This is a genomic window from Oceanomicrobium pacificus (assembly GCF_009833495.1).
In the GTDB taxonomy this organism is placed as follows: domain Bacteria; phylum Pseudomonadota; class Alphaproteobacteria; order Rhodobacterales; family Rhodobacteraceae; genus Oceanomicrobium; species Oceanomicrobium pacificus.
On sequence record NZ_WUWG01000003.1, the window covers coordinates 1 to 56791 of the forward strand.

The 56791-nt window shown below is 62.8% G+C and carries 55 protein-coding genes (1 of these 55 cut by a window edge); 37 read left to right on the forward strand and 18 right to left on the reverse strand.

Translation table 11 applies throughout. From position 1 onward, the window contains the following. Positions 1–42: 42 nt before the first annotated feature. On the reverse strand, positions 43–1257 hold the full coding sequence (locus GSH16_RS06545; RefSeq protein WP_160853276.1) for a 2-isopropylmalate synthase: 1215 nt from the start codon (positions 1255–1257) through the stop codon (positions 43–45). Positions 1258–1603: 346 nt separating this feature from the next. Here GSH16_RS06545 and GSH16_RS06550 point away from each other — a divergent pair, with 346 nt between their 5' ends. Both GSH16_RS06550 and GSH16_RS06555 read left to right on the forward strand, forming a co-directional pair. Beyond that, entirely contained in the window at positions 1604–2287 is a 684-nt protein-coding gene (locus tag GSH16_RS06550; protein ID WP_160853278.1) for a GntR family transcriptional regulator, read from the forward strand. 21 nt (positions 2288–2308) lie between these two features. Continuing rightward, positions 2309–3142 carry a glutathione S-transferase family protein gene (locus tag GSH16_RS06555; protein ID WP_160853280.1) on the forward strand — a complete coding sequence of 278 codons (834 nt, stop codon included), beginning with the start codon at positions 2309–2311 and terminating at the stop codon, positions 3140–3142. A 6-nt stretch (positions 3143–3148) separates the two neighbouring features. Here GSH16_RS06555 and GSH16_RS06560 read toward each other — a convergent pair whose 3' ends face one another. Continuing rightward, positions 3149–4510, reverse strand: a complete 1362-nt coding sequence (locus GSH16_RS06560; protein ID WP_160853282.1) for a malonyl-CoA decarboxylase — start codon at positions 4508–4510, stop codon at positions 3149–3151. 12 nt (positions 4511–4522) lie between these two features. Next, positions 4523–4909 carry a YciI family protein gene (locus GSH16_RS06565; RefSeq protein ID WP_160853284.1) on the reverse strand — a complete coding sequence of 129 codons (387 nt, stop codon included), beginning with the start codon at positions 4907–4909 and terminating at the stop codon, positions 4523–4525. A 197-nt stretch (positions 4910–5106) separates the two neighbouring features. Here GSH16_RS06565 and GSH16_RS06570 point away from each other — a divergent pair, with 197 nt between their 5' ends. From GSH16_RS06570 to GSH16_RS06595, 6 genes are read left to right on the forward strand one after another with little or no spacing between them, the layout of a single operon-like run. Further along, a complete protein-coding gene (locus tag GSH16_RS06570; RefSeq protein WP_160853286.1) occupies positions 5107–5772 on the forward strand; it encodes a malonic semialdehyde reductase in 666 nt (221 codons plus the stop codon). Positions 5773–5791: 19 nt separating this feature from the next. Continuing rightward, a complete protein-coding gene (locus GSH16_RS06575) occupies positions 5792–6235 on the forward strand; it encodes an OsmC family protein (protein ID WP_235913063.1) in 444 nt (147 codons plus the stop codon). A 27-nt stretch (positions 6236–6262) separates the two neighbouring features. Further along, complete coding sequence (locus GSH16_RS06580) at positions 6263–7336, forward strand: C4-dicarboxylate TRAP transporter substrate-binding protein (protein WP_160853290.1); 1074 nt, start codon at positions 6263–6265, stop codon at positions 7334–7336. A gap of 34 nt (positions 7337–7370) precedes the next feature. After that, positions 7371–7931: a TRAP transporter small permease subunit gene (locus GSH16_RS06585; RefSeq protein WP_160853292.1), complete on the forward strand. Its 561-nt coding sequence runs from the start codon at positions 7371–7373 to the stop codon at positions 7929–7931. Next, a complete protein-coding gene (locus GSH16_RS06590) occupies positions 7928–9235 on the forward strand; it encodes a TRAP transporter large permease (RefSeq protein WP_160853294.1) in 1308 nt (435 codons plus the stop codon). The genes GSH16_RS06585 and GSH16_RS06590 overlap by 4 nt, the downstream gene beginning before the upstream one ends. 12 nt (positions 9236–9247) lie before the next feature. Further along, positions 9248–10120, forward strand: coding sequence for a dioxygenase family protein (locus tag GSH16_RS06595; protein ID WP_160853296.1), 873 nt, complete (start codon positions 9248–9250; stop codon positions 10118–10120). 42 nt (positions 10121–10162) lie between these two features. Here GSH16_RS06595 and GSH16_RS06600 read toward each other — a convergent pair whose 3' ends face one another. Next, positions 10163–10846 (reverse strand): GntR family transcriptional regulator, encoded by a 684-nt coding sequence (locus GSH16_RS06600; RefSeq protein WP_160853298.1) that lies wholly within the window; start codon positions 10844–10846, stop codon positions 10163–10165. Positions 10847–11073: 227 nt separating this feature from the next. Between GSH16_RS06600 and GSH16_RS06605 the strand changes: the two genes are divergently transcribed. After that, entirely contained in the window at positions 11074–11391 is a 318-nt protein-coding gene (locus GSH16_RS06605; protein WP_160853300.1) for a cupin domain-containing protein, read from the forward strand. Between the two features lie 15 nt (positions 11392–11406). Here the strand turns inward: GSH16_RS06605 and GSH16_RS06610 are convergent, their stop codons facing one another. Next, positions 11407–12708 (reverse strand): MFS transporter, encoded by a 1302-nt coding sequence (locus tag GSH16_RS06610; RefSeq protein ID WP_160853302.1) that lies wholly within the window; start codon positions 12706–12708, stop codon positions 11407–11409. 428 nt (positions 12709–13136) lie between these two features. Between GSH16_RS06610 and GSH16_RS06615 the strand changes: the two genes are divergently transcribed. The 7 genes from GSH16_RS06615 to GSH16_RS06645 all read left to right on the forward strand — a co-directional run bounded on the left by GSH16_RS06615 (position 13137) and on the right by GSH16_RS06645 (position 21937). Beyond that, positions 13137–14243: an ABC transporter ATP-binding protein gene (locus GSH16_RS06615; RefSeq protein ID WP_160853304.1), complete on the forward strand. Its 1107-nt coding sequence runs from the start codon at positions 13137–13139 to the stop codon at positions 14241–14243. Next, positions 14240–15235 (forward strand): ABC transporter permease, encoded by a 996-nt coding sequence (locus GSH16_RS06620; protein WP_160853306.1) that lies wholly within the window; start codon positions 14240–14242, stop codon positions 15233–15235. The genes GSH16_RS06615 and GSH16_RS06620 overlap by 4 nt, the downstream gene beginning before the upstream one ends. Positions 15236–15248: 13 nt before the next feature. Next, positions 15249–16130 carry a carbohydrate ABC transporter permease gene (locus GSH16_RS06625; protein ID WP_160853308.1) on the forward strand — a complete coding sequence of 294 codons (882 nt, stop codon included), beginning with the start codon at positions 15249–15251 and terminating at the stop codon, positions 16128–16130. Positions 16131–16155: 25 nt separating this feature from the next. After that, on the forward strand, positions 16156–17721 hold the full coding sequence (locus tag GSH16_RS06630) for a type 2 periplasmic-binding domain-containing protein (protein WP_160853310.1): 1566 nt from the start codon (positions 16156–16158) through the stop codon (positions 17719–17721). Positions 17722–17833: 112 nt separating this feature from the next. Beyond that, positions 17834–20188: a DUF4962 domain-containing protein gene (locus tag GSH16_RS06635; RefSeq protein ID WP_328803220.1), complete on the forward strand. Its 2355-nt coding sequence runs from the start codon at positions 17834–17836 to the stop codon at positions 20186–20188. Next, positions 20185–20931 (forward strand): SDR family NAD(P)-dependent oxidoreductase, encoded by a 747-nt coding sequence (locus tag GSH16_RS06640; protein WP_160853314.1) that lies wholly within the window; start codon positions 20185–20187, stop codon positions 20929–20931. Before GSH16_RS06635 ends, GSH16_RS06640 begins: the two co-directional genes overlap by 4 nt. A gap of 178 nt (positions 20932–21109) precedes the next feature. Next, complete coding sequence (locus tag GSH16_RS06645) at positions 21110–21937, forward strand: alpha/beta fold hydrolase (RefSeq protein WP_160853316.1); 828 nt, start codon at positions 21110–21112, stop codon at positions 21935–21937. 9 nt (positions 21938–21946) lie between these two features. On the opposite strand, the gene GSH16_RS06650 is transcribed toward GSH16_RS06645, so the two are convergent. From GSH16_RS06650 to GSH16_RS06665, 4 genes are all read right to left on the reverse strand, one after another. Next, positions 21947–23011 carry a quaternary amine ABC transporter ATP-binding protein gene (locus tag GSH16_RS06650; RefSeq protein ID WP_160853318.1) on the reverse strand — a complete coding sequence of 355 codons (1065 nt, stop codon included), beginning with the start codon at positions 23009–23011 and terminating at the stop codon, positions 21947–21949. After that, positions 23004–23894, reverse strand: a complete 891-nt coding sequence (locus GSH16_RS06655; RefSeq protein WP_160853320.1) for an ABC transporter permease — start codon at positions 23892–23894, stop codon at positions 23004–23006. The genes GSH16_RS06650 and GSH16_RS06655 overlap by 8 nt, the downstream gene beginning before the upstream one ends. A gap of 99 nt (positions 23895–23993) precedes the next feature. Further along, the gene (locus GSH16_RS06660) at positions 23994–25004 is read right to left on the reverse strand and encodes a glycine betaine ABC transporter substrate-binding protein (RefSeq protein ID WP_160853322.1); all 1011 of its coding nucleotides are present in this window, start codon (positions 25002–25004) and stop codon (positions 23994–23996) included. Between the two features lie 650 nt (positions 25005–25654). Then, positions 25655–26581: a hypothetical protein gene (locus GSH16_RS06665; protein ID WP_160853324.1), complete on the reverse strand. Its 927-nt coding sequence runs from the start codon at positions 26579–26581 to the stop codon at positions 25655–25657. Positions 26582–26719: 138 nt separating this feature from the next. On the opposite strand from GSH16_RS06665, the gene ppk2 reads away from it, so the two are divergent. Continuing rightward, positions 26720–27661, forward strand: coding sequence for a polyphosphate kinase 2 (ppk2, locus tag GSH16_RS06670; protein WP_160853326.1), 942 nt, complete (start codon positions 26720–26722; stop codon positions 27659–27661). A 60-nt stretch (positions 27662–27721) separates the two neighbouring features. Then, a complete protein-coding gene (locus tag GSH16_RS06675) occupies positions 27722–28459 on the forward strand; it encodes a class I SAM-dependent methyltransferase (RefSeq protein ID WP_160853328.1) in 738 nt (245 codons plus the stop codon). A 28-nt stretch (positions 28460–28487) separates the two neighbouring features. Here the strand turns inward: GSH16_RS06675 and GSH16_RS06680 are convergent, their stop codons facing one another. Genes GSH16_RS06680 through GSH16_RS06700 form a run of 5 tightly spaced genes read right to left on the reverse strand, consistent with a single transcriptional unit; the run spans position 28488 to position 33675 of the window. Beyond that, positions 28488–29213, reverse strand: coding sequence for a class I SAM-dependent methyltransferase (locus GSH16_RS06680; protein WP_160853330.1), 726 nt, complete (start codon positions 29211–29213; stop codon positions 28488–28490). A 9-nt stretch (positions 29214–29222) separates the two neighbouring features. Beyond that, entirely contained in the window at positions 29223–29894 is a 672-nt protein-coding gene (locus GSH16_RS06685; protein ID WP_160853332.1) for an O-methyltransferase, read from the reverse strand. After that, positions 29887–30714 (reverse strand): hypothetical protein, encoded by an 828-nt coding sequence (locus GSH16_RS06690; RefSeq protein WP_160853334.1) that lies wholly within the window; start codon positions 30712–30714, stop codon positions 29887–29889. Before GSH16_RS06690 ends, GSH16_RS06685 begins: the two co-directional genes overlap by 8 nt. A 26-nt stretch (positions 30715–30740) precedes the next feature. Next, positions 30741–31688, reverse strand: coding sequence for a hypothetical protein (locus GSH16_RS06695; protein WP_160853336.1), 948 nt, complete (start codon positions 31686–31688; stop codon positions 30741–30743). Continuing rightward, positions 31681–33675, reverse strand: coding sequence for a glycosyltransferase family 2 protein (locus GSH16_RS06700; protein ID WP_235913064.1), 1995 nt, complete (start codon positions 33673–33675; stop codon positions 31681–31683). The genes GSH16_RS06695 and GSH16_RS06700 overlap by 8 nt, the downstream gene beginning before the upstream one ends. 129 nt (positions 33676–33804) lie before the next feature. Between GSH16_RS06700 and GSH16_RS06705 the strand changes: the two genes are divergently transcribed. Beyond that, positions 33805–34065, forward strand: coding sequence for a hypothetical protein (locus tag GSH16_RS06705; RefSeq protein WP_160853338.1), 261 nt, complete (start codon positions 33805–33807; stop codon positions 34063–34065). On the opposite strand, the gene GSH16_RS06710 is transcribed toward GSH16_RS06705, so the two are convergent. Next, positions 34062–34688: a class I SAM-dependent methyltransferase gene (locus GSH16_RS06710; RefSeq protein WP_160853340.1), complete on the reverse strand. Its 627-nt coding sequence runs from the start codon at positions 34686–34688 to the stop codon at positions 34062–34064. The two genes, GSH16_RS06705 and GSH16_RS06710, sit on opposite strands and share 4 nt — an antisense overlap. Positions 34689–34750: 62 nt before the next feature. Beyond that, positions 34751–35725: a glycosyltransferase family 2 protein gene (locus GSH16_RS06715; protein ID WP_160853342.1), complete on the reverse strand. Its 975-nt coding sequence runs from the start codon at positions 35723–35725 to the stop codon at positions 34751–34753. Between the two features lie 57 nt (positions 35726–35782). Here GSH16_RS06715 and GSH16_RS06720 point away from each other — a divergent pair, with 57 nt between their 5' ends. The 7 genes from GSH16_RS06720 (at position 35783) to GSH16_RS06750 (ending at position 44220) form a co-directional block, all read left to right on the forward strand. Further along, positions 35783–37411 (forward strand): glycosyltransferase family 39 protein, encoded by a 1629-nt coding sequence (locus GSH16_RS06720; protein ID WP_160853344.1) that lies wholly within the window; start codon positions 35783–35785, stop codon positions 37409–37411. Positions 37412–37442: 31 nt separating this feature from the next. Then, positions 37443–38528 carry a patatin-like phospholipase family protein gene (locus tag GSH16_RS06725; RefSeq protein WP_160853346.1) on the forward strand — a complete coding sequence of 362 codons (1086 nt, stop codon included), beginning with the start codon at positions 37443–37445 and terminating at the stop codon, positions 38526–38528. Between the two features lie 136 nt (positions 38529–38664). After that, positions 38665–39759, forward strand: a complete 1095-nt coding sequence (locus GSH16_RS06730) for an MraY family glycosyltransferase (protein ID WP_160853348.1) — start codon at positions 38665–38667, stop codon at positions 39757–39759. A gap of 142 nt (positions 39760–39901) precedes the next feature. Next, positions 39902–41941 carry a YjbH domain-containing protein gene (locus GSH16_RS06735; protein ID WP_160853350.1) on the forward strand — a complete coding sequence of 680 codons (2040 nt, stop codon included), beginning with the start codon at positions 39902–39904 and terminating at the stop codon, positions 41939–41941. A gap of 2 nt (positions 41942–41943) precedes the next feature. Beyond that, the gene (locus GSH16_RS06740) at positions 41944–42606 is read left to right on the forward strand and encodes a YjbF family lipoprotein (protein WP_160853352.1); all 663 of its coding nucleotides are present in this window, start codon (positions 41944–41946) and stop codon (positions 42604–42606) included. Positions 42607–42680: 74 nt separating this feature from the next. Further along, positions 42681–42914 carry a hypothetical protein gene (locus tag GSH16_RS06745; RefSeq protein ID WP_160853354.1) on the forward strand — a complete coding sequence of 78 codons (234 nt, stop codon included), beginning with the start codon at positions 42681–42683 and terminating at the stop codon, positions 42912–42914. A 541-nt stretch (positions 42915–43455) separates the two neighbouring features. Then, entirely contained in the window at positions 43456–44220 is a 765-nt protein-coding gene (locus GSH16_RS06750; RefSeq protein ID WP_160853356.1) for a metallophosphoesterase family protein, read from the forward strand. Positions 44221–44226: 6 nt separating this feature from the next. Here the strand turns inward: GSH16_RS06750 and GSH16_RS06755 are convergent, their stop codons facing one another. Continuing rightward, positions 44227–44625 (reverse strand): DUF2177 family protein, encoded by a 399-nt coding sequence (locus GSH16_RS06755; RefSeq protein WP_160853358.1) that lies wholly within the window; start codon positions 44623–44625, stop codon positions 44227–44229. Positions 44626–44884: 259 nt separating this feature from the next. Here GSH16_RS06755 and GSH16_RS06760 point away from each other — a divergent pair, with 259 nt between their 5' ends. After that, complete coding sequence (locus tag GSH16_RS06760) at positions 44885–46102, forward strand: aminopeptidase P family protein (protein ID WP_160853360.1); 1218 nt, start codon at positions 44885–44887, stop codon at positions 46100–46102. 293 nt (positions 46103–46395) lie between these two features. Here GSH16_RS06760 and GSH16_RS06765 read toward each other — a convergent pair whose 3' ends face one another. Further along, positions 46396–47166 carry an SDR family oxidoreductase gene (locus GSH16_RS06765; RefSeq protein WP_160853362.1) on the reverse strand — a complete coding sequence of 257 codons (771 nt, stop codon included), beginning with the start codon at positions 47164–47166 and terminating at the stop codon, positions 46396–46398. Between the two features lie 113 nt (positions 47167–47279). Between GSH16_RS06765 and GSH16_RS06770 the strand changes: the two genes are divergently transcribed. The 10 genes from GSH16_RS06770 to GSH16_RS06815 form a co-directional block, all read left to right on the forward strand. Next, entirely contained in the window at positions 47280–48407 is a 1128-nt protein-coding gene (locus tag GSH16_RS06770) for a mandelate racemase/muconate lactonizing enzyme family protein (protein WP_160853364.1), read from the forward strand. Beyond that, entirely contained in the window at positions 48404–49192 is a 789-nt protein-coding gene (locus tag GSH16_RS06775; RefSeq protein WP_160853366.1) for an acetoacetate decarboxylase family protein, read from the forward strand. The genes GSH16_RS06770 and GSH16_RS06775 overlap by 4 nt, the downstream gene beginning before the upstream one ends. Beyond that, complete coding sequence (locus GSH16_RS06780; protein WP_160853368.1) at positions 49189–50157, forward strand: NAD(P)-dependent oxidoreductase; 969 nt, start codon at positions 49189–49191, stop codon at positions 50155–50157. Before GSH16_RS06775 ends, GSH16_RS06780 begins: the two co-directional genes overlap by 4 nt. 165 nt (positions 50158–50322) lie before the next feature. Continuing rightward, entirely contained in the window at positions 50323–51360 is a 1038-nt protein-coding gene (locus GSH16_RS06785) for a rhamnose ABC transporter substrate-binding protein (protein WP_160853370.1), read from the forward strand. 78 nt (positions 51361–51438) lie between these two features. Then, on the forward strand, positions 51439–52968 hold the full coding sequence (locus GSH16_RS06790) for a sugar ABC transporter ATP-binding protein (RefSeq protein WP_160853372.1): 1530 nt from the start codon (positions 51439–51441) through the stop codon (positions 52966–52968). After that, positions 52965–54029, forward strand: a complete 1065-nt coding sequence (locus GSH16_RS06795) for an ABC transporter permease (RefSeq protein WP_160853374.1) — start codon at positions 52965–52967, stop codon at positions 54027–54029. Before GSH16_RS06790 ends, GSH16_RS06795 begins: the two co-directional genes overlap by 4 nt. Next, the gene (locus GSH16_RS06800; RefSeq protein ID WP_160853376.1) at positions 54026–55012 is read left to right on the forward strand and encodes an ABC transporter permease; all 987 of its coding nucleotides are present in this window, start codon (positions 54026–54028) and stop codon (positions 55010–55012) included. Before GSH16_RS06795 ends, GSH16_RS06800 begins: the two co-directional genes overlap by 4 nt. Beyond that, positions 55009–55731, forward strand: coding sequence for a FadR/GntR family transcriptional regulator (locus tag GSH16_RS06805; protein ID WP_160853378.1), 723 nt, complete (start codon positions 55009–55011; stop codon positions 55729–55731). The genes GSH16_RS06800 and GSH16_RS06805 overlap by 4 nt, the downstream gene beginning before the upstream one ends. Beyond that, positions 55728–56780: a Gfo/Idh/MocA family protein gene (locus GSH16_RS06810; protein ID WP_160853380.1), complete on the forward strand. Its 1053-nt coding sequence runs from the start codon at positions 55728–55730 to the stop codon at positions 56778–56780. Before GSH16_RS06805 ends, GSH16_RS06810 begins: the two co-directional genes overlap by 4 nt. Further along, on the forward strand, positions 56777–56791 hold the start of the coding sequence (locus GSH16_RS06815) for a sugar phosphate isomerase/epimerase family protein (RefSeq protein WP_160853382.1). The gene runs 804 nt beyond the window's last position; only the first 15 of its 819 coding nucleotides appear in the window; its start codon is at positions 56777–56779; its stop codon lies beyond the right edge, outside the window. The genes GSH16_RS06810 and GSH16_RS06815 overlap by 4 nt, the downstream gene beginning before the upstream one ends.

Consider the following 56791-nt stretch of genomic DNA (forward strand, 5'->3'; position numbering starts at 1 on the left):
CGGGCAGGGCTGGCGGCTTGAAATGCCAAGATGTTCGCAGGTTCAGGCCGCGTTGCGCACCTGGTTCAGAAGTTCAGTAAATTCCGCGTCGCTCAGCAGATCGCGCTTCTCGATGCCCTTCTGTTTCACGAGGTTCAGCAGCGCCGCGCTCTGGTCGTCGGTCAGTTCGCCAAGACCAAGCTCATCCATTTTGTAGGCGATGGACTGTTTGCCGCTTTTCTTGCCCAGCACAACCTCGCCCTGCCGACCGGTCAGCGCAGGGTGCGTCCCGAACATGACCAGCGGATCATGCATGACATACTGGATGCCGATCCCGCTTTCGCGAATGAAATTGCCACGCCCGAGCACCGGTTTGTTCCGTGCGATCGGCACATTCGCCAGTTCGGCCATCAGGTCTCCGAGCTCCGGCAGCTTGTCGAGCTTGTAATGCGTGTCGTAGCCATAGAGGAGATGCAGGCCCAGCATCAGTTCTTCGAGCGCGGCATTGCCAGTGCGCTCACCAAGCCCGTTGGCGCAGCTGTGCACCACTTCCGCCCCTGCCGCAACGGCCGCCATCTCGGTCGCGACACCCATGCCGAAGTCATTGTGCGTATGAATCTCGATCGGCAATCCGGTCATGCCCTTTACCCAACCGACCATATACTTGATCGCTTCAGGGGTGGCGCAGCCCATCGTGTCGACAATGCCGATGGAATCCGGCGGCGACTCGTTCATGATGCCCTTGCAGAGATTTTCCAGATCCTCGGCCCGTGCACGTGTCGTGTCATACGGGAAAAAGACGGCATAAAGCCCTTGTTCGCGTGCATAGTTGATGACGTCGCGGCTCTTGCGGAACACGTCCTCCCACGTCCAGCCGAATTGCGTTTTCAACTTCGGATAGCCAATCGGCACTTCGATGATAACGCCGTCCGCGCCGCATTCGAGTGCCATGTCGATATCCTGCTTCATGGCGCGGGCGAAGGTGAAAATCTTGGCTTTCAGGCCCAGTTTCGAAATTTCGCTGATGGCCTGGGCGTCCTGCGGGGACACGGCGGGCATGCCGGCTTCGATCCGGTCCACGCCGATTTCATCCATTTTCGATGCGATGCGGATCTTGTCATCGATCGAGAACACAACGCCGGGCGTCTGCTCCCCGTCCCGCAGCGTGGCGTCATGGATCTGCACCTGCGGCGGCAGGGTCATGCTGTCGCGCACCTCGGGCACGAAATTGTAGGGACTGACCCACCATTTGCCGTCTTCGAAATGGGTATTGCGCATGAGGTTCCCTCTGAATCATAGGTGGATTGGTGTCGAGAATGATTTTATTCGCCATTTTTTGTCAAAACAATAAAAAAACGAGATTTTGGTATTTTCTCGGATTGCAGTGCCCACCCCGGAGTTGATTGGGGAAGCCGGGTTCGGTTCGAAAGCGCGGCCCACCGTGCCGCGTCCGTGGGCGTTTTCCGAAAGTATCTGACTTCCTTCTGTTTTCTTTCGAGCAAGACCATGCGCATACCGACATTTGCCGAAAGCATTGTGGGTCCCGGGTTAGGGCGCGTTCAAAACTTCGCCAAAAATATCGATAAAAATTGCCCGCACTCGATTTTTTTTCTATGTCGGAACGATGAGCACGACAGATTTGCAAAACCAGCCGAACCAATCTTCCACACAGCGCACATATCTGAAGCTGCGCAACGAGATCATTACCGGCAAGCTAGTTCCCGGTGAGCGCCTGAAGGTCGAAACGCTGAAGGACAGCTACGGGACAGGTGCCTCGCCGATCCGCGAAGCGCTTAGTCTGCTGACATCGGACCAACTGGTCGAACGGCTGGACCAGCGCGGCTTCCGCGTGGCGCAGACGAGCCGCAAGCAATTTGGCGAGATACTGGACCTTCGGTGTACGCTTGACGATAAGGCCCTGCGCCAGAGCGTGCAGAACGGCGGGCGCGACTGGGAAGAGAATCTTGTGCTGGTCCACCACTATCTCAGCCGGACAGACAGATCGGACGCGGAGGTTTTCGAGGAGCGGCACAAGAGATTCCACATGGCCCTTCTGGAAGCCTGCGAGTCGCCCATTCTGCTGCGGTTCTGCAGCCAGCTCTACGATCTGAACGTGCGCTACCGCTTCCTGGCCGGTCGGTCGAAATCCTACAGCAGCCGCGATGTCGAAGCGGAGCATCTGGCCATTCTGGATGCGGCCGTGAGCCGCGACGTGGAAGCCACGTCGGCATACCTGATGGCGCATTACCGCAATACAGGCGGGTTTCTGGCGGAGCTTATGGACGCTCCGGCAAAAACCGGCACCTGATCGAAGAGAACAGGCATTCCATTGAAACTTTATCACGGCAGCACGAGCGTTTGCTCGGCCAAGGTCCGGTTGGGGCTGGCAGAGCGCGGGCTCGACTGGGACGGGCAGATCCTCGATCTGGGCAAGGGTGAGCAGTCGTCCGATTGGTATCTGGCGCTCAATCCGAACGGCGTGGTGCCGACCCTCGTCGATGGCGACCTGACGGTTGTAGAATCCAGCGTCATCCTGGAACATCTGGACAGTGTCGGCGCAGCGACCACGCTGATGCCCGACAACCCTGCGGCGCGGACCCGCGCGCGCATGTGGCTTGCGGCCTGCATCGACATTCATGCGGCCATAAATACGATGACGTTCGCCACCTCCAAGCGTGACGAGCTTCTGGCCTCCAGGACACCGGAGCAGTTGTCGGCGTCGATTGCCCGCATGGCCCACCCCGCAAATGCCGCCAAACGGCGGGATATCCTCGACAATGGCCTGCAGTCCACGCATGTCACGACGGCCTTCTTCACCTTGCGGGACATGTTCGACCGGATGGATCGTGCCCTGTCAGAGTGTGATTGGCTCTTGGGGCAGGAGTACAGCATCGCGGACACAGCGATTCTTGCCTATGTAGACCGGCTGGACCGTTTGGGGCTTGCCGTCATGTTCGAAGCGCGCACGCCGTCCATCGCTGGCTGGCTGGACCGGTCGCGCGAACGGCCGAGCTACCGGACGGCCGTCGAAGCCTATGCAGGACCGGCCGAGCACGACCGCGCCCTTCCGGCGGCCGCTGCCAACCGGGCGATGATCGAACCCCTCTGGTCTGAATTTGTCGGTCGCCCGACCGGTCAAGGGCAATGCCGCGACGCCAACTGATGCGCCTTAGCTGGCGTCCTGAGCTGCCGGCGGGGCGGCCTCTTCATCCCAACCCGCATCAGGTACATCCGGTGACGGGCGATCCGTTTCCCTGTGTACCTTTGGTCTACCGCTGATCGCATTCCGGTTCTTTGCGGCCTGACGGGCCAGCGCGCGCAATGCGGTGGTGGCAGCGATCTCGTTTTTCTGGCCGAATGCCTCCGAATTCTGGGCGATTTTCGACAGGTCATAGAGATAGTTCACCATCGCGCCACCGGACAGGGCGATGCCTTTGTCCGACACGTCTGCTTCGCTGTGTATCTGGTGAACCGTCGCGCCGTTGGCGAGGTGGAACCGCGCGACGGGGTCGAGCGGGCGGCCGTCCTTTTTCTTGGCGTCGAGCAAATAGAGCGCAGCCATCCTGCGCAGCTGCGTCGGGTCGTTCTGCGCCGCCTCGAGCCCTTCGGCTGCCAGCCAACGGGACAGGCCGGGGATCGGCGAAAGGGTCACGAACTTCTTTAGGCCCGGTAAGTCGCGGGACAGGTCGCGCACCACCTGCTTGATGAGCGAATTGCCAAAGGAAATGCCCGCCAGTCCTGCCTGGCAATTGGAAATTGAGTAGAAAACTGCCGTGTTGACAGCTTCTTCCGGCAAAGCTGTTCGATTGTCGGACAGAACGCCCTGGATCGATCCCGGCACACCATCTGTCAGCGCGACCTCGACAAAGATAAGCGGATCGTCCGGCATGGCAGGGTGGAAAAAGGCAAAGCACCGCCGGTCCGCGGGCTGCAAGCGACGGCGGAGGTCGTCCCATGTGTGGATCTCGTGGACGGCCTCATACGCAATGATGCGCTCTAGGATCGACGCAGGCGTATCCCATGTGATCTGCCGCAGGACCAGAAAGCCGCGGTTGAACCAGCTGCGCAGCAGATGGACCAGATCGTGGTCCGTCCGCCCCAGTTCCGGCGCATGCGCGAGCTGCGACAGCAGGTCCGCCCGCATCGCAACCAATTCCGCCGTCGCGCCGGGCGCCTGGTTGAGCCGCCGGAACAGATCCTGCCGTTTCGGTTCCGATGCACGGGACAGATTGCGAAAATTTTCCGGGCACGGATCCTCGGCGTAGATCGACGCCAGCCGTGCGACCTCGTTGGCGTCGATATCGAGATCGTCGTTCAGGAACCGGTAGAAGGCGATGCGTCCTTCCGCCGGCAACTGGCGGTATGTTTCAAGGATGGAGGCGGCCAGTTGAAGGCCCGACGCCTCAGACGTTTCTGCAAGCAGCTTGCGGCACAGGTCGGGCAAGTGCCCTTCGCGCCCGCCGCGTCGCGGAAAGAGTTTCCTGTCCAGCAGGGTGGACAGGAGGTCGCCAAGCGCAGTTGCATTGGCCATGGGTGCCTCCGTTCAGGACAGGCGCGCAAGGCCGGTGGACAGTCCGACCGACAGGTTCAGCGCGCCTTCGTTGACCAGCCATTTGCGCAAGGAAAATTGGCGGGCGCCCGCTTTGTGCATCGGGTCGGCCTCGGCCAGAGCGCGGGCGGTTTCCAGCGAGTCCGCCCTGTAGAGTATCATGCCGGCTCCGGTCATGATTTCGCCGCTGGGGTCGGAGAGGGGGCCGGCCATCACCAACACACCCTTTTCCTCCAACTCGCGCTGATAGCCGAGGTGGTCGGGCAGCGCGTCCTTGACCGCACTTCCATCACCCACCGGCGTGGATTCCACCATGTAAAGCTCTAGTGCGAGGGCGCCACGACTCCGCGCCATCTCCTTATATTCAGACCATGCAACCATCTCTTGGACTCCATTTTTCCTGACAATATTAAAATATCGATTTTATTTGACAAGGAATAATATCATCGGCAAAAATGAGGTTCCTGGGGAGGAGTCGAGTCTGCTGAAAAGCGGGTCGGACGGTCGACGCAACGGCGTTTGGAGATACGCTTCATCCCCAAAGGACAAGATACAAGCCGACGGGCAAGGGAGCGAAGATGACGGCACTGACTGGCGAGGCACTGGATCGGGCAAGGGCGGAAGCCCAGAAGGCCGTCCGCGACTTGCGTAACAAGAAAACATGCCTCGACGAAGCATCCATTGATGTCATTCTGACAGATGCGCGGTCTCATTACGCCTGGCAGGACAAACCTGTCCCGACGGAACTGCTTCACCAGATTTACGACATTACAGCGGCCGGACCGACCAGCATGAACAGCTGTCCGGCGCGGTTCATCTTCGTCACATCGGATGCGGGCAAGGAGCGCCTGGCCAAGTCCCTCAAGGCCAAGAATATCGACAAGATGATGGCCGCGCCGGTGACCGCGATCATTGCCCATGACCTGGATTTCTGGACGGAATTGCCCTTCTTGTTCCCTCACGAAGACCGCCGGCCGCATTTCGAGGGCAAACCGGCCCATGCGGAGACAACGGCCTTCCGCAATGGAACCCTTCAGGGGGCCTATTTCATGATTGCGGCACGGGCGCTCGGGCTCGATGTCGGCGCAATGAGCGGCTTTTCCAACGAGATCGTGGACAAGGAGTTTTTCGCCGGCACGAGCTTGCGCTCCAATTTCCTGTGCAACATCGGCTATGCGGATGAGAGCGCCCTGTTTCAGAAACTGCCGCGCTTCCCCTTCGACAAAGCCTGCAGTTTCGTGTGATCCGCAGATGGCCGTTCGGATGAAAACCGACGTCACCTTGATGGCCCACGCTGAATGCCCGACGCATTCGCGCGCTGATGTGGCAATCCGGAACCTCGACTTCACAATTGACGAACCGGAGGCGCGCGGTGGTACGAATCTCGGCCCCGCACCGACGGATGCGGCGCTGGCGGCCTTGATCGGTTGCATCAACGTGATCGGTCACAAGTGCGCCGCTGAGCTTGGCGCCGATATCGGCCATCTGACGATAGATGCACGATGCGCGTTCGACCGGCGCGGCGTGACCTTGCAGGAAGAAATCGACACGCCGTTCAAGGCTGTCTCGGTCGATGTTATGGCCGACGGCCGCGCCGATCAGGCGGCGCTCGACCGAGTCGCGGAAGAAACAGAGAAATACTGTCCGCTGTCCAAACTGTTCCGGGCGGCAGGCACAAAAGTGGAGATCAGGTGGCAGAAAGTCTGATCCCAACAACTATCCAGGGAGGATATCATGTCTAAAGGAACCAAGGGCCTGGTGCTGGCGGCACTGATGGCAGGAATGGCGGCGACACCGGCATTGTCTGCTGAAAAGATCAAGGCGGTCGTCATCGACGGCTATCCGGCACGGTCCATGTGGGTGCAGGAGTTCACCAACTTCTTCATCCCCGAAATGGACAAGAAGCTGGCTGAAACCGGCAACTACGAAATGGAGTGGCAGGAAAGCTATGGCGGCTCCATCGTCAAGCCCAAGGGGGTGCTGGAAGGTATCAAGCTGGGTCTGGGCGATATCGGCATCGTGACCACGATCTTCCACTCGTCCAAACTGCCGAGCCAGGCGATCGCAGCCGTCACACCTTTCGTGTCGCCGGACGCCCGCGCCGTTGCAAAAGCTGTCGACGAGATCGCCCGCGAGTTCCCCACGATGCAGAATGAGTTCGCGGAAGAGAACCAGGTCTATCTGGCGACTGGCGTCGTTCTCGATACCTATCAGGTGTTCTCGGTCGATCCGGTCACCTCGCCCAAAGACCTCGAAGGGTCCAAAGTGGCGGGCGCCGGTATGAACCTGCGCTACCTTGAGGGCATCGAAGGCGCTGCCGGGGTGCGCGGCGGTCTGACCGACTTCTACAACATGCTGCAGACCGGTCTGGTCGAACAGGCGCTGTTGTGGCCGGAAGCTGCGGCGACCTTCAAGATTTCCGAAGTGGCTCCGCACATGCTGGCCGCTGACCTCGGCGCCGTGAATTCCAAGACGGTGACAGTGAACAAGGACTATTGGGACAGCCTGCCCGACGAGGTGAAGGAAGCCCTGCAGGAAGTGGCCATCCTCTATCGCGACCATGTTGCCAATGTCGCCATGGAACGTGCATCGGAAAGCCGAGACGCTTATGTCGCCGCGGGCGGGACCATCACCGAAGCCACTGCGGAAGACCGTGCAGCATGGGCAGCAGCCATGCCCAATATCGCACGCGAATGGGCCGAGGGTCTGGACGCGAAGGGAGAGCCGGGCACCGAGATGCTGAAGGCCTATCTCGGCAAGCTCGAAGCGGCCGGTTTCACCGGCGTGCGTGACTGGACGGCCGAGTAATCAGGCCCAAGACGAACAGGAAAGGGCCAAGATCTTGGTACCTGCTGCCCTCAAGAAAACGGTCACGGTCCTTTCCACACTTGGCAATGGGGTTGCCATCGGCGCGAATGTCGTTGGCACCCTCGTCGTCCTCGGACTGGTCCTGATCGTCAATTACGATGTCGTCGCGCGCGGCGTGTTCAATGCGCCGTTCCACGGTGCTGTCGAGCTGGTGCAATTCTCGATGGTGCTCGTTGTTTTCCTGCAATTGCCCGATGTGGTGCGGGTCAACCGGCTCACGCGGTCCGACGGGTTTCTTGCCGTGATCGGCCATAGCCGCCCGAAACTGGCCGCCGCCATCCGGCATGTGATCGATACGGTCTCCGCCATTTTCATGACTCTGATCGCCGTAGCCATCTGGCCCGAGTTCACCGACATGTGGGAGAGCAAGGATTATTTCGGCGTGCCGGGCGTTTTCACCGCGCCATGGTGGCCGATCAAGCTGGTCATATTCCTCAGCGCGACATTGTGCGCCGTCATTTTTGCCCTGAAGGTGCTGAGCCCGGCTCCGCGTCCCGAACGGGTCCGACTTCCCGAACATGAGGACACAGAATGAGTCCCGTAGAAATCGGCGTGGCTTCCGTCATCGCCATCGTCATCCTGATCTATATGGGTGTCTATATTCCCATCGCGCTCGGGGTGGTGTCCTTCGTGTCCATCTGGCTGATGCGGGACAATTTCGACCTTGCCATGAACTTGTTGAAGATCGCGGTTGGCGACAGTGTCATGGAGTATACTTTTGCGACCGTGCCGCTCTTCACCTTCATGGGGCTGGTGGTGTCAAAAGCTGGACTAGGCAGCGACATTTACGGCGTGATGAGCTCGGGCTTCCGGCGCGTGAAGGGCGGGATCGGCATGGCCACTGTCGGCGCAAATGCCGTGTTCGCAGCCGTCACCGGATCTTCCATCGCCTCGGCTTCGGTTTTCTCCAAAGTCTCGGTGCCGCAGATGCTGCACTACGACTACAATCCGCGCTTTGCAGTGGGCGTGGTTGCGGGGTCCTCGGTGCTGGGCATGATCATTCCGCCATCGGCCATGCTGATCATCTACAGTTTCGTGGCCGAACAATCGGTCGGGGACATGTTCCTTGCCGGCGTCGTGCCGGGCCTGATGCTGGCCGCAGCCTATGTCGCCGCGATTTGGTTCATGGGACGGTTCTTTCCCGATTTCGTCGGAGGGCGGCCGGCCGAAGGATACGAGCGGATGCCCTGGCGTGAAATCGCGTCCAAGACCTTGCCGACGCTGGGGTTGATCGTGGTCGTGCTCGGCGGGATCTACACTGGCTGGCTGACCCCGGTCGAGGCCGGCGCGACCGGTTCGCTTGTCGCGCTCCTGATTGCCGCTGTGCGTCGCAGAATGACCTCCCGCGGACTGTGGGAAGCGCTTCTGGAGACCGGACATATCACCGCGTCCATTCTGTTCCTTGTGACGGCGGCATCGATCTACAGCCGGATGCTTGGTCTGGCCGGACTTCCCAACGAGCTGGGGGATATGCTGGCGGGATCGAATGCCAGCTTCTTCATGATCATGCTGCTCTATGTGCTTCTGATGCTCTTTCTGGGGACGCTGCTCGATACCGCGTCGATCATCCTGATCGTCGTGCCGCTCTTCCTGCCCTTGGTGGAGCCGATGGGCCTGAGTCTCGTCTGGTTCGGCATCATCACTGTCGTCGGCGCGGAGATCGGCCTTCTGACACCGCCGCTCGGGATTTCCTGTTTCGTGATCAAGGCAACGCTGAACGATGACCGGATTTCTCTCAAGGACGTGTTTCTCGGCGCGCTGCCCTTCGCGGGTGTGATGCTCATCATTCTCATCCTGCTGATCCGCTACCCCGCGCTCAGCCTGTACATTCTGAACTAGGAGGCGACACCTGTGCGCTCTGTTACCAAAGACAATATCACCGAGGTGTTCGCGGCCTATTTCGGGGACGATACCGATCCGCGCACGCGTGAACTCCTGATCGCGCTTGCGCAGCACGTCCATGATTTCTGCCGCGAGACCAACCTGACCCATGACGAATGGCGCAAGGGGCTGGAGTTCCTCGAATGGGCCGGCCGGATCACGTCGCCGGAACGCAACGAGTTTGTTCTCCTGTCGGATGTGCTCGGCATGTCCTCGCTGGTCGATATGCAACATTCGGTTGACGGCGCGACCAGTTCATCCGTGCTCGGACCGTTCCACGTTTCCAACCCACCGCCGCTCGCGGTCGGCGGTGACATGAAGCGGGACTTCGAGGGCGAGGTGCTGCTGGTCGAGGGCACCGTGAGGGACATGGACGGCAATCCGATTCCGCACGCCAAGATCGACATCTGGCAGACGGCGCCGAATGGCATGTATTCCAGTCAGGATCCTGATCAGGACCTGCACAGTTTCCACGGGCTGATGACGGCGGATGCTGACGGGCGCTACGCGTTCACGACCGTGCGTCCCGTGAGCTACACGGTGCCCGACGATGGTCCGGTCGGCGAAATTCTCCGCGCGGCGGGCCGGCATCCGTGGCGGCCATCGCACCTGCACTATATCGTGTCTTCGCCGGGCTACCGGACTCTCGTGACCGAAGTGTTCCCCGATGATGATCCCTATCTCGACCAGGACACGGTTTTCGGTGTGAGGGACGATCTGGTCATGCATTACGTGCCGCAACCGGCGGGCAGCTTTCCCGACGGGTTTGCTTTGTCTGGGCAGGTCACGGAAGCCTATAGCCGCGTTGATTTCGATCTTGTGCTGGCGCCGGAGGAAACCTGAGGCCGTATCGCAGCGGGCAGCCGCTTCGCGGTCGCCCGCGCCTCAATCCTCGAAATATTCGCGGCGGGTGTTGTAGATCTTCTCGACCGTCGGATCGAGCCGCATCAGGTGGCGGCGGATGACCTCTTCGGTCCGCAGCACATCGCCGCCGCGCAGCGCCGCGACAAGGTCCTCATGGTCCACGATCAGCTCTTCCATGCTTTCCTTGCTGGTCAGCGACAGGATGCAGAGCCGATCGATCTGGGTCTTGTTGGCCGCGATCGTGCGGAAGGCGAAAGCGGCGCCTGACGCTTCGCAAAGCAGTTCGTGGAACCGGTAGTCGAGCCCGTGGAACCGGTCTACATCGCCGACCGCCACCGCTTCCCGCTGGGCGTCGAGATTCTCGTCGATCCGGTCGTCATGGCGGCCGGTCCAGTTGCGGGCGCCCTTGCGCAGGACCTCAACCTCGACCGCGGTGCGGATGAAGCGCGCATTCTCGATCCCCTCGCGGGAGAACTGGCGCACCTCGGTTGCCTTCTGCGGGCGGATCAGGAGCAGGTTCTGGAGGCCGAGCCTGTTGAACGCGTCGCGCACGGGCTGGCGGGACACGCCGAACCTCTTGGCGACTTCCGCTTCGGAAATCTTGTCGCCCGGCAAGAGCGACAGAGACACGATTTCCTCATACAGGTGGTCGTAGACGATATCCGCGCTCGTGCGGCGTTCCCCTACCTCGTTCAAAACGGCCATAAACCTCTCCTCGACCGGCAATGGTATACTAGTCTACCAATCCCGTCCATCCCCTAGCGCTCTCCGGCCCGACAGCGGGTGCAAACGGGAGTATGCGGGGCATGAAAGAGCGGCAGATGGGCCGACACAGGGCATTGCAAGCGAATGCTGACCCGTGGTCTATGGCACAGGAGGGGCTCCTCTTCTAGAGTGAAGCCGGATCAAAGCGGTGCCGGAGGATCGATAGGATGGCAAAGGACGGACATTCGGACTGGGTGGTCACCGGACCCGGCGCGCGGCGGCGGGTGCTGTCGGACAGCCCCGACCTGATGCTCGTGCTCTTCGATTTCGAGGAAGGGGCGGTCGGCCCGATCCACCAGCATCCGCATGTGCAGGGCACCTACGTGGCGTCCGGCCGGTTCCTGTTCGAAGTAGACGGCGAAGAGCGGGAACTGAATCCCGGCGACAGCCTCGTCATCCCGGGTGACACGCCGCACGGCTGCACCGCGCTGGAAGCCGGGCAGCTAGTCGACAGTTTTACACCGCGCCGCGACGATTTCCTCTGACCGCGGCCGCGGTGCTCAATCCTCCGGTATGCCCCGCGCGATGGCCGCGCCTGCTGCAATGGCCAGCGTTACGATCAGGAGTGTCAGCGCGCGGAAGAGGTCCATCTCCAGCGGACCGAACCGGATCACGCCGCCGCCTGCATTGAACGACAGCACGAGCCCGCCGAGCGCGGTCAGCCCCGCCATGAACAGCTGGTTTGCGGCGGTCAGGATGTTGATCGCGTGGAACCCGTCCTCGTCATTCACATAGCGCGCCTGATACATGGACCCGGCCATCATCTGCCCGGCATCGAGAATGCCGGCGAGGAAGTTGAACCCCAGGATCGCGCCGACACCGATGAACCAGGCCCGGCCATGGTCCGGCACGGTGGCGAAATCGGGCACCAGCAGCAGGATCGGGTAGAGGCCCAGCACACAGGTGAAATAGAGCAGGAAGATCCGCCGCTCGCCATGCCGGTCCGCCTGACGGCCCCAGATGAACACACTGAAGATCGGGCCAAGCATGTTGGCCACCACACTCAGCATCAGGATCGAGGCCGGCATGTTCAGCGTTCCGACCAGATAGAGCGTGAGGATCGGCCAGTGCAGGATGCCGATGATGAAGGCAAGCGCGAGCGGCCGGCGCAGAAGGCGGCTGTGCCGCAGGGTCGACCAGAAATGCCCTTTGCCGGAAAATGCCTGCAACTGTCCGGGTGGCGGCTGCGAAGGGATGCGGAAGAGCCAGTAGAGCGAGTTCAGAAGCAGCAGGATCACGACGACGAGCAGGATGCTGTGTTCCGTCCGGTCCAGAAGGTCGCCCACCAGCAACCAGCCGAACAGCGCGAAGGCGAGATTGGTAAACTGCTTGCCGGTCCGCAACCGGCCGAGAAATGCGCCTCGGTCACCGCGCGCTGTCACTTCGGCCACGAAATTCGTCCAGACGGCGTTCTGCAGGAACTCGTTGCCGAAGACGAAGAGCGCCGCGATGCCGAAGAGCACCGGCAGGCTGATCCAGTCTGTGGGAAGGCAGAGCAGCAGGAGCAGGCAGGCCAACTGGATGAACCGCGCGGCAATGGTCACGTCGCGGCGCGGGTAGCTTCGGATCCGGTCGAGGAACGGGTAGCGCAGGAGCACCACGAGCGGCAGCAGCGCCAGCATGGTGCTGATCTGACCGTCGCTGAACTGCATGACCTGCACGGCGAAGGCGACGAAGAACGGACCGGTCAGCATGTCCTTCGACAGCGAGCCGAGAAATGTGGAGCGGATGAGCTTTGTCTGCGCATCACGCTGGGCCGGCGTTGACGTGGCGCGGCGGGGCAGGGGGCGCGGTTCGGTCACGGGTGCATGCACCTGCCAGCGGTTCGAGCCGAATCACGCTGGACTGCCGTCATCGGTCTGATCGCGGCGTGACATGACGGCTTCTTGTCCGCTGACTGGCACTGGTGCCGAATAGATTTCCGCATCGATTCAGGCGCTTCGGTTCCGCTCAGGAAAAGCGCCGGGCGCAAGGCGGAAAGATTGCTTTTGCGCGTGCAGCGGCCTTGCCCCGCGCGCGATAGCCACCGCTTTCGGCCCGCGCGTGAAATTTTCTTTGACCCTAACATAATGTTTTCAGAACGATTTTCTTCCACTTGCCATGTTGTAATGACCAATTTTACAAATCCTGTCTTGCCACATGACTACTAGGATACTAGTCTCCATTTCAAGCTGGATCGCCCCGTCTGTCGGCAGAGATGATCCGCACCAAAACAGGTTTGGGAGGACCAATGTCGGGTGTCACGCTTGACCGTGTAGTCAAGGAATACGGAAATCTTCAGGTTGTCCATGGCGTCGACCTGCATGTCGCACCGCAGGAATTCGTGGTGCTCGTCGGTCCTTCCGGATGCGGAAAATCCACCACCTTGCGGATGATCGCGGGGCTCGAGGAAATCTCGGGCGGCACCGTCACGATCGATGGCCGCGTGGTCAACCGGGTCGCGCCGAAAGACCGCGATGTGGCGATGGTGTTCCAGAACTATGCGCTCTATCCGCATCTGAACGTGGCGGACAATATCGCCTTCGGTCTGCGCATCCGCCGCACGCCCAAGGCGCAGATTGCCTCCACGGTGGAGGAAGTCGCGGGCATTCTCGGCCTGACGGACTATCTGGAACGCCGTCCGGCCGACCTGTCGGGCGGCCAGCGCCAGCGGGTGGCCATGGGCCGCGCGATCGTGCGCAATCCCAAAGTGTTCCTGTTCGACGAGCCGCTCTCGAACCTCGATGCGAAGCTGCGCACCCAGATGCGGGCCGAGATCAAGCGGCTGCACAAGCGGCTTGGCGCGACCAGCATCTACGTGACCCATGACCAGGTGGAGGCGATGACGCTGGCCGACCGGATCGTGGTGATGAGCGACGGGCGGATCGAACAGGTCGGCACGCCGATGGACCTGTTCCTCAATCCTGCCAACACGTTCGTTGCGGCCTTCCTCGGCTCGCCTCCGATGAACATGATCGACGCGACTGTGCGCGGCGGTGACGCCGGCCCGGTGGCCGAGTTCCACGGCCAGTCGATCCGGCTCGGCAACATCCCCGAACTGGCACAGGCCGACGGGCGCAAGATCACGATCGGCATCCGCCCCGAATATGTGACCCTGTCCGAGGCCGAGGCCCAGAACCCTGTTGATATCTCGCTCGACCTGATCGAGACGCTCGGATCCGAGGCGCTCCTGCATGCCACGCTCGGGGACAAGCCCTTCGTGATGCGCGCGCCCACCGAGGGCGATATCGACCGGCTGAACGGCGTGTCGAAATTCCATATCGACCCGTCGCTCGTCCATGTGTTCGACGGCGAGACCGGGCGTGCGATGCCCGCGGCGCAGGACGCCGCGGCATGAGCATCTTCAACCCCAAGATGGGCGGCCCGGTGGAGGAGCGGATTGCCCTCGCCGAGGAAGCCCTGCATGACACCGAGCGCGGGCGCATCACCAAGGTGGGCGACCATCTGAAACGCGAGTGGCAGCTATACCTGATGCTGCTGCCGCTCCTGATCTGGCTGCTCGTCTTCCTCTACAAGCCGATGTACGGGCTCCAGATCGCTTTCAAGGACTATTCGATCTTCCGCGGCGTCGCAGCGAGCCCGTGGATCGGGTTCGAACATTTCGAGACCCTTTTCGGCAACGAGCAGTTCCTGCGGGCGGTGAAGAACACCGTCATCATCAGTTTCTACGGATTGCTGTTCGGATTTCCGGTGCCGATCATCCTTGCGCTGATGTTCAACGAGATCCTGAACAAGACGTTCAAGAAATCGGCCCAGACCATCGTCTATCTGCCGCATTTCATCTCGTCGGTGATCATCGCGGGGATCGTCATCACCGCATTCTCGCCCTCGGCCGGCATCGTGAACACGGCGCTTGGCTGGTTCGGGATCGACCCGATCTACTTCCTGACCAAACCCGAATGGTTCCGCCCGATCTTCATCGGCACGGGCATCTGGCAGGAGGCGGGCTTCCAGTCGATTGTCTATCTGGCCGCCATCGCCGGCGTGTCACCCACGCTCTACGAGAGCGCGGTGGTCGACGGTGCCTCGCGCTGGCAAATGATGTGGAAGATCACGCTGCCCTCGATCCTGCCGACGATCATCATCATGCTGATCATCCGGATCGGGAACATCCTCGAAGTGAGCTTCGAGATGGTGATCCTGCTCTACCAGCCGGCCACCTACGAGACGGCCGACGTGGTCAACACCTTCATCTATCGCCAGGGCATCCAGGGCGGCCAGTATGACATGGCCGCCGCGGCAGGGCTCTTCAACGCCGTGGTCGCCTTCGTCCTCGTGATGACCGCGAACACGATCTCCAAGCGCTACTCGCGCACGTCGCTCTGGTGAGGGGGAACAACCGATGTTCAACATGAGCCTCTATTCCCGCGGGGACCGGATCTTCGTTATCGTCAACATGGTGCTGATCGGCCTGTTCGCCATCTCCACGCTCTATCCGTTCATCTACATTGCCGCCCTGTCGCTGAGCTCCGGCTTCGAGGCGCGGGCCGGCAACGTGGTGCTGACCCCGGTCGAGTTCACCATCGAGGCCTACAAATACGTGCTCTCGGACAGCCAGTTCTGGATCTCCTACAAGAACACGTTCATCTACACGATCGGCGGCACGCTGATGAGCCTCGCGTTCATCATCCCCGGTGCCTATGCGCTGTCGCGGCCGCAGCTTTACGGGCGGCGGTTCTGGAACCTCACGGTGGCATTCACCATGTGGTTCAACGCGGGCCTGATCCCCTTCTTCCTCAACATGCGCGACCTCGGGCTGCTCGACAGCTATTTCGGGATCATCATCGGCTTTGCGGTGAACGGGTTCAACGTGATCCTGCTGCGCAACTTCTTCGAGAGCGTTCCGAAGAGTTTCGAGGAAGCGGCGCGGATGGATGGTGCCAACGAGTTCCAGGTGCTGTGGAAAGTCTATGTGCCGCTTTCCAAACCGGCCATCGCGACGGTCGCGCTCTTCTGCATCGTCTCGCGCTGGAACGGCTTCTTCTGGGCGATGGTGCTTCTGCAGGACGAGGACAAGATTCCGCTTCAGGTCTTCCTGCGGCACACGATCGCGACCCTGTCCGACGATCAGGAATTCGGCACGACCCTGATCGATGCGGCCTATTCGTTCGAGACCGTGTCGGGCGCGATCATCGTCTGCTCGATCATCCCGGTCCTGATCGTCTACCCGTTCATCCAGAAATACTTCGAGAAGGGCATCCTTCTCGGGGGTGTCAAAGAATAATCGATAAACGCAACAGGAGGAAAATATGCGGAAATCGACACTGATCGGCGCTCTGCTCGCCGGATCGACACTGGGGGGAGGCGCGGCATATGCCGACGACCATCTCCGGATCGTCGACGAGCCCCTGGAACTGACCATCCAGATGAACCACGCCCGCTACCCGGTCTATGAGGAAAGCTGGCCGGTCGAGCAGGCCGCGCGCGAACTGACCGGCATCCACCTGAAGGACGCGACCGTCGGCGCCAACATGCGCACCGACGAGAATACCGGCAAGACCGAGGCGCTGAACCTGATGCTGGCGACGGGCAACATCCCCGATATCGTCGGGTCGAGCCGCCTGAAAGACTTCGTGAACCAGTACGGTCCCGAAGGCGCTTTCGTGCCGCTCAACGATCTGATCGAAGAGCATGCGCCGAACCTGAAAGCCTATTTCGCGGAGCGCCCGGAAATCGCCGCGGCCATCTCGGCGGCTGACGGGAACATGTACTACATCCCCTACCTGCCGGACGGCAAATACGGCCGCGCCTACTTCATCCGCTACGACTGGCTGGAGAAACTGGGCCTCGAAGTGCCGGAGACCGTGGAAGAGGTCGAAGAGGTGCTGCGCGCCTTCAAGACCCAGGATCCGAACGGCAATGGCATGCAGGACGAAGTGCCCTTCTTCGCCCGCCAGTGGCCGGAGCTGATCCGTCTCGTGACGCTCTGGGACGGCCGGTCCTCGGGCTCCGACACCTATCACGATTTCTACGTCGACAATGGCGAGCTGAAGCACCCCTATGCGGGCGAAGGCTATCGCGACGGGATCTCCAACCTCGCGCGCTGGTATGCCGAAGGTCTGGTGGATGCCGAAGTGTTCACCCGCGGCTCCTCCGCGCGTGAATATCTCCTGTCCGAAGATCTGGGCGGCATGACCCACGACTGGTTTGCGTCCACTTCGGGCTATAACCGCCTGTCGGAAAGCATCGAGGGCTTCGAGTTCAAGGCCTTCGCCCCGCCGGCATCCGTGTCCGGCAAGCGGATCGAGGAACATCGCCGCATTCCGATCAAGCCCGACGGATGGGCCATCGGCGGCATGAACGAGCATCCGGTCGAGACGATCAAGTATTTCGACTTCTGGTTCACCGAGGAAGGCCGCCGTCTGGCCAACTTCGGCGTCGAGGGCCAGCAGTATGAAATGGTCGACGGCAAGCCGAAGTTCACTGACGCGGTGCTGAACAGCGACCAGCCGGTGAACAACCAGCTCTACGGTGTCGGCGCGCAGCTTCAGGCGCGTGGCTACTTCCAGGACTATGCCTACGAAGAGCAGTGGTCGAACGAGTTCGCGCTCGAGGGCATCGCGCTCTATGACCAGGGCGACTACCTGATCGACCAGTTCCTGGGCGTGGCGTTCGATGCCGAGGAGCAGAAGGTCTACGACCGCTACTGGCCGACCATCCGCGACTATATGCTGGAGCGCCAGCAGGGCTGGATCCTGGGCAATGGCGATGTCATGGCCGAGTGGGACGACTATCTCGCGACGCTCGATGACATGGGCTACCAGGACGTGCTCAAAGTCATGAACTCGGCCTACAAACGCCAGTATGGCGGCTGAATAGCTGACTTGAAAACCGGGACGCGCGCAACCCGACCGCGCGCGTCCCACTCAACCTTCCCGCATTTCGGAGATCAATTGCATGTCAACGGACGCACCTTCTTTGTCCAATGTGACCCTCGACGAACCCGCTGCCGGCCGGCTGAACATCCAGTATGCGCCGACCGAAACCAGCGTGCTTGCCGAGAACCCGCCGCGCTTCACGTGGTTGCCGGTCATCGAGGACGAGGCGCGCTACATGCTCCGCCTGTCAGCCGATCCGGCCTTCCCGGATGCAGACACGACGGTGATCACCGATCTGCCGCTCAATTTTCATACGCCCGACACGGCGCTGGCCCCGGGCAGCTATCACTGGTCCTACGCCGTCTGGGACCCAGCCGGAGGGGCGCGTGCCTCGGACTGGAGCAGCACGCGCAGCTTCACCGTCGCGGATGGCCTGCCCGAGACGCCGCTGCCCGGACGCGCGGCGCGCTACGCCAAGGCCGGCAAGGCGCATCCGCGCCTCTGGCTCGATGCCAAGGCGCTCAAAAGCTTCTCTGCTGCGGTGGCCGCCGACGCGGATCATTGCAACTGGCAGACCTTTTTCGACAAATCCGTCCAGCCGTGGATGGACCGCGAGATCATGGAAGAGCCGGCCGGCTATCCCGGCCACAAGCGCACGGCAGATGTCTGGCGCGCGACCTATATCGCCTGTCAGGAATTGATCTACGCGATCCGCCATCTGGCCATCGCGGGCAAGGTCACCGGCGATGCCGCCCTGACGGCGCGGGCCAAGGACTGGCTGCTGGCCGTGGCCGAATGGGACCCGGCGGGCACGACATCGCGCGGATATACCGACGAATGGGCGTTCCGCGTGAACGTGGCGCTCGCATGGGGCTATGACTGGCTGCATGACGACCTGTCGGACGACGAACGGGACCGCGTGCGCGACGCGCTGCTCGCCCGCACACGCGAGACCGCCGACCATGTGATCCGGCATGCGACCATCCATGTCTTTCCCTATGACAGCCACGCGGTGCGCGCCGTCTCCGCCGTGCTGGTGCCGGCCTCGATCGCGCTCCTTCACGATGCCGAGGAGGCGCGGGACTGGCTCGACTATTCGATCGAGTTCCTGTCGACCGTCTATTCGCCCTGGGGCGACAGCGACGGCGGCTGGGCCGAGGGGCCGCATTACTGGATGACCGGCATGGCCTATCTGACGGAGGCAGCCAACCTTTTGCGCGCCTATGTCGGCATCGACCTCTACAAACGGCCCTTCTTCCAGAAGACGGGCGATTTCCCGCTTTACACCAAGGCGCCTGATACGCGCCGCGCGACCTTCGGCGACGACAGCACCATGGGCGACCTGCCCTGCCTCAAGATCGGCTACCTTCTGCGCCAGTTCGCGGGCGTCACCGGCAACCGTGCCTATCAATGGTATTTCGAGGAGATCTGCCGCAACGATCCGGGCACCGAGGGCGCCTTCTACAATTACGGCTGGTGGGACCTTAATTTCGACGATCTGGTCTATCGCCACGATTTCCCCGAAGTGGACGCTGCGGCCCCGCCGGCCGAGGAAGCGCTGCGCTGGTTCCGCGGGATCGGCTGGGTCGCCATTCAGGAGCGGATGGACGATCCAGACGGTCATATACAGTTCGTGATGAAGGCTAGCCCCTACGGGTCGATCAGCCACAGCCACGGCGATCAAGGGGCCTTCTGTCTGGCCGCTTTCGGGGAGGATCTGGCGATCCAGTCCGGCCATTACGTCGCCTTCAACTCCACCATGCATCAGGGCTGGCGGCGCCAGACCCGGTCGAAGAACATGCTGCTGATCGACGGGCAGGGGCAATATGCCGACAAGGACAAGGCGCGCGCCCTGCGGGCCACGGGCCGCATTCTGGAGGCGACGGAACATCCCGACCATGTCTGCATCCGGGCGGACGCAACTGCCGCCTATGCCGAGGTCGACCCTGACATCACGCGGGTCGAGCGCGATGTCTATTTCGTCAACAAGAGCTATTTCGTCATCGTCGACCGGGTGGATGCCGAACGGCCGGTGACGCTCGATTTCCTTCTGCATGCCAACGGGCCGATGCAGCTTGGCGAGACGACCTTCCGCTATACCGGCGAACGGGCCGGCTTCTACGGCAAGCTCCTCTGGTCGGAGGCCGGTGCCGCCACGCTCACGCAGGAAACAGGTTTTCCGGGCGTCGACCCGGCGGAATATGAGGGGCTGCCCGTCAGCACCTGCCTGAAGGCGCAGTTCCCCAAAGCCCGCCACCACCGGATCGCGACGCTGCTCGTGCCCTATCCGCTGGCGGCACCGCGGCGCGTCTTCTCCTTCCTCGATGACCAGGGATACGACTGCGACCTCTATTTCACCGACGCCGAGGAGCGCAGCTTCAAGGTCGTCGTGCCAAAGACTTTCGACATCGGTCGCCGGCTGGAGGCCGGTGATCCGAGCAACAGCAAAGGGACAAAATCATGAATCTCAAGGGCAAGACAGCCATCGTCACCGGCGGTGGCCGCGATATCGGGCGGGCATGCGTCATGGCGCTGGCGGAAGCCGGGGCAAATGTCGCCATCAACTATCATTCGAGCGCCGAGGGCGCCGAGAGCGCGGTGGCCGAGATCACGGCCAAGGGCGGCAAGGCCTTCGCGATGAAGGGCGACATGACGAACCCCGATGATGTGAACGCGCTTGTCGACCGGGCCGCGTCCGAACTGGGGGGCGTGGACATTCTGGTCAATAACACGGGCGGTCTCATCGGCCGGAAATCCATCCTCGAGATGGATCTCGACCATTGGCAGAAGGTAATGGACCTGAACCTCACCTCCATCTTCCACGCCGTGAAAGCGGCCGTACCGCGGATGAAGAACGGCGGCGCGATCGTGAACATCGCCAGCCAGGCCGGTCGCGACGGCGGTGGCCCGGGCGCCGCGGCCTATGCCACCTCGAAGGGCGCGGTCATCACGCTGACACGCGCGCTGGCCAAGGAGCTCGGCCCCGATATCCGGGTCAATTCCATCAACCCCGGCATGATCGACACGGATTTCCACAACATCTTCACCAAGGATGCCGTGCGCACCGCCGTGGCCAATGCCACGCCGCTCAAGCGCGAAGGCCGCCCCGAGGAAGTGGGCGATCTGGTCGCCTATCTGGCGTCGGACAAGGCCAGCTTCATGACCGGCGCGTCGGTGGATCTGAACGGCGGTACCGTCTTCTCCTGACCGTTTCCTGACCGCAGGCCTGCTCGGCCGAAGAGCAGGTCTCCGGTCTCGCGCCCCGGTTGGTCCTCCCTTCCGGGGCGCGGCCCTGTGCACGGCGCCAATGGTGCCGTGCCGCCCCTTGCACTCGCGCACCGATCCATGCCCATCTGTCGACGGACCCTGACGGCAGGAGGCGGCTGTGCCGACATTCGATTATCAAGGGCGGGAGATCAGCTACCGCACGGCCGGCACGGCCGGACCGCTGGTTCTGTTCCTGCATTGCTCCAGCAGTCATAGCGGCCAGTGGAAGGGCCTGATGGAGACGCTGTCGCCGCGGTTCCGCATTGTCGCGCCGGACCTGCACGGCTACGGGCGCAGCGCCCCGCTGCCCCGCGACGGAAGCTCTTTCCGGATCCACGATGCGGGTGCCGTCGCGGCGCTGGTCGAGGATGCCGGAGCAGGGCCTGCGCATCTGGTCGGCCATTCCATGGGCGCGACGGTGGCAGTGCAGACCGCGCTCGACCACCCCGCGCAGGTTGCGAGCGTGACCCTCATCGAGCCGGTCCTGTTCGGCCTTCTGGAAGTGGCCGGCGATCCGCTCCGTCTCGACTATCTGCAGATCGCCCATGACATGATGGTTCTGATGGACCGCGATGCGCGGGCCGACGCCGCGCAACGGTTCATGGATTTCTGGATGGGGGCAGGGGCGTTCGATATGCTCGACGCCCACACACGCGACTATGTGGTCGCCACTATCGACCGGGTGATCGACGACTGGCGCGGCATTTCGCATATGGCGCCCGATGCGCTCGGGATCGCGGATATCGCGGCGCTCGACCGTCCTGTCGAACTGATCTGGTCGGATGCGACCCATGCCTCGGTGCAGGCGATCATGGCCCGCCTGGCCGACAGTCTGCCGCAGGCGCGATGCAGGCAATTCGCGGGCGGCGGTCATATGGCGCCCGTCACCCGGCCCGATCTGGTGGAGCCGCATATCCGCGCGGCCCTCGACAGGTTCACCGGGTAAGGCCGAAAGTCAGGCGCTGTAGCGCTGGCTTTCGGCGGCTTCCGCATCGGCGGGCGGCGCAGGCGCGACGGCTGCGAGCGCCCCCTGCAGCGACACGGTGCCGAGCGTTTCCCCTTCGGGTCCGACCACGGCGCAGACCCCGTCAGGAGCGGCGGCGAGCGTCGTCAGCGCCTGTTCGATCGTCATGCTGGCGGGGATCGCGGCACCGGAGGTCAGCTTGCGCCCCGGCTCCATGATCGCGGCCACTTTCAGAACCCGCGCACGGTTAATGTCCTTGGTGAAGTCGGCAATGTAGCTGTCCGCCGGGCGCAGCACGATGTCCTGCACCTCACCCTTCTGGATCACTTCCCCGTCACGCAGGATGGCGATCTGGTCGCCCAGCCGCAGCGCCTCGTCCAGATCATGGGTGATGAAGACGATGGTCTTGTGCAACTCTTCCTGCAGGTCGAGCAGGATGTTCTGCATCTCGGTCCGGATGAGCGGATCGAGCGCGGAGAAGGCCTCGTCCATCAGCAGGATCTCCGCATCGGTTGCCAGCGCGCGGGCAAGGCCGACGCGCTGCTGCATCCCGCCCGACAGCTGGCCGGGATAGCGGTCCTCATATCCCGCAAGGCCCACCCGTTCGATCCAGTGACCGGCGCGGTTCGCCGCATCGGCCCCTTCGATCCCCTGGATCGTCAGCCCGTATTCGACATTCTGCTGGACGGTCCGGTGCGGCAGCAGCCCGAAATGCTGGAACACCATAGAGGCGGTGAACCGGCGCAGGTCGCGCAATTCGCCCGCATCCATCTGGGTGACATTCTGGCCGTTGATCAGGATGTCGCCTGCCGTCGGCTCGATCAGCCGGTTGATATGGCGGATCAGAGTCGACTTGCCGGAGCCGGACAGGCCCATGATGACCTGGATGCGGCGTTCGGGAATGTCGATGTTGATGTCCCGCAGGCCCAGAACATGGCCGTGCTTGTCCAGAAGCTCGGCCTTCGACATGCCGTCCTTCACCAGCGGCAGCACCTTTTGCGGCGTGTCGCCGAAAATCTTGTAAAGCTCGCGGATCCTCAGTTTCGGCTCAGCCATTTTTTCCATCCATTCGGTGGGCCTGAAGGCGCTTGCCATAGGTCTGCGAGACGCGGTCGAAGATGATGGCGAGCGCCACGATGGCCAGCCCGTTCATCAACCCCAGCGCCAGATACTGGTTCGAGATCGCGCGCAGCACCGGCACGCCCAGCCCTTTCACGCCGATCATGGAGGCGATCACCACCATGCCGAGCGCCATCATGATCGTCTGGTTCACACCGGCGAAAATATTGGGCAGCGCGAGCGGGATCTGCACCCCGAAGAGCCGCTGGCGGTAATTGGCGCCAAACGCATCTGCGGCTTCCAGCACCTCCTTGTCGACGAGCCGGATGCCTAGGTTGGTCAGCCGGACGATCGGCGGGATCGCGTAGATGCAGACCGCGATCAGGCCTGGCACCTTGCCGATGCCCAGAAGCATGACGACCGGGATCAGGTAGACGAAGCTCGGGATGGTCTGCATCACGTCGAGCACCGGCGTGATCGCGGCCTGTGCGCGGTCGTAGCGGGCCATCAGGACCCCGATCGGGATGCCGACAACGATGCACAGGATGGTCGCGACCGAGATGATCGCGAGCGTCGCCATTGTGTCCTCCCACATCCCCAGATAGCCGATCACGAGGAAGGCGATGACGCTGCCCAGCGTGATTTTCCAGCTGCGCGCACCGAACCATGTCAGTGCGGCGATCACGCCGATGACGATCGGCCAGGGCGTGGCCAGCAGGAGTTTTTCGAACCAGATCAGGAATTGCAGGAGTGGGTTAAAGAAATCTTCCATCCCCTCCCCATATGTGCGGGAGAAGTCGCGGAACCCGGCATCGATCGCCTTTTTCAGGTCGCGGAGCTGTTCCCGTCCCATTTCGGGGAACTCGGTGAAAAATTCCATGCTTCGTCCTTCAGTTTCGTCTTCGGTCTGGCGTCCGATATGCGAAGGGCGCGGGCGGATCCGTCCGCCGCGCGCCCCACGATCTTTCCGCGGTCAGGCTCAGAGCGCTGCCTTGACCTTTTCGGCCACGTCAGCCGGCACCCACTCCGACCAGACCTCTTCGTGGTTGAGCAGGAATTCGAAAGCCGCATCTTCACCGCCGGCCTGATTGTCCTGCATGTAGACGAGCATGCCGTTCATCACCTCGCCGGGGAAGATCCGCTTCTTGAGATAGTCGATCGCGGGACCGCCCTCGTTCATGAACTTGTCGGTGATGACCGTGTGCACCTCGGACTTGGTCCAGGCCGAGGGTTTCGGGTCGGCACATTCCTGTTCCGGCTTCACGAGGCAGCCGTCCCAATTGTCCTTGCCGGCAAACTCCACCTCGAAGGGGATCAGCTGCATATTGTGCTTGCCGATCATCGCGGTGGGCGACCAGTAGTAGCCGAACCAGTATTCGTCACGCTCCACGGCCTTGGTCATGGAGCCGTCAAGTCCGGCGGCCGAACCGGGATCGACCAGCACCCAGCCCTTGTCTTCCATCTCGAAGGCGCGGAACAGGTTGGCATTCACCAACTGGCAGCCCCAGCCTGCGGGGCAGCCGACAAAGGCCCCCTTTGACGGGTCTTCGGCATAGGGGAAGAGGTCGGGGCGTTCGAGGATCTTCTCGACCGTGTCGAGGTCGGGATGGTCGGCCACGAATTTCGGGGTCACCCACCAGCCTTCGCCCAGATCGGTGATCGGCCCGTCGACCGTGCTGTGCAGGCGCCCTTCGGAGAAGGCGACCTCCAGCGGTTCGCGGACCGCGTTGATCCAAAGCTCGCCGGCCACGCCGGGCTCACCCTTTTCATTCATGGAAGCGAAAGTGGTCTGGGTTGCGCCGGGCACCAGTTCCACGTCGCAGCCATATCCTTCCTCGAGGATGATCTTGTCGACATTGGCCATCAGCTCGCCCGAGGCCCAGTTCCATTCGGCCATGCTGACCGAACCGCACTCGTCAGCCTGTGCCAGACCCGGCAGCGCCATCATTCCGCCTGCGCAGCCCAGTACCAGAAGTTTCTTGAGAGTCATTGGGGTCCCCCCGTCTCATCATCAGATCCAGCGGCAAAATCCCTGTTGCCGCCGCGACCGCCCCGGATGGGCGATTTCCCCCCGCACCGATACCGGCAGGTTGGGGAGCAAGCCTTAGCGAAACATGTATGCTGCTGCATATCAACCCCGCTGCCCGAGTCCGTTCCCGCTTTGGACCCGCCCGGTTCGCCCTGTCGCCGAACCCGCACAATCCGTTGCAAGAATTTGAAAAAGAAGCCGAAATCTGAACTGTAGGGATGCGATCTCTCCGGTCATTCTCGGCTGACGCCAGGTCACCTGAAGACCGCGACGGGAACGGGCTGTTCACGCTTGCTCACATTCCGGGAATGGCGGGCCGTGTTGGCAGTCTGGATCAACAGCGAAGTCCGGAAATGCGGGAGGGGTCGTTGCCGCGCCTATTGTGCCCCCACAGCAGCGGCATGCAGAGTGCTCCGAGCCGCATTTCCGGGTTCTCCACCAGAGCCTTACGATACCGCACCACCAACGCCCTGTCATTCGGGGCGCTTGGCATGGGCGGATGATTGCCTAAAATCCAAACAAATTGGGAAATGTTTCGGTCCCGGTCACCGGAAAACGCAGTCGTGCAGGTGTGCGCCTGAACCGCTTGGACGGCTGACGTCAGCGCAGGTTCACATCCGCCCGATCCGTTCCAACCCGTCGACAAGGCAGGCTTGTCCGTCCGCTTCCAGCTTCGCCTTCAGCCCGTTGCGATCGCCGGTGGTGGCGGCCAGTTTTCGCAGGAGCGCGTCACGGCCCACCGGGCTGTCGATGAAGGTGCGGGTCGGGATCAGTGCCTCGACCGGACTGCCGAGGGTGAGGATCGAGCGGTAGCCCCCCAGTGCCTCGAAGAGCGTGGCCGTGCAGGCCGCACTGTCCTCGGCACAGAGCGCATCGCAGGCGGCACGGAGCGGCGCGGCGAGGTCGGCTTCCGCGAGCCAGCCAGCACCTACTTTCCCCTTCAGGGGATGCCCGTCGGGCAGGGCTGCACGCGCGGTTGCCGCATCATCACTGTCAGCCCCGGTTTCGTCCCAGACGAGCATCTCCATCGTGTCGGGATAGCGCGGATCACCTGCCGCTGCGGCAAACCCGCTGCGTTCGCGTGCCGCGAGCGCAATCAGTGCCATCCGCGCGGCGCGCGGCTCGCCCAGGTCGACGAATGCGAGCGCATCATCGAACGATGCATCGACGGACCAGATCGCCTGCCAGGCGCGCGCTAGCGGATCATCGGAGGCCGCGATCCAGACTGTGCCCGACAAGCCGCCCGGCTGGCGCAAAAGCGCGATCCGCGCATCCCGGTCAAGGCTTTCCAGCCAGGGGCCCTGCAAGTCTGCGGTCTTGTCGATGACCGAGATCAGGACCTGTGCCGCGTCGCTCTCTTGACGCGCCAGATCTGCCAGCGCGGGCAGTGCGGTCTCCTCTTCTCCGGCGAGCCAGGCCGAGACCGCATCGACAAAGGCGGGATCAACTGCGCCGTCCGGCGCGGCGCGGGCCGAGGTCGCGGCAAAAGCTGCCACGGCGATGGCACCGCCAAGAAGATAGGTCAGAAAACGGGTCATGCGGGGCACTCCGATCGCAGGCAAGTCCTTGCCAACTCTAGGCAAACAGGATCGACGCTTGCAAGCATCGCGGCCTTGACCCCGATCAAGGCAGCCCTGTGGCGAGGTGCCTATCCTGCGCATCGAAAGGAGCCTGCCATGACCCTTGCCGAACCGAAAACCGCCCGCAAATCCCGAAGCGGCGCAGACAAGCCCCGCCCGAAGCCGGACGCTTCCGCACTCTTCGAGACCGGGACTTATCCCTATCCGGACAAGATGGACCGGGGGACGTACGAGAAGGAAAAAGCAGCGCTTCAGGCGGAACTCCTGAAGGTGCAGCTCTGGGCGGAGGAGGCAGGCGAGAAATTCGTCCTGCTCTTCGAGGGCCGCGACGCGGCCGGCAAGGGCGGCACGATCAAACGGTTCATGGAACATCTGAACCCGCGCGCGGCGCGGGTCGTCGCCCTCAACAAACCCACATGGGAGGAAAACGGCCAATGGTATTTCCAGCGCTATCTGGAACATCTGCCGACCGTGGGTGAAATGGTCTTCTATGATCGGTCCTGGTACAACCGCGCCGGGGTCGAGCGGGTGATGGGATTCTGCGCACCCAATGACTATCTCGAATTCATGCGGCAGGCGCCGTCGCTGGAGCGGATGCTGGTCCGGTCGGGCATCCGGCTTCACAAATACTGGTTCTCGGTCACGCGGGAAGAACAGCAGGCGCGGTTTCGGTCCCGCCAGACCGACCCGCTGAAGCGCTGGAAGCTGAGCGCCATCGACGTGGCCTCGCTCGACCGGTGGGACGACTATACCGAGGCCAAGGAGGCGATGTTCTTCTACACCGACACGGCCGATGCGCCCTGGACGGTGATCAAGTCGAACTGCAAGAAACGCGCGCGGCTCAACTGCATGCGGCACTTCCTGTCGACGGTCGACTATCCGGACAAGGACCATGCGATTGCGACCCCGCCGGACCCGCTCATTGTCGGGCGGGCCGAGCAGGTCATCAGTCGCGCGGACCATATCCTGGCCACGTCGCTCCACCCGGCGACACGCAAGAATGGCGGCGAGCCGCCGGCGGACCTTCGGCGTACCTGAATTTCTTTCCAGGCAGGCTGTTTGCACGCTAGGCTGACCCCAAAACAGCGGGAGCAGCGCGTGGACGAGCAGATTTTCCAACGGTTTGCCCGGCGGGAAGCGGAACATTGGTGGTGTATCGGCCGACGCGCGATCCTGCGGGACACGGTCGCCGCCGAGATCCCGAAGCCCGATGGCCGGCCCTTGCGGATTCTGGATGCCGGTTGCGGCACCGGCGGCAACCTGCCCGTTCTGGCCGAATTCGGAGACGTGGACGGGTTCGAGTTCAATGACGGCGCGGCCGCGCTCGCATCGGAACGGCTCGGCAAGCCCGTTCCCTTCGGCGCCTTGCCGGACGGCATTCCCGACTATCCCGACCCGTTCGACCTGATCGTGTTGCTCGACGTGCTCGAACATATCGAGGATGACCGCGCCACGCTTCGAAATCTGGCTGCCAAACTGGCGCCCGACGGGCGTTTGCTCGTGACCGTGCCGGCTTTCCAGTTCCTATGGTCGCGACATGACGAGTTGCACCACCATTTCCGGCGGTACACGAAGGCGACGCTGTCCGCTGTTGCGCAGGATGCCGGCCTGACGGTCGAGAAGAAGTTCTACTTCAACAGCACGCTTTTTCCGGCGGCCGTTGCGCAACGCATGGCGATGCGGCTGAAGCAGAGCGATGCTCCGGACGCCGATGTGCCACGACCGGTGATCAACGAGACGTTCAAGCGGATCTTCCTTGCCGAACGCCACATCGTGCGACATGTGCCGATGCCGGTCGGGCTGTCGCTCGGGGCAGTTTTGACGCTGAAGGATTGAACACACGGTTTACCTATTCCGTTCAGCTTCATCCGGTCGCTTGCCATCGCGAGACATAGTCGCCCTGTAGCGCCTTACCGGTCCCATGCGACGCTGACTTGCGCACCGCGTAGAAAAGGTAGCTGCGTTGCGGCGTGAGTTTGCCACGCGCTCGAACGCGGTTTCCTGTTCCGGTCGGGTCCTCGATGCGCCAAGGCTTGTCGCGCGGGCGCTCCGGGATCAGCATGCAATCGATAAGTTCGCAGTTGCAAGCGCGGACCCAGAAGGCAAACACCAGTTCCGGACTGAACTGGTAGAAGCCATGCCCGAACCAGTTGTTGCCGGGTGCCATGGACATGAATATGCCGCCGTCTTTCAGGAGCCGATATGCGTTCGTCATGGATGTCTTTACATCGAAGACATGCTCCAATGTGCCGCCATCGAAAACGAAGTCGTATGTGCCTTCCAAAGAGTCCGGGATCGGGTCGTTCAGGTCGTGCACATGGGTTGCGCCTTCGAAGTCCGAAAAGTCGAGGCTGTCGACTTGCCCGGCGCCGAGTGCGCGAAACAACGGCTCGGTGTATCCCTCTGGATCGGAGAGTTGGCTTAAAGGCGTTCGCTGACCTATTTGTCGTAAGCGCTGTTCCGCAAGCGTCTTGAAATGCGGCCGGGTGATATGCAGCTTTTGACGGCCAAGCATCACCATCGTGAAGTTCGGCTCGAGATGAGGCGTGATACTCAGGAGTTGCGTCAGAACTGCAATATCTATTCCCATCGGATGTTCCTAAACTTTGTGCACCACAAGAACCTGGTCCTTTCGGCGCTTCAGGAATTTAGCCTGGAACAAAAAACACCCACTAAATGTATTGGATATTTCGTTGAACGCTTCTTGCAGTCCGGAAACAGGATGCGTGAATGAATTGGTCTCCAGATACTCGCCGAAGAGCGCAGCAGTTTTTGGATAACCGCGTGTTTCATAGACAGGGGGCTGCCAACGAAGATCTTCAATAATGTAGAGGCCGCCGGACTTAAGCTTTGGAAAAAGATGGACAAATGCATGTTGCTGATGATGCGACGCATGACTGGCATCATCGATGATGATGTCAAAAGCCTCTTGCTCGGCCGCAACCTCTGCGATCTCGACCTCGTTGTCCATGTTGCACCTGATGAAGGTGAAGCGCGGATCCGAGAACCATGAAAAGTCCGATACATCCAATCCGGTGATATGCGCTTTTCTGAAATACTCCAGCCACATACGCACCGAAGGAAGATCCGTCGTCTGCCGGTCGACGGACCGTTCGTGTTCAGGACCTCCGATCTGAAGGCCCATCTCCAGAAACCTGATGTCCCTGTCGCGAAATGGGGCAAAGAGCATGTGATAGAGTTCAGTATATCTGTGCTTTCCCGGTCCCTTGTCAGACCCGAACTTTTCGGCCAGTGCGGATAGGTCATTCATCTTGGGTCTCAGTGTCTTTCGTCGGAATGGGCGCTTGCTCGGGATCTATGCCATGCTTTTCAAGCAGGACATCCATGTAACTGCCCGGCTCCGGTCGCCCGCCGATATGGCTCAAACGAGCTCTGATACGGCGTCCATAGAAATGCACGGAATAGGTTGAATCGAGAACCCGACGGGCAACGCGTTCTAGCGCTTTGGATTTGGTCAGCATCCGGCGGCGTTGGAACGGGATAGGATAGAGACCGCTCGTCGGCTGGGCAAATCTGTCTTCGCCGGTTTGTTTCAGGTGCCATGTGATGGCGTGGGGTCCCCAGACGCCCCAGGGCATCTCGCTGACATGTGTCGGTTCACCCGCGGCGGCGCGCGCGCGCATCCGCTCTTTCACCGGCTCTGAAAACCACGGCGGAATACCGTACTCGTCATTGGTCATATCCATGAGCGCTTGAAGTGCAGGACTGTTCTGCGGCAGTCCCAAAACGCCACCGTTGATATGGTGATCGGACTCCCAGCCGAAAAAATGACCTGTCTCAGTCTCGAACGGGCGAACGCAATAGGCGTCTGTGTCGGCCCAGATCACGTTGTTGGACTGGGCAAGCAGCCGGTATCGGAACACGTCGGAGAATAGTGCCAGGCTTCCGGTCCGGCCATGGGTGATGAACTGGTCGATATCGAGAACCGCGCGCCCGTCGCGCAACTCGGCAGCTTTGGGCACATTTTCTACCGGTCCGTAGTGATAGAGGATGGTCCGGTGCCCCGCGTCGATGAACGACTGGATGCAGAGTTGTTCGACATAGCTGAGTGGGCCTTCAACCCACAGCATGCAGATCGTTGGCAAGCTGCTATTTATCATAGGATTTCATCCGCCAAATCTGTTGTGCCACTCGTGTTCAAGATCCGACTCCAGTCCTTTTCATACAATCGTCTGAGATGGTCCCGCTCATGTTGTTTCCAGGGGTCGAAACGTTCAAATGTCTCTCCGCGCGGGTACTTGTCCTGAAATTCCTGCCGTCGCTCAATTGCGGCATCGGCACCGTGGGCTGCTGCGTATTCTTCGATAGCGTCGATTGCCCGCTGGGATGCGGACGGGCGGGACGATTTCCCCGTCGGGACCTTGATCCGATCAGGCGGCATTTGACCCTCGGTCATATGCTCGAAAATCTTCATGAACCGGTCTTTCATATCCTCATAGCGCCAGACGAAAAGCTGTGCATCGGGTGCTCGCTTTCGTAATAGCGCAAGGCAATCGGACCAATTAGGTGGGTGCTCCAGCACATTCTGGCACATCCGACGGTAGGGTATGTATTTGTATCCGTTCGCAGACCGGACAAATTCGACATAGGCCGAGGCAAAAAAATCGGGGTAGGAGCGGATACAAAAGTAAATCCGGTCGGCCCGGACCGGCAGGTGGTCGAAGAAGATTTCCGAAAAAATCTCGCGCCGCGGATACAGGGTTCCCTGTCGCGCGCACTGACCGCAATGTCCGAACAGGTTTTCTTCCGAAATCAGAATCCTTTCGCCCGTTTCAATTGGCAGAAGATGCGAAAACGTATCTATACGGGCGGTCAAGTCTGCCTCCGTTACGGTCGGATCATAGTCGAGCCCCAAGATGTCATAGGCGCGATACTGGCAGGGCACCGTGTAGCCTTTGCGGACGTGGCGGTGATGGATGTAGTGCAGGCCACGCTTGGCGAGCGCGCCACTGTTGCGGCGCAGCAGTCGTTGCAGAGAGGTTGTGCCGGTTTTGTGCGCACCGGCATGAAGCGTCAACCGGGTCCCGTTTGAGAATTCAGGCAACCTCCGCGATCCTTTCGGCAAAAGCCGACCAGTCAGCATCGTCGACCAATCCGGCGATGCGGCTGCGGTGCCAGTCGCACGCCTTTGCGTGAAAGTCTCGCAATGCGCGATCCTCCATCAGCGGACCGATGGCGTGCTCGATCTCTGGACTCCGCTCCCGCAATGCCGTGTCGCGTTCTGTATTGATGTTCATGTCCGTCCAGTAGTCGAGTCCCTGATCCTGGTCGAAATGGTTCGTCCGCCCGCGATCACGCTTCACGAGGAAGCTTTCTACGGAACGGACCGCGTAATGATGGAGCCGGGCCAGATCATGGCGGAAGCCCGAATAGGCGCTCCACCCCCGCGTGAAATAGCCCTCCGGCATTGGTTGCCCGCCCGCGTCCACCCATTTCGGCATCGGCGCGGTCGGCGTCAGCGCTGGCCGGTGCACGCGCAGGCGCTCGAGCGCAGTCGTATTGCGCGCCAGCGTCTTCAATCCGGTCGACTTGTAGGTTTTGAACTCCAACTCCCCCGCGCACGCGGTGAACTGGCTGGTGATCGGGCGGTCCTCGTAGGCAACGATTCCGTCATTGCCGAAGAGTTTCCAGCAGAAGGAAAAAATGTCCGCATCCGGTACCGCAGCAAACAGGGCATCGAGCGTGCCGTCGCCTGTGCGGATGTTCAGGAACTCGTCACAATCCATACAGGTCAGCCAACCGGATCGCTGGTATTGCGGGTGCTGGGGCACGCGGCGCAGTGCCACCCTTTGGGGTCCGAGATGTTTCGGAACTTCGTTCCGCACATGATGGACGAGGCCCATCTCCTGAAGCCTGTCGGCGATCAGATCGGTGCCGTCGGCGCAGTCATTCGTGAAGATGATGAAATCGGTGAACCCGATCATCCGGTTGAAGGCAATCCATTCGAGCATGAACGGACCTTCGTTTTTCATCGTGGTCACGATCGTGCGGACGTTCGGATCGGCGCCTTCGCGCAAGGCGAGTGCAGGCAGGGCCGTGTCGGACACGGCCGTCGGCGCCACGGCGGACGGCTCTGCCCGTTTGAGCGCGCGGAAGGCACGGGTCGCGCGGTTGGCCATCTCCTTGCGGTCGCGGTCGTTGAAATATTTCGACAGACCGCCCCGGTACCAGGGCAGGCGCCGTCGCGCACGATAAAGCCCGTAGAAATCGCGCTCGGTCAGATCGCCGTGTAGCATTGCATGCATGACCGGTTTCAGAGCATCGATCTTGCGCAGGAAAACAGCCGATTTGTGGTTCGAGAACCAGCATTTGTAGCCTGTGACATTCGGGCCTTCGAGCCGTTCAAAGTGACGCCGGTCAGGTTCGAAGAACGGGTCGTAGAAGATGGCTGCATGCCCGAGCGCGCCGATGCCCTCGGCCGCATCCGACAGGGGCAAGGTCCAGTCCTGCCGCCGGCCGTTGAGGTAGCGTTCCTCCCACGGAACGAGCTCCTCGTCGAGCGTCGACTGCGGATTGAATGCGGCGACATGCGCCCCTGGAATGAGGCTGCCGAAGGCCAGCGCCGCATAGGCACCCATCGAGGATCCCGCCAGCAGCACACGGTCATATCCGTCAAAGAACCCGTCCGCTGCCAGAGCCTCGAACCGAGCGATCAGTTCGGGGTTGCGAAACCAGTCGGCAATATGGGCCATCACGCCCAGATGCGCGACATTCTCGTCCGAAGCGAACTTGTAGGCCCAAGGCGCCCGGTCAAGCGCGGTGTCTCCGACATTCGACAGATTGTCGAACGTGATGAGCAGCCGGTTCACGGGGCGCTTGACGAAGACCAGCGAATACCGCTCCTGCTTCTCAAAAAAACCTTCCCCCTGGCTGCGCGGATGCAGGTCGAGAAACCACTGTGGCAAGCTATCGCTGGAGGGCTCTGTGGAGGTTTTCGTCATGGTCTTCGATTGTTGCGCCATCTGGTCGGGACAGTAGGGCAGGCACAGCATCGGGGCAACGGGCAATGGTTCGCCGTTGATGCTGGACATGACAGAAACTGTTGTCGCCAAGACATGCTGAAGAGACCTTAACATCCGGATGCTTGCCCGGACGGCTGGTTTCGATCAGAAAAGGCTGTGCCCGCGACCGGCCGGGTCAGTTAAACAAGGCGCAGCCCCGTGAACTGGATCATCGATTACGAAATATTTGGACTGACAGGCGGGGCATTGTTTCTCTTCTCCTGGCTATTGCAGGCATGGGAGTCGAAACGGGCAGGCAGTCCAACGGTCTCGGTCCGGTTCTTCGTCATTCGCGCACTGGCGTCCGCGCTTCTCGCCGTCGAGGCGGCCTTCCTTGGGTCGGTGAGCCTGCTCTTCGTGATGCTCCTGACGCTCGCAATGATGCTCTATAATATTCACCTGGCGCGGCGTCAGGCCTAGTGGGGGACGGTCAACAGGCTGGTGCAGTCCGCATAGGGCAGGCTGGGCGTCAGGCCTTTCAGGCGGTCTTCGACCAGTCCACTCCCGTCGATCGCGGCGCGGTACCGCTCGCGACAGGAATTGTCGAACAGGATGATCCCGCCGTCCGACAGGTGGTTTACTGCAACGTCTAGACAGGCTGCGCGCGCGCGCCCGTCGATGATGATCAGATCGAACCTGCTGTCCGTTCGTTCGATCGCGTGGACGTAACTGTCGAAAAACACGTCCCTGAACCCGTCGCGGCCCGAACGGATCTGGCCGCTTTCGTCCGGGGGCACCAGTGATAGATCTACATTTTCCAGCGCGGCGGTCCTCTTCTCGATGACCGTAACCCACTCCGTGTCATGTTCGACCGAGGTCACATGCGCGACGCGTTTCGACAGCCAGAGCGTGCTTGCGCCGCTGCCCCACTCGAACACCCGCGCGTCCGGCCTGTCGGCCAGCCATGTCTCGACCTTGTCCATCGCATCGAAGGTCCACCAGGCGAGGTCGAGATGCGCAAGATCATCGACGTCAAAGATCGAGAAAAGCGACCGGAACCACCTTGCCCGTAGAGACGGGTTCCGCTCCAGCAAACCGAGCACACCGATCGTTCTGAGGCCAGCGCCAGCGGCATGCATTGACGATACGTAGGCCCCACGCAGATTCAATCCGGTTCCCCCCGCCCGATATCTGACGTGTTGATAACATATTTCTTGCGTTCGCTCATGCCCGATGATTGCACCAGCTCAGCCACCAGCCCCGTGCCGAGGAACTGGGTTCCCGTAACGATCAGCAGAACGCCGATGAGCAGAAGCGGGCGGTCGCCGATGGGACCGAGTCCGAACAGCCAGAGAATGCAAAGATAGGCAACCGCCAGCGTGCCGACGAGCAGGAGCGGCAATCCGATCATCGCGAAGAAATGCAAGGGGCGGGCGCCGTAGCTGGTCATCATCTTGACCGTCACCATATCGAGGAAGCCCTTGATCATCCGCTTGGACCCGTATTTCGAATGGCCGTGCTTCCGCGCCTGATGGCGGACGGGCAGCTCTGTCACCTTGAACCCCTGAGCGTGCAGAAGCGCCGGCGTGAACCGGTGCAGTTCGCCGTAAAGGTTGAGCGCATCGGCCGCCCGCCGCGAATAGGCTTTGAACCCGCAATTGATGTCATGCAGGTCCAGGCCGAACATCCGCGATGTCATGGCGTTGAAGAAACGGGACGGGATGGTCTTGTCGATCGGGTCGTCGCGGTTCTGCTTCCAGCCGCTGACCACGTCATATCTGGCATCGATCTGTTCCAGAAAACGCGGAATCTCATCCGGGTCATCCTGCAGGTCGGCATCCATTGTGATGATCGTTCTGCCGCGTGCAGCCGCAAGTCCGGCAGAGAGCGCCGCTGCCTTGCCGAAATTCCGGGTGAAACTGATATAGCGGCGCAGTTCTTCAGGTCCGCCGAGCGCTTTCAGGCGCGCCAGCCCTTCGTCCGTGCTGCCGTCGTCGACCCAGATGATCTCATGGCTGCGCTCCGTCGCGTTTAGAACCCGCTCGAGGCGTTCGTGCAGTTCCGCGAGACTGGCCTCCTCGTTCAGGAAAGGGACGACGACCGTCAGGTCGACCGGATCGGCGGGGGAAGTTTTCGTCATGCGGGCGCCTCGGCTGCTCAAAAACTTTCCCTTCCTTTCAACCACAATATGATGCCAGTGTATATCACAGACAACACAAGATACGGGCAGGCGATGCATCATAGAGAAGCGCACCGGACCGGATTCGATCCCTACCTTTTGCTTGTCGCGCTCGCGCCGCTTTTGACCGGCTTTGCAATCATCTTTGCGCCATTCGGTCTCGATCAGTCTATACATGCAACGATCGGCGACGGGTTGCGCGAAGGGCTGTTGCCTTATCGCGACGTCTACAATGTGAAGCCGCCCTTGACCACTTTGGTGCATTGGATGGCCATTGTCCTGTTCGGCCATGAAATGCACGCGATCCGACTGCTGGACATGTTGCTGCTGTCGGCGTCATCTCTCCTGCTGGCATTGATGCTGCGCAGGCTCGGCCGCCCCCGTCTCGAAGGCTATATCGCGCCCTTCTGTCTTTGTATCTTCTACTACACCAATACCTATTGGCATACGGCGCAAACTGACGGGTGGGGGCTCTATTGCATAATTCTGTCGACCTACCTGCTCTCGCGCGCCTGGACCTTGCCTGACGGTGCGTCGCCCGATCGCTATTTCATGGCTGCAGGGGCCTTGGTCGCTGCTGCTTTCTTCTTCAAATACACCGTAGCGGCGCTGGGGCTGATTTTCTTCGCGCCCCTGTTTGACCGTGATGTGCGCAATGGCCCTGGTCTTCGGAACCTCGGTGTCTTCTTGGCTGGCGGCATCGCGGCGGGTGTCGCGCTTTTTACTGTCATGGCGCTGACAGGCATGCTGACGCCCTACCTCGAAATTCAGCTCTATGTGCTCGGTTACACCGAATTGTCCGGTGAAGGCGGATCGTTGATCGACTACGGGTACAAGGTTTTGGCGCGCGCTCCAGAGCTGTTCTACTTCATCTTATTCGGGTCCTTTTTCTGGCTTCGAGATGTGCTGCTCGGGGCGCGATCGACCTTCTACGGGCTTGTGCTGTTGAGTTTCGTCGGGGGGCTCATCTCCAACTATGCCCAAGGAAAAGCCTTTGCCTATCACGGGCTGCCCCTCCTGATGTCCTATGCCATGATTGCGGCCTTCGGCATTACACGGTTGGCCGCGGGCCTGCAGTTGATGCTGAAAAGCAAATGGATACACGTCGTCGTTGCGGTGGCGCTGGTCATCTGGGTCGCGTCGTTTTCCTATATGTGGAAATCAAACCAACTCGCGTTGAAGCGCATCGCTGACTACGGGGGCATCACGCGGGAGTTCCTCGATTACAACTATCGAACATACAAGATGCCCTACGGGTTCAATACCCATGACACGCGGGACTTCATCGCAGAGGTGAAAGAACTCTCCGAACCGGATGATGAACTCTTCGTTTTCGGTTTCACGACAGATGTCTATTGGCACTACGGGGTGCCGCCACGCTATCGCTACACCTACTCTTGGCCGTTCATGACGCACTATTATGATGGCCGATATGATGACGACCTGCGCCAGAGGCTGTTGGAGAAGCCGCCCGAAAATTTCGTGGTCGCCAAGCACGACGCGGCATCCCATACAACTGGACTTCCCGATGATTCAGACGACACGCTGGCGAAAATGCCTTGGCTGACCGCGTATGTGGAAAACAATTACACCAAAGTGATCGAAACCAAGCGGTTCGAACTCTGGCGTCTCAAGACCAGCCCTTGAAACTTTTCACCCGCGCTGCAGGTTGGTCGGCATGAGTGACAAAGACAGCCCGCCGGTTCTGGTCGACCTCGCCTTGCAGGGCGGGGGGAGCCACGGGGCGTTCACATGGGGCGTGCTTGACCGACTGCTGGAAGAGCCCGGCATACGCATCAATGCGCTGAGCGGCACCAGCGCGGGCGCTATGAATGCCTGCGCGGTTGTCGAGGGGCTCGCCAATGGCGGGCCGGAAGCCGCGCGCGACAATTTGCAGGCCTATTGGGAGGCGGTGGGGCAGGCGGCGCGGTTCAGCCCTTACCGGCGCTCGGCATTCGAGCGGATGACAGGCGGGTGGAGCCTTGCCAACTCGCCCGCCTTCGCCTGGGCCCGGACGATGCTGCGCTCCGTCTCGCCCTATGAATTCAATCCTTTCGACATCAATCCGTTACGTCCGATTGTCGAGGCGCAGTTCGATTTCGATGCCATCAACGATTGCCGCTCGGCCGATCTGTTCCTCTGCGCCACCAATGTGCGCACCGGTCGCCCGAAGATATTTCGGCAGGGCGAGATCACGGCCGATGCGGTGTTGGCCAGCGCCTGCCTGCCCTTTCTCAGCCAAGCGGTGGAGATCGACGGGGAGGCCTATTGGGACGGGGGCTATATGGGCAATCCGCCGCTCTTCCCGCTGATCGACGAGTCAGAAGCGCGTGACCTGATCATCGTCCAGATCAACCCCGTGGAGCGCGCCGGCGTGCCGCGAACCGCATGGGAGATCGACGACCGGCTGAACGAGATCACCTTCAATTCCAGCCTGATCAAGGAGTTGCGGGCGCTCTTCCTCCTGTCGGAGACCATCCGCGAAGGCGGACTGGAACGCGAGGCCTATCGCGATGCGCGGCTGCACCTGATCGCCGACACCGACGAACTGCCATCGCTCGGCGCGTCGACAAAAATGAACGCGGAGCCCGAATTTCTCGACCATCTGCATGATCTGGGGCGGCGCACGGCAGACAAATGGCTGGCCGACCACGGGGCCAAGCTCGGGCGGAACTCGAGCTACACGCCCGATTTCGTCTTCGAGGAAAGCCTAATGCCTGCGCATCTCGAAAACGGCTTGCGGAAGAAAATGCGTCGGGGTTGACCCGCGCGGCCGCAGACCTCCCGCCACCACGCTTACCCAAAATTTACCTCTTCAGTCTGAATTGGTCCGGTCGCGCCGCGGTGCGGTTGCGCTGCGAAAGGGGGGGCGTGTGGGACTGTCAGCGGGATCAGAAACAATGTTGGTGGCGGCCTGCGCGCTGGGCTTCTTCCTGTCCGCGGCACTGGCGGTTCTATTGGTGGTGACGGCACGGTTCCATTTGTCCGCGACGAGCGACCCGACGGTTGGCGCGCAGAAACTGCATACGGTTCCCACGCCGCGGATCGGCGGGCTCGGCCTCTGTCTGGCGCTCTGGGCGGGCGCCGCGCTTCTTTCTCCGGACATTTTTCCAGTTGAGCTGGTTTTTCTCGCCTGCGCGATGCCGGTCTTCCTTTTGGGGCTGGCAGAAGATCTGACGGGCGCGCTTCCGGTCGCGTTCAGGTTCGCGGCCACAATATGTGCCGGCGTCCTTTTCAGCATGGTCACCGGTTTCGCGGTCACATCTGTCGGACTGCCGGGGGTCGACGCGGTTCTTGCCACCACCTTGGGCGCGGCTCTTTTTACGGCTTTTGCCATGGCGGGCATCGTCAATGCGGTGAACATCATCGACGGCTGCAATGGCCTTGCGTCGGGAACGATGATCCTCATGAGCCTGTCGGTCGCGCTGGTGGCGTGGCGGGTCGGGGACATGCCGCTGGCCGGTACGGCGATGCTGCTTGCCTCCGTGCTGCTGGGATTCCTGATCGTCAATTTCCCGTTCGGGCGGCTGTTTCTCGGAGATGGTGGGGCCTATCTCGCCGGTTTTTTGGTTGGGGCGATGTGCGTGGCCCTGCCGGCGCGCAATGCAGACCTGTCGCCGTGGCTGTCGCTTCTGATCCTTGCCTATCCGGTGACGGAAACGCTCCTGTCCGCACTCCGGCGGATGCTTGTGCGTGGCGGCCGGCCCGGACAGCCTGACAGGCGGCACATGCATTCGCTCGTCTACCGCCGGTTCGGACGACGCGTCGGTGAGCAGTTGCAAGACGGCCGTCTGGGCAATGCCGCGGCGGGTGGGCTGATGTGGGTCTGGCCGATGCTGACGTTCCTCTGGGCCGCACTCGGGCCACTGACAACCGCATGGGCCGTCTCAGGGCTTGCTCTTTTCGCAGCGGCCTATCTGATCGCCTATTTCCGGATCATCCGCCACTGGCGGCAACGACGGGCAGGCGCTTTTTCGGCCGTTCCAGCGGAGTAGGTCCATGCAGACGGGCGCGCTGTGTGCAGGGCCTATCCACCGGACGGCGCGGGACCCGTTGTGCCGCGTTATTCGGTTGTCGGTCCTGCTCTGCTGTCTCGCGGTCATTGCGGCCTATCCTGCGCGTGCGCAGAAAAGCCCCGTGCGGAACCTCTATGGCAACAGCGGCATCATCGATATGCCGTCGGCCGAGGTGCAGCCCGACGCAGAAATCGCGGTAAGTTTTTCCGGCTTCGAGGGCTATCGCCGCTCCACGTTGAGCTTCCAGATCCTGCCCCGCATCGAAGGCGCGCTGCGCTACGCGGTCCTGCCCGGGTTTGGCGCTGACGGCTCCGCGCTCTATGACCGTAGCATGGACCTCAAGTTCCAGTTGCTGCGGGAGGGTCCGAACCAGCCTGCCGTCGCGCTCGGCTTCCGTGACCTGCTCGGCACCGGCGTCGGGTCAGGCGAGTATCTGGTGGCGACCAAGCATCTGCGCCCCGATCTGGCGGTCAGCGCGGGCATCGGTTGGGGGCGGCTTGGCTCGGCCAATGGATTTGCCAACCCGTTCGCCCACCTGTCCCCGGGATGGGATGAACGGCCGGCGGGAGCGACCACTGGCGGGACGTTCAACACCGGCCAGTATTTCAAGGGCGAGACAGCCGCGCTCTTTGGCGGCGTCACCTGGGACACGCCGGTGCGCGGTCTGCGTCTGATGGCGGAACTGTCGTCGGATGCCTACGCGCCCGAGGGCCGCAATGGCGGGTTCACGCCGGATCATCCGGTCAATTTCGGGCTCGACTACCAACCGAGCAACGGGATCAATTTCGGGCTCTATGCGCTCTATGGCCGCGCGGTCGCGGCACGGCTGTCGCTCTCGGCCAATCCGAGACGCAGCCTGTCGACCGGCGCCGGTCCGGCACCGGTTCCGGTGCGCGCGCGGGGCGATCCGAACGGTCCGCCGGCGGCTGGCCCGGGCACCAACGCGACCGCGCTCTGGGCGGCTTCGATCGCGGCCCTATCGACCGCGCTGGCGGAGGAGGCGCTGGAACTCGACGGGATCGGTCTGTCGGGTGACACGGCCGAGATCCGCGTGGTCAACCGGTCCTACACACTGATCAGCCAGGCCTACGGGCGGGCGCTGCGCGCGGCGCAGAACAGCCTGCCGGCAGAGATAGGCAAGATTGTTGTCACCATGATGGAAGGCGGAGTGCCCGTCTCCAGCCTGTCTGTCCCGCGCGCCGATTTCGAGCGGATTGCCGGCACGCCGGAAGCCGAGGCAAAGCTGGCGGATGCCGTAACGCTGACCGACGCCGCGCCAGATCCGCCGGGCCTGATCCAGATGCCCGAACGCCTGCCGCGCTTTCGCTGGTCGGTGGCGCCGGTTCTGGCCATCAACGCCTTCGATCCTGACAATCCGGTCCGCGCCGACCTCGGGCTGCAAGCCGAAGGGCAGGCCGTGCTCGCGCATGGGTTCAGCGTCAGCGGCGCGGTGACCAAGAAACTCGTCGGCAATCTGGACCAGATCACGCGCCAGTCGGACAGCAGCCTTCCGCGCGTGCGCTCCGACATCGCGCTCTACCTGCGGGAGGGGGATCCGGCCATCAACAGGCTGACGGCCGACTATCTGTTCAAGCCGTCACCGCAGCTCTATGGCCGTTTGTCGGCGGGCTATCTGGAACGGATGTTTGCTGGCGTTTCGGCCGAGCTCCTGTGGAAACCGGTCAATTCCGGTATCGGTTTGGGGCTGGAGCTGAACTATGTCGGCCAGCGCGCTTTCGACCAGCTGTTCGGACTGCGGGACTATCGTGTCGCAACCGGCCATGCTTCCCTCTATTGGGACACCGGCTGGCAACAGGTCGAGGCGCAGCTCGACATCGGGCGCTATCTGGCCGGCGACTGGGGCGGGACACTGACCCTGTCGCGCCACTTCGCAAATGGCTGGCGGGTCGGGGCATTCGCAACCCTCACAGACGTGCCGTTCGACGCGTACGGCGAAGGGAGTTTCGACAAGGGTATCCTGCTCGAAATCCCCCTGTCCTGGGCGAGCAACCTGCGCACCCGCAAACGCTATGACGGTGTGATCAAGCCGCTCGCGCGGGACGGGGGTGCGCGGCTCAACGTGGAAAACCGGCTCTATCCGCTGGTGCAGGATGCACATGCCGGCCAGCTGCGCGCCAACTGGGCGAGCGTCTGGAGGTGATGATGCGCGCAGCCCTCCTGTTCCTGGCCGTGACGCTTGGGGCCTGCAGTTCCGACGGAACAGATGCGTTCGGACCGCTGGCCAGCGGGTTGAGGGACCAGGTGATGCCGCAGGCACCAGAAGCCCCCGTCGTCACCCGCGCGGCGGTCGAGGCATCGCCCTTCGCGCTCATCCGCGTCCGCATGCCGGAGGGCGGCGCGGCGGTGATGACCCCGCTCGCGGATCGCGGCGGGGTGCTCACATATATGTCGGCCAACCGCAAATCGCTGGCGGTCACAGGCGCGGCCGTGACCGGCAGCCACGGGCTGGGCGGTGACCTGCTCTGGATGGACCTGCCAGCGCGGTCGCCCCTGCGGCACGCGACGCCGGTGCAGGGGTGGGCGGGGACAGAGGCGCGGACCTATGCCCATCTGGGCAACAATCTGGCAATCGCCCGACAAAGGGTGACCTGCCAGCGACGGCTGGGCCCCGCCGGGTCGATCGAAATTGTTGGCCGGCGCCATGCGGTCCGGCGCGTGGACGAGCAGTGCGCAGGCGGCGCTTTGACGTTCCGGAACCGCTATTGGGTCGGGCCGGCCGACGGGCGTGTCTGGCGATCCGAACAATGGGTATCGCCCCTGATCGGGACATTGCAGATCGAGGTTCTGAAGCCGTTCGAGCGCTGATCCCGCGCGCCCGCGGGAGGGAATTGTTAACTTCCGTAACCTATCAGGAGCGCATGTGGATCGGAGGAAGAGCCATGACGTTCAGAACCATCACGCTTGCCGTTGCTCTGGCCTGCGGGTTGCCGGGGCTGGCCACCGCGCAGGACGCAAATCCGGAGGCCGAGGGCAAGACCCCCGTCGCGGTCAGTGCCCAGAACCTGCCGGGCAGCCTCAATGAAAGTGCGCTCGCGGGCCTGTCGATCATCGCGGCCATTGTCCTGTTGGCGGCCAGCCAGTCGAACAGCGATTCCACGTCTGGCACGAACTGACAGGCAGGCCTGGGCGCAGGAAGACGTGCGAGCCCGGTTTCTTCGGGACGTCGGCTTTCGCGGCGGTTGGCGCGGTTTGATGATTGCTCATCGGCGAGGCGGACCGGTGGTCTGTTCGGTGAAGTGCGGTAACAGCGACGCGATGGTTCTGCTCCGCTGAAAACCGGCGCCGACAGCGCAGTGGGGCCGCGTTCCGGTTTGTGCATCCTGTCATCCTAACGGACAGCGCAAACGAGCCGTTTCCTGCGGTCCGTTCGTCACCGTTCCAGTTGACCTTTCTCTGATGTTAGCCTGAAGCGTGTAGCTTCTTTGCAGCTGGAATCGACTGCACAGCGACCGCACTCCACCAACACGGCGCGCCCGCAATTCCGCGCCTGCATCATCTGCACCTTGCCCTCCGTCCCGAATTGCGGCCCTATACTCAGGGCTATCGTCGGTCCTGACGATGGTTCCAAGCCCTGACATGCGCCTATCGCCTGCCGGTCCGGTCTGACCGGCGCGGAAACGGCCATAGCAACGGCATCGCGTTGAGGAGAGGCCCATGCTGTCCTGGTTTCGCAAGCGCCCGGCGCCTGCGCATGCCACTTTCGATCCGCCGGCGCCGGCGCATCCGCATTACGCCATCGGCGACGTGCACGGCTGCGCGACGTTGCTCGACGACCTGCTCGGCCAGATCGCGGAGGTGCAGGCGTCCCGCGGCGGCGGGCCACACACGGTCGTGGCCATGGGGGATTATGTCGACCGCGGCGAGGACAGCCGCGCCGTGCTCGACCGGCTGATGGCGGAACAGGCGGCCGATACGGCGGACCGACGGACCGTCTGCCTGATGGGAAATCACGAGGCAATGCTGCTTGATTTCCTCGAAGATCCGGACGACGGCGCGCTCTGGCTCCGCAACGGGGGGTTGCAGACGCTTGCGAGTTTCGGCGTCGCCCTGCCGCCGGCGAGCCCCGAGGGGATGGCCGCGGCCTCTGACGCGCTGCGCGAAGCGGTGGGACCGGCGCGGCTGGCCTTCCTGCGCGCCCTCGATCTGACCTACCGGTCGGGCAATCTCGTCTTTTCCCACGCGGGCCTTGATCCCGACCTGCCAGCGGACGAGCAGTCGGAACGCGCCTGCCTCTGGGGCACCAGCCGGTCCCTGTCACAGCCCCGCGGGGACGGGATCTGGGTCGTTCATGGCCACTATGCGATGGATGAGCCGCATGCGCGGGACGGGCGCATCGCCACCGACACCGGCGCCGTCCATAGCGGACGGCTCACCTGTGCACAAATCACGGACGGGACGGTCGGGTTCCTGTCGACCTGACGGATATCAGGCAAAGGCGCGGATGATGGCCACGCCGCTCATCGCGGCAATCGCCGTGATGGCCGTGCCCCAGATCAGGTCCGTGGCGACCATGGCCGGGCTCCAGCCCTTGAGCGTCGCGTAGTTGGTGAACTCGTAGGTCCCGTATGCGACGGCCCCGAAGAAGGCACCGTTCAGGCCGGCCTGCAGGATCGTGCCCTCGCGCAGCGCCGGCCAGGACACGAACCAGACCAGTCCGGCAATGTAGAACAGGTAGAAGATCAGCGCCGGCACATAGGCGATCTGGTCGCGCAGCATGTCCCCGACATACCGGTCGAACACCGGCTTGACGATCAGCGGCAGGCCGATCGCATCGAGACCGAGAAAGATCACCACGCTCACCAGATAGAGCCAGACTGCCGTCATGCCGCGTTCCTATATCTTGATTGCTTTGCATTCCTTTACGCACAGGCATGCGGTGCGGATCAACCGCCCCGTCCGACGGGAGCGATTGACAGGGGGCACCCGGCCTCGCTAGCGATAGGTCAGGACCAGACCGGCGATGGCGTCGCCGGACCCCGCCCGCGGGGCGGTCCGGCCGGTTTCCGGTCCCCGTCCTGCACGCCGGGCACGTTTCCGGCGGGCGCCGGCTGCGCCCTCCGGTCCGAAGACAGGATCGACACGCATGTCCGACCAGACCCGTCCCGACTTTTTCATCTGCCACAATGGAGAGAAGGCGGCGCTGCCATTCTCGAAGGCCGAGTATGACCGGCGCCTGACGGCGCTTCGCGCCCTGATGGCTGAGCGCGACCTGCCGGCGGTGCTCCTCACCTCGATGCACAATATCGCCTATATGTCGGGCTTTCTCTATTGCAGCTTCGGGCGCCCCTATGGCTGCCTCGTGACGCAGGAGCGCTGTGTGACAGTTTCGGCCAATATCGATGCGGGCCAGCCGTGGCGGCGTTCCGTGGCGGAGAACGTTATCTATACCGACTGGCGGCGCGACAATTTCTGGCGTGCGGTGCGCGACATTGCCGGCACACCCGGCCGGATCGGGATCGAGGGTGATCACCTGACACTGGCCGCCCGCAGCACGCTTGCCGATTTCCTCAACGACCCCGAACTGGTCGACATTGCGCCGGGCATGATGGCGGGCCGCATGGTCAAATCGGCCGAGGAAATCGCCCTCATCCGCGAGGGCGCACGGACTGCCGACCTTGGCGGCGCAGCCGTTCGCGATGCCATCGCACCGGGGGTGCGGGAAATCGACGTGGCCATAGCCGGGCGCGACGCGATGGAACTGGAAATCGCCCGCGCCCATCCGGAGAGCGAATTGCGCGACACATGGGTCTGGTTCCAGTCCGGCCTCAACACGGACGGCGCGCATAATCCCGTCACCACGCGGGCGCTGTCGGCGGGCGACCTGCTCAGCCTCAACTGCTTTCCGATGATCTCAGGCTATTACACGGCGCTGGAGCGGTCGCTTTTTCTGGGCGAGCCTGACGTCGACACGCTGCGCATATGGCGGGCCAATGTGGCGGCGCATGAACTCGGCCTGTCGCTCATCTGCCCCGGGATCAGCTGCGCGGAGATCTGTGCGGAGATCAACCGTCTGCTCTCGGATGCGGGGCTTCTGCACTACCGCTCCTTCGGCTACGGTCACAGTTTCGGCATCCTCAGCCACTATTACGGGCGCGAAGCCGGGCTCGAACTGCGGGAGGATATCGACACGGTGCTCGAACCCGGAATGGTGGTCTCCATCGAACCGATGCTCTGGGTGCCTGAAGGCCAGCCGGGCGCGGGCGGCTATCGCGAGCATGACATTCTTGTCGTCACGCAAGACGGGGCGGAGAACATCACCGGTTTCCCCTACGGCCCCGAGGCCAACACCATCGCCGCCTGACCGGGCGCGGCAAAAGCGCAACAGCAGGATCCTTCATCTTGCGGTTGCGCAGACGCGGGCCGCTCTATCCTGTATGGTGTTTCCATTGTTTGATTGAATTTGCCTGCCGCGGACCCGTCCCGGCCTACGCGTCCGACGCCAGTTTTCAGGTGGGGTGGCGCGGGACCAGCAAAAGATCCGGGACCGGCGCGACCGGCACGTGGCGTGCGTATCGACGGCCATCACTGCGGCGTAGCGTTCCCCTTGGGGCCGGGCACCTCCCGTCCGGCCCCTTTTTTTGGCAAGGCGCTGTGTCAGCTCCGTTCCGGCATCATCTCGGCAAAGTACGGATCCCGCACATCCAGAAGCGACCCCGGCGCATCGGCGGCCGCATCGCTGCAAAGCCACGCCATGACCGAGGCCGGAACTTCCACCGGCACCAGATCTTCCCGCGGGATCTGGCTGATTGGGTTTAGGCCGGCATGGCGAATTTCCACCTGCATTTCCGTGTCGGTCGGCGGGATGCCGATGAAACAGGTCCGGATGCCGTCGGCCTTCAGTTCCAGTGCCATCATCTCGCTCATCATCCGGGCTGCCGCTTTCGAACTGCAATAGGCGGCCCAGCCCTCCATTGCGGTCGTCGCGGCACCCGTGCCGGCATTGACGATTGTGCCGCGCGTCTCGCGCAGCATGGGCAGGACGGCGCGGGTCATCCGGTGCAGGCCGATCACGTTCACCGCGAAGGCGGGCGACAGCGCATCGCTGTCGAGCCGCGCCAGATGGCCGATCGGCGTGATGATGCCGGCATTGTTCACCAGCACGTCGAGCCGTCCGGCGGAGGTGCGCACCGTTTCCACTGCCGCCCGCACGGATGCATCCGATGTGACATCGAGCGCCAGCGTCGTCGCACCTGTCAGCCGTTCTGCATCGGCGCCTTCGGGCGCGTCATGAATGCCCGCAAACACCTGCGCGCCCGCATCAACCAGTTGCCGGACGAGATCGGCGCCGATTCCGCGCCCTGCGCCGGTCACGAGGATGGACTTTCCGCCAAGTGCCGGGACCGGCACGGGTGAAAGGTTGAACATGAAGCTTGACTCCCGGAATGACAGCGTTGTTAATTGGCCTTACCAATTAAATAAGTAGCGTCCGACTGAAGCCCTGTCAAAGAAAAGGGCACCGGCCGCAAGGGAGGAGACGCATGACCCGCATCGCGGCGATTGAACCGATACCGGTCGAGTATCCGGACCCGAATGATTTCAACACAATCCGCCGGACCGTGCTGGTGCGCGTCACGACGGATGACGGGATCGTCGGCTGGGGCGAATGCATCGCCATGTGGCCCGAGGCCTGCAAGGCTGTCTCCACCATCATCACCGAGGGGCTGCTGCCTGCCGTGAAGGGCATGGATGCGACCGACACGGACACGGTCTGGACCACCATGCGCCGCCACGTCTGGTGGTATGGCGAGGGCGGCATCGCCTCGCTGGCGATCTCCGGCGTCGACATGGCGCTCTGGGACATTGCCGGCAAGGCGGCCGGCAAGCCGCTTTACGCGCTGTTTGGCGGTTTGAAACATGAGCGGCTGAAAGCCAATGCGTCGAGCCATGTGAACAAGAAGGGCGAGGCTGCCTGCGTGGCCGAAGTTGTCGGCTTCTTCGAGGCCGGCTTCACCTCCTGCAAGCTCGGCTTCGCGAAGAAGGGCGAATCCGATATCGGGGGCGATCCCGACACGGATGTCAGCTTCATCCGCGCATTGCGCGCGGCGCTCGGCGACGAGGCCGAGATCCTTGTCGATATCGGCAATGGCGTGCGCTGGGACGTGGATACGGCCATCTCGGTCGCCAACCGCATGGCGGAATACCGGATCGGCTGGTACGAGGAGCCGCTCTATCCGACCGACGATGCGGGCTATGTGAAGCTGAAGCAGAACACGCGCGTCCGTATTGCGTCCGGCGAGCGGGAATTCACCGAAGCCGGATACCGCCGCCAGATGGAACTGGGCGCGGTCGATGTCTACGGGATCGACCCGGCCCGCGTGGAAGGGATCACCGGGTTCCGCCGCGTCGATGCGCTCGCCAGCCAGTATGGCAAGGTGATCAACGCCCATGCCTGGTCGACGGCGATCACGACAGCGGCGAGCCTGCACCTGTCGCTGGCCTCCCCGAATGCCGAGATTTTCGAATATAAACCCTTCGATGTGGTCGTGCAGAACGACCTCGTCGCGGACCGGCTCTGGCACCGCGACGGCTGGGCCTATCCGATCGAGGCGCCGGGGCTTGGCATCGAGGTTCAGGAAGATGTCGTGCGCCGGATCGCGATGACATGAGCGGGCGGCCGACACGCTTCGGGCTGACACGCCCCACCGAGACCGAGATTGCGGCGGGCGGCTTCTCGACGCCGTGGGACGCGCCGATGATCCCGCCCTTTCCGTTCCGGTTCCGCAATGCCGAGATCCTGACGCTCTACTGGCGCACCGACCCTGACGCGATTGCCTTCCTGCTGCCACCGCCTCTGGAACCGCTCGGCGATGTGGCCTGCGTCCATATCTACCGGATGAACGACCCCGACTGGCTCGGTCCCTACGGGGAGGCCAACGTGATGGTGGGGGCACGGCTTCCGGGTGTGGCAGAGGGCGCCTTTTCGCCGTGGCTGGTCCTGTCGTCGGATGCCGGCGTCGCTCACGGGCGGGAGATTCACGGCCAGCCCAAGAAGCTCGGGACGCCCGCGATCGAAATGCGCGGCGATCTCATTGTCGGCACGGTGGAGCGCAACGGCATCGACGTGATCACCGGCACGATGCCCTACAAGCAGCAGCCCGCAGAGGCAGCCGATCTGAAGCCCTTTTTCGATTTCGGCACCAATATCAACCTCAAGGCGGTCGACCATATCGACGGCCGTCCCGCGATCCGGCAACTGACCTCGCGCGCGCTGACGGATGTGACCGTGCATGAAGCATGGTCCGGCCCCTGCACGGTGGATCTGCGCGGCAATGCGCAGTTGCCCGTGTCGCGCCTGCCGGTGCTGGAGCCGCTGCGGGCCTTTTTCTGGCGCGCCGATTTCACGCTCGTCGCCGGAGAGATTATTCACGACTATCTGGAGGGCGGGGCATGACAGCGAAAGTGGTCGTCACCGATTACACGTTTCCCGACCTGAAGCAGGAGGAAGCCGCTTCGCGCACCGCCGGCGCGGATTTCGCTGCCCATCAGGCCGGAACGGGCGAGGAGGTTGCGGCCGCTGTCGCCGGCGCGCAGGTGGCGCTCGTGCAATTCGCCCCCTTCACCGCAGCCGCCGCTCAGGCCATGGAGCCCGGCGGCACGGTCATCCGATACGGGGTCGGTTACGACAATATCGACCTCGACGCCGCCGCCGCAGCGGGGCTGAGCGTGGGCTATGTGCCGGACTATTGCGCCGAGGAGGTCGCCGACCACACGGCCGCCGCGGCGCTGACGCTCCTGCGCAAACTCGTGCCGCTCGACGCCTCGCTGCGCGGCGGCGACTGGGCCGCCGTCGCCGTGGCGCGCCCGATGAAACCCTTTTCGCAAACCGTGATCGGCTTTTTCGGCTTGGGCCAGATCGGGCAGGCGGTGATGGCACGGCTCCGGGGGTTCGGCTTCACCTTCATCGCCCATGATCCGGGCCTCGATGCGTCGGATGCGGCCCAACTCGGCGTGGAGCTTGTCGATGTGGACCGGCTGCTGGCGGACGCGGATCTTCTGTCGCTTCACGCGCCCGCGACCCCGCAGACGATCGGGTTCCTGAACGCGGAACGGTTGGCCCGGATGAAGCCCGAGGCGATGATTGTCAACAGCGCGCGCGGGCAGCTGATCGTGGAGGAAGATCTGGCCGCCGCGCTCGGCGCGGGCGGGATCGGCGGGGCGGCACTCGACGTGTTCCGGACCGAGCCCTTGCCCGCGGATTCGCCCCTGCGCGCCGCGCCGAACCTGATCCTGACACCCCATGCCGCCTGGTATTCCGAAGCCGCCATCGCGAACCTGCAAAGGCTCGTGGCCGAGGATGTGACGCGGGCGCTCGCCGGTCAGCCGCCACGTCGGCCGGTGCCGGGCACGGGCGGGTGACGGCGGAGGGGAATGATACGGGAGCCGGTTCGCCGGCGGTGACGGGAGACATAACGGGGGCCAAGGCCCCGCAAGGGTTTCCAGCGCCTTCGCACCCGAAAACGGGGCGGGGCGGCGGAAAATAGGCAGCGCGACCAGCGCAGCACCACAAATGGGAGGAAGACAATGAAGATGACGAAACTGATGGGCACGGCCGCCGCACTGGCGATGCTCGGCTCCGGACTGGCACAGGCGCAGACCGCGCTCGAAGGCGGGCAGGAGGTCGACATGGTGCTCCTGCCGAAATTCCTCGGCATTCTGGTTTTCGATCAGGCCAATGAAGGCGCGCAGGAAGCCCATGCCGAGCTTGGCAATCCGGGCGAGTTGCTCTTCGTCGGCCCGACGCCGGAAAACTCGGTGGCCGGCCAGATCGAGATCATGACAACCTCGGCCACGCAGGGGCAGGGCGCCGTGATGCTCTCCAACAATGCGGGCGACCAGATCGCCCCCTCGGCCAAGGCCGCACAGGACGCCGGCACCAAGGTCGTGACATGGGACAGCCCGATTCCGTCGGGCGAGGGTGAGGACGTGTTCGTCGCGCAGGTCGATTTCGGCTCGATCGGCACGGTGATGGCCGACATGGCCCATTCGATCCTTGGCGGGTCGGGCCAGATGGCGGTCCTGTCGGCCACGCCCGATGCGGCCAACCAGAATGCGTGGATCGCCTCCATGCAGGACGCGCTGAAGGGCGACAAATATTCCGGCATCGAACTGGTCGACATCGTCTATGGCGACGATCAGGCGGAGGTCAGCTATAACCGCGCGCTCGCTCTCGTGGACAAATATCCCGATCTCGGCGTGATCATGTCGCCCACCACCGTCGGCATTCAGGCGTCGGCCAAGGCGATGCAGGACGAGGGCCTGTGCGATCAGGTGAAGGTTTCCGGCCTCGGCCTGCCCGCCGAGATGGTCTCCTACACGATGAACGGCTGCGCGCCGGAATTCGCGCTGTGGGATTTCCGCGACCTCGGCTACCTCACCTATTACACGGCCTATGGCATGGCGACGGGCCAGCTGACCGGCGAGTTGGGTGAGAGCTTCACCGCCGGCCGGATGGGCGATTACACGATCGAGGAAGATCCCGGCCGGCCGGGCTCGAAGCGCATCCTGATGGGGCCGTTCACGGTCTACAACAAGGACAATGTCGAAGCCGCCGCCCAGTGATCGCGGCCCGATAGACCCCCGGTGGCGGGCGGCGCTTTCCCCGCGCTGCCCGCCCGAGCCTGCCCCTTGGAGTATCAGATGCCCGAGCCCGTCCTCAGCCTCGATCATGTGTCGAAAAGCTTCGGAATGACCCACGCGCTCAGCGACGTGTCGATGGACCTTCATGCCGGCGAGGTCCATGCCATCGTGGGCGAGAATGGCGCCGGAAAATCCACCATGATCAAGATCATGACCGGAATCCACCAGCCGAGTTCCGGTGCCGTGCGGATCGACGGCGACGCCGTGACGCTGGCCGGACCGCAGACCGCGCGCGACCGCGGCGTGGTCGCGATCTATCAGGAACCGATGGTCTTTCCCGACCTCGACGTGGCGGAGAACATATTCATTTCCTCGACGAAGGAAGGCTGGTTCCAGAACCGCCGCGACCTGCGCCGCAAGGCCCATGCGCTGATCGACCGGATCGGCATGGCGCTTGATGTCGATCAGGTGGCGAGCGGCCTGACGCTGGCCGAACAGCAGGCGGTGGAGATCGCCCGCGCGCTCAGTCAGGATGTGCGCGTCCTGATCATGGATGAACCGACAGCCGCCCTGTCGGCGCACGAAGCCGCGCAATTGCGCCGCGTCGCGCGGACCCTTGCGGAGGAGGGCGTTTCGGTCGTCTACATCTCTCACCGGCTGGAAGAGGTGTTCGAGATTGCCGACCGCGTGACGGTCATCCGTGACGGGCAGCATATCTCCACCCGTCCGATCGACGAGACGACGCCCGACGGGATGATCGCCGAGATGGTCGGCCGCGAGGTCGGCAACTATTTCGAAAAGGCCCCCACGACAGCGACGCCGGAGGTGCTGCTCGGCGTGCGCGACCTGACGCTGGACGGCACCTACGAGAATATCAGCTTCGACCTGCATCGCGGCGAGGTTCTGTGCATGGCCGGCCTGATCGGCGCGCGGCGCACCGATGTGGCCCTGTCGCTTTTCGGGATCGCGCCCGCCACCGGCGGCACCGTTACCTACAAGGGTGCGGAGGTCCGTCTGACCACGCCGCGGCAGGCAATGGACCTCGGCATCGCCTATGTCTCGGAGGACCGGCGCAAGCTCGGCCTCGCGATGGAGATGCCGATCCGCGACAATGTCACCCTCGCCACCCTGTCGCGCTACCAGTCGCGCGCCGGCATCATCGACCGGGCCGCCGAGGCCGAAACGGCGGAAGCCTATCGCCAGCGGCTCAACATCCGCACGCCGGATGTGGAGATTGACGTGGGCATGCTGTCAGGCGGAAACCAGCAGAAGGTGATGCTCGCCAAATGGCTCAACATGGAGCCGGAACTGCTCATTTTCGACGAACCGACACGCGGTATCGATATTGGCGCCAAGGCGGAGGTCCATGACCTGATCCGTGACTTCGCCGCCAAGGGTGGTGCGGTTCTCGTCATCTCCTCCGACCTGCCCGAGGTGCTCGCGATGGGCGACCGGATACTTGTCATGCGCGAAGGGGTGCAGATGGGCATTCTCGACGCCGCCGACGCCGATCAGGAGAAGGTCATGGCGCTGGCCACTGGGCAGGTGAGATCCACCGCCCCCGACGCACGCGAAGGAGAACCGGCATGACCCGTCTTTTCCTGCGCGTCAGCCCGCAGGCGCTGCGCATCACCGGGCTGCTCTTCGTGCTCTGCCTCGTAGTTCTCTTCTTCTCCACTCAGGTCGACAATTACCTGAACGGACGGCTTTTCAACCGGATTTCGAGCTCTGTCGCGATCATGGCGCTCATTGCCACCGGGCAGACCATCGTCATCCTGACCCGAAACATCGACCTGTCCGTGGGGTCTGTGGTCGGCTTCACTGCCTTTGCCACCGGCAGCCTTGTGACCGCCTATCCCGATATGGGGCCGGTGCCGCTCGTGCTTTTCGCGATGGTCTGCGGGGCGGGGTTCGGCTGCATCAACGGGGCGCTCGTGGCCTATGCGCGGGTGCCGTCGATCATCGTGACGCTGGCGACCATGGCGCTTTTCCGCTCCGCGCTGGTCGAATTCTCCGACGCCAAGTCGATCACCTCGGGCAGCCTGCCGCAATGGCTGGTCAGCTTCCCCAACACCAAGCTCCTGACGATCGGCCAGTTCCAGCTGCGCGCGGGATTTGCCGTCGCGGTCGTGGTGGTGGTCCTCGTCCATATCCTTCTCTCGCGGTTCCGGCCTGCCCGCCGCTTCTATGCGGTCGGCTCCAGCCCCGAAGCGGCCGAAATGGCGGGGATCAACACCCGCGCCACGGTCTTCGCGGCCTTCGTGCTCGCGGGTGCGCTGGCGGGGCTGGCCGGGTTCATGTTCCTCGCCCGGTTCGGCAACATCACCGTGGTGGCCGGGCTCGGGTTCGAACTGAAATCCGTCGCGGCCTCCGTCGTCGGCGGGGTCAACATCTTCGGCGGGTCGGGCACGGTGATCGGGGCGTTTCTGGGCGCGATCCTCGTCGATCTGATCGACACGAGCCTCGTGCGCTGGCAACTCGTCTCCGAATTCTGGCGGGAAGCCGTGCTCGGCGCGCTCATCCTCCTGTCGGTCACGGTCGACACGCTCCTGATGCGGCGGCTGTTCCGGCTCCGGCAGGCGCAGGAGCATGAGGCCGCAAAGCCGAAACCCGCCGCCGCCGGCAAGGTCACGAAGGAGGGCGCGGCATGACCCGTCTATCGTCATTCGCAACGGGGTTGCGCAGTTGGGAAGGGTTCCTCTTCGCCGCGCTGCTTGTCATCCTTGCGGTCAATGCAGCGCTGACGCCCGAATTCCTGACTGTGGCGAACCAGATCAACCTGTTCCAGCTCTCGATCGAGAAGGTGATCGTGGCGCTGGTGATGACCTTCATCATCATCAATGCCGAGATCGACCTGTCGGTGGGCGCGATGATGGGCCTGTCGGCCTGTGCCTTCGGCTGGATGTTCCAGAACGGCGTCGACGCGCGTCTCGCCTGTCTGGTCTGCCTCGGGATCGGCATCGCGGGCGGGGCGCTCAACGGCTATTTCATTGCCGCCATGGCGCTGCCGTCTCTGGTGGTGACGCTGGCCACGCTGATCGGGTTCCGCGGTCTGGCCCGCGTGCTGGTGGAGGATCGCGGCATCACCGATTTCCCCGACTGGTTCGACGCGCTCGGGCAGGCACCCATGCTGGGTCCCTTACCCTTTGCGCTCATCGCCTTCGGGGTCCTGTTCGTGTTCCTCTACGTGCTGTTGCAGAAGACGGGATTTGGCCGGCGGACCTATGTGATCGGAACCAACCGCGACGTGGCCGATTTCGCGGGCATCGACAGCCGCCGCCACAAATTCATTCTCTTCGTCGCGTCCGGCCTGATCTCGGCCTTCGCGGGGCTGCTCTATGCCGCGCGTGTCGGTGCGGTGCGCGGCGACGTGGCGCTCGGGTTCGAGCTCGACATCATTACCATCGTCTTGCTGGGCGGTGTGTCGATCTTCGGCGGCAAGGGCTCGCTGACGGGCACGCTCCTGTCGATCCTGATCGTGCTGAACCTGCGCAACGGGATGGCGCTCATGAACATCACGGGGCATATCCAGACCGGGGTGATCGGCCTGCTGCTGATCGGCTCCGTCCTCGCGCCGCGGCTGCGACTGCCGCGGTTCAACCGTGCCGCCAAACCCAAGGAAGTCTCGCCATGAGAGCGCCCGAGAACGAAACCGGCCTCGACACACCGATCAAGCGCGAATCCGTGGCCGAGATGGTGGCCCGACGGATCCTGCACCAGATCACCACAGGCGCGCTGCAGCCCGGCGACCTGCTGCCGCCGGAGCGGGAACTGGCCGCATCGCTGAACGTGTCGCGCCCCTCGGTGCGCGAGGCGATCCGCGGATTGTCGATCCTCGGCGTGGTGCGGACGCGGCAGGGCGGCGGGGCGAACATTTCGGAACTGGATGCGGAGGCGCTGCTCGGCCCGATCCAGTTCTTCCTGTCGCTGCAGGCCGACAATGTGCGCGCGCTCTATGATGCCCGCTCGCTGATCGAGAGCGACGTGGCGCGGCGTGCGGCGGAGAATATGGACGATGCGGCGCTTGATGCGCTTGGGGATATTCTGGACCATCAGGCCGACACGATGGGTGATCCGACCGCCTTCCGCGCCTCCGACCTCGCCTTTCACGAGGCGCTCTGGAAAGGCTGCGGCAACGCCTATTTGCAACGGATCGGGGAGAGCCTGAACGTGATCGGACTGGAGGTGCGGCTGCGCGCCTCCGAAACGCCGGGCGTTCTGGCGCAGAGCCTGAAGGATCACCGCGTCCTGCTTGATGCGCTGCGCGCTCGTGATCCCGACGCGGCGGCCCGCGCGGCCGAGCAGCATATGCTCAACGTCTATAAATCGACTGTCGGGGAGGACAGGGAATGACAGCACGGATCGGCATTGTCGGCACCGGATGGTGGGCCAATTTCAACCATATCCCGACAATCAACGAGACCGACGGGGCGGAGGTGGTCGCGATTTGTGATCTCGACGCGGACAGGCTCGCACAGGTGGGCGACAAATGGGGCATTTCGGCCCGCTACACGGATGTGGCGGCGATGCTGGCGGCGGAGGCGCTCGACGGGGTGATGATCTCCACTCCCCATGTCGCGCATACCGGACCCGCTATCGCGGCGCTTCAGGCCGGGTGCCATGTGCTGGTGGAAAAGCCGATGGCCACGACCGAGGCGGACGGGCGGGCCATCGCCGCCGCCGCCGCGCGGGCCGGGCGCGAAGTGCTGGTGCCTTGCGGGATGAATTTTACCCCTTTCAGCCGCACGGCCGCGCAGATGGTGCGGGACGGCCGGATCGGAGAGGTCCGCCATGCCGTGTGCCAGATGGGCTCGGCGCTTGAAGACCTGTTCGCCGGACAGCCGATGCTGGAAACCGCCGACCATATGTTCCGGCCACCGGCCTCTACCTGGGCCGATCCGGAGAAAGCCGGCGGCTATGGCTGGGGCCAGATGAGCCACGCGCTGTCCTGGCTCGTTTATGTGGCCGATCTGCGGTTCGAGAGCATCTATTGCGCCTTCGGACGCTCGCCGACGGGCGTCGATTACTATGATGCGGCGGTCGGGCGGGCGACAAACGGTGCCACGGTCTCCTTTTCCGGCGCTTCGACCGTGCCCAAACATGTGGGCATGCATATGGATATGCGCATCTACGGAACCGAAGGCTGCCTGTTCTTCGACAATGAACGCGCGCGGCTGGAATTGCGCCGGCTCGACGGCAAGGATGAACTGGTGGAGATCGCGCAGCAGGAGGCCGAATATGACGGCACGCTGCCGGTGCGCGTCTTCGCGGCGCTCTGTGCCGGGGAGGATGTGAAAAACGCCGCCGACGCGGAAAACGGGGCCCGCGTGACGGAGGCACTGCACGCATTCTACCGCTCCGCCGACAGTGGCGAAGTGGCGCTGATCGGGGGTGCGGCATGAAGCTTTCGCTC

What these genes read in the sequence shown, in the direction of transcription:
- GSH16_RS06545 (WP_160853276.1), bottom strand. Translation starts at nt 1,257, where the DNA reads ATGCGCAATACCCATTTCGAAGACGGCAAATGGTGGGTCAGTCCCTAC.
- GSH16_RS06550 (WP_160853278.1), top strand. Translation starts at nt 1,604, where the DNA reads ATGAGCACGACAGATTTGCAAAACCAGCCGAACCAATCTTCCACACAG.
- GSH16_RS06560 (WP_160853282.1), bottom strand. Translation starts at nt 4,510, where the DNA reads ATGGCCAATGCAACTGCGCTTGGCGACCTCCTGTCCACCCTGCTGGAC.
- GSH16_RS06565 (WP_160853284.1), bottom strand. Translation starts at nt 4,909, where the DNA reads ATGGTTGCATGGTCTGAATATAAGGAGATGGCGCGGAGTCGTGGCGCC.
- GSH16_RS06570 (WP_160853286.1), top strand. Translation starts at nt 5,107, where the DNA reads ATGACGGCACTGACTGGCGAGGCACTGGATCGGGCAAGGGCGGAAGCC.
- GSH16_RS06575 (WP_235913063.1), top strand. Translation starts at nt 5,792, where the DNA reads ATGAAAACCGACGTCACCTTGATGGCCCACGCTGAATGCCCGACGCAT.
- GSH16_RS06580 (WP_160853290.1), top strand. Translation starts at nt 6,263, where the DNA reads ATGTCTAAAGGAACCAAGGGCCTGGTGCTGGCGGCACTGATGGCAGGA.
- GSH16_RS06590 (WP_160853294.1), top strand. Translation starts at nt 7,928, where the DNA reads ATGAGTCCCGTAGAAATCGGCGTGGCTTCCGTCATCGCCATCGTCATC.
- GSH16_RS06600 (WP_160853298.1), bottom strand. Translation starts at nt 10,846, where the DNA reads ATGGCCGTTTTGAACGAGGTAGGGGAACGCCGCACGAGCGCGGATATC.
- GSH16_RS06605 (WP_160853300.1), top strand. Translation starts at nt 11,074, where the DNA reads ATGGCAAAGGACGGACATTCGGACTGGGTGGTCACCGGACCCGGCGCG.
- GSH16_RS06615 (WP_160853304.1), top strand. Translation starts at nt 13,137, where the DNA reads ATGTCGGGTGTCACGCTTGACCGTGTAGTCAAGGAATACGGAAATCTT.
- GSH16_RS06620 (WP_160853306.1), top strand. Translation starts at nt 14,240, where the DNA reads ATGAGCATCTTCAACCCCAAGATGGGCGGCCCGGTGGAGGAGCGGATT.
- GSH16_RS06625 (WP_160853308.1), top strand. Translation starts at nt 15,249, where the DNA reads ATGTTCAACATGAGCCTCTATTCCCGCGGGGACCGGATCTTCGTTATC.
- GSH16_RS06630 (WP_160853310.1), top strand. Translation starts at nt 16,156, where the DNA reads ATGCGGAAATCGACACTGATCGGCGCTCTGCTCGCCGGATCGACACTG.
- GSH16_RS06640 (WP_160853314.1), top strand. Translation starts at nt 20,185, where the DNA reads ATGAATCTCAAGGGCAAGACAGCCATCGTCACCGGCGGTGGCCGCGAT.
- GSH16_RS06650 (WP_160853318.1), bottom strand. Translation starts at nt 23,011, where the DNA reads ATGGCTGAGCCGAAACTGAGGATCCGCGAGCTTTACAAGATTTTCGGC.
- GSH16_RS06655 (WP_160853320.1), bottom strand. Translation starts at nt 23,894, where the DNA reads ATGGAATTTTTCACCGAGTTCCCCGAAATGGGACGGGAACAGCTCCGC.
- GSH16_RS06660 (WP_160853322.1), bottom strand. Translation starts at nt 25,004, where the DNA reads ATGACTCTCAAGAAACTTCTGGTACTGGGCTGCGCAGGCGGAATGATG.
- GSH16_RS06665 (WP_160853324.1), bottom strand. Translation starts at nt 26,581, where the DNA reads ATGACCCGTTTTCTGACCTATCTTCTTGGCGGTGCCATCGCCGTGGCA.
- ppk2 (WP_160853326.1), top strand. Translation starts at nt 26,720, where the DNA reads ATGACCCTTGCCGAACCGAAAACCGCCCGCAAATCCCGAAGCGGCGCA.
- GSH16_RS06680 (WP_160853330.1), bottom strand. Translation starts at nt 29,213, where the DNA reads ATGGGAATAGATATTGCAGTTCTGACGCAACTCCTGAGTATCACGCCT.
- GSH16_RS06685 (WP_160853332.1), bottom strand. Translation starts at nt 29,894, where the DNA reads ATGAATGACCTATCCGCACTGGCCGAAAAGTTCGGGTCTGACAAGGGA.
- GSH16_RS06690 (WP_160853334.1), bottom strand. Translation starts at nt 30,714, where the DNA reads ATGCTGTGGGTTGAAGGCCCACTCAGCTATGTCGAACAACTCTGCATC.
- GSH16_RS06700 (WP_235913064.1), bottom strand. Translation starts at nt 33,675, where the DNA reads ATGTCCAGCATCAACGGCGAACCATTGCCCGTTGCCCCGATGCTGTGC.
- GSH16_RS06715 (WP_160853342.1), bottom strand. Translation starts at nt 35,725, where the DNA reads ATGACGAAAACTTCCCCCGCCGATCCGGTCGACCTGACGGTCGTCGTC.
- GSH16_RS06725 (WP_160853346.1), top strand. Translation starts at nt 37,443, where the DNA reads ATGAGTGACAAAGACAGCCCGCCGGTTCTGGTCGACCTCGCCTTGCAG.
- GSH16_RS06730 (WP_160853348.1), top strand. Translation starts at nt 38,665, where the DNA reads ATGTTGGTGGCGGCCTGCGCGCTGGGCTTCTTCCTGTCCGCGGCACTG.
- GSH16_RS06740 (WP_160853352.1), top strand. Translation starts at nt 41,944, where the DNA reads ATGCGCGCAGCCCTCCTGTTCCTGGCCGTGACGCTTGGGGCCTGCAGT.
- GSH16_RS06745 (WP_160853354.1), top strand. Translation starts at nt 42,681, where the DNA reads ATGACGTTCAGAACCATCACGCTTGCCGTTGCTCTGGCCTGCGGGTTG.
- GSH16_RS06750 (WP_160853356.1), top strand. Translation starts at nt 43,456, where the DNA reads ATGCTGTCCTGGTTTCGCAAGCGCCCGGCGCCTGCGCATGCCACTTTC.
- GSH16_RS06755 (WP_160853358.1), bottom strand. Translation starts at nt 44,625, where the DNA reads ATGACGGCAGTCTGGCTCTATCTGGTGAGCGTGGTGATCTTTCTCGGT.
- GSH16_RS06760 (WP_160853360.1), top strand. Translation starts at nt 44,885, where the DNA reads ATGTCCGACCAGACCCGTCCCGACTTTTTCATCTGCCACAATGGAGAG.
- GSH16_RS06765 (WP_160853362.1), bottom strand. Translation starts at nt 47,166, where the DNA reads ATGTTCAACCTTTCACCCGTGCCGGTCCCGGCACTTGGCGGAAAGTCC.
- GSH16_RS06770 (WP_160853364.1), top strand. Translation starts at nt 47,280, where the DNA reads ATGACCCGCATCGCGGCGATTGAACCGATACCGGTCGAGTATCCGGAC.
- GSH16_RS06775 (WP_160853366.1), top strand. Translation starts at nt 48,404, where the DNA reads ATGAGCGGGCGGCCGACACGCTTCGGGCTGACACGCCCCACCGAGACC.
- GSH16_RS06780 (WP_160853368.1), top strand. Translation starts at nt 49,189, where the DNA reads ATGACAGCGAAAGTGGTCGTCACCGATTACACGTTTCCCGACCTGAAG.
- GSH16_RS06785 (WP_160853370.1), top strand. Translation starts at nt 50,323, where the DNA reads ATGAAGATGACGAAACTGATGGGCACGGCCGCCGCACTGGCGATGCTC.
- GSH16_RS06790 (WP_160853372.1), top strand. Translation starts at nt 51,439, where the DNA reads ATGCCCGAGCCCGTCCTCAGCCTCGATCATGTGTCGAAAAGCTTCGGA.
- GSH16_RS06795 (WP_160853374.1), top strand. Translation starts at nt 52,965, where the DNA reads ATGACCCGTCTTTTCCTGCGCGTCAGCCCGCAGGCGCTGCGCATCACC.
- GSH16_RS06800 (WP_160853376.1), top strand. Translation starts at nt 54,026, where the DNA reads ATGACCCGTCTATCGTCATTCGCAACGGGGTTGCGCAGTTGGGAAGGG.
- GSH16_RS06805 (WP_160853378.1), top strand. Translation starts at nt 55,009, where the DNA reads ATGAGAGCGCCCGAGAACGAAACCGGCCTCGACACACCGATCAAGCGC.
- GSH16_RS06810 (WP_160853380.1), top strand. Translation starts at nt 55,728, where the DNA reads ATGACAGCACGGATCGGCATTGTCGGCACCGGATGGTGGGCCAATTTC.